Raw genomic sequence first — 56,309 nt, forward strand, 5'->3', positions numbered from 1 at the left:
GCGGCCGCCACCCTGAAGGCCATCCTGCGCACCTACCCGTGGCAGCTCACCGGCACGTTCTCGCTGGTGGCACTGGAGAACACACTGCTGCTGGCCTATCCGTTGTTCGCCGGCTTCGCGGTGGACGCGATCATCAGCGGCAACATCGGCCATGCCGTCTCCTATGCCGGCGTGGTACTGATGTTCTGGTTGGTCGGTGCCGCCCGTCGAGCGGTCGATACGCGCACTTTCACCCGCATCTATGCCGATCTGGCAGTGAGCGTGGTGCAGGCGCAGCGCCGGCTGGGCCAGGCCACGTCCACCTCGGCGGCGCGCGTGGTGCTGGCCCGCGAGTTCGTCGACTTCTTTGAGAAGCACGTGCCGATCATCGCCACCGCACTGGCATCGATGTTCGGTGCGGTGGCCATGCTGCTGGCGATCGAGCCGATGGTCGGTGCCGCTGGCCTGGTCACCCTGCTCGGCGCCCTGCTGGTGCTGCCCTCGTTCGCACGCCGCAACGAGCAGCTGCATGGCCGCCTGAACAACCGCCTGGAACACGAAATCCGGCTGGTCGACCGGGTCAGTCCCTCGGTGCTGCGCCGCCACTACACCACCCTGTCGCGCCTGCGCATCCTGTTGTCAGACCGCGAGGCCGGCGCCTACGTGGTGATCGGACTGGCTGCCGCGGCATCGTTCGCGCTGACCATCGGCCGCCTCGCCACCACTGAGGGTGTCACGCCGGGCCACGTCTACGCGGTGATGACCTATCTGTGGACCTTCGTCGGCAGCCTGGACGATGCGCCGTCGATGGTGGACCAGCTTGCACGGCTGAAGGACATCGGCCGGCGAGTCAGCCCCGGGATGGACGACACGGAGCACAAGGACGCTGCTTGACCGGTAGATGCCCACCTTGGTGGGCAACGGTGTATCGCGGCGCCAACCAAGGTTGGCGACTACCGGGAGCGATAGCTACCAATGCGCCGCTCGGCGCTACAGGAACTCCGCCATGCGCTGCAGCTCGTCTTCCAACGCGCCACGAAACACCCTGTCGCGGGCCAGCGACTTGCCGGCATAGCCCACACTCGATGCCAACTCACCGTCGCGCACGCTGAGATTGGCCCAGCCCACCACCTGGTCGTGCCACAACACCGGCAGCGCGTAGTAGCCATACTGGCGCTTCGGTGCAGGCGTGTAGGCCTCGAACTTGTACACCCATCCCCACAGCAGGTCGAAGCGGCGGCGGTCCCACACCACCGGGTCGAACGGCGCCAGCAGGCGCACCTGTTCGTCCGGTGCATGGCGGCGCGAGCGCGGATTCTCGTCCACCGGCCAGTACCAGGTGGTGCCCTCCAGCGTGCAGCTGGCCAGTTGTTGCTTGGCCAACGCCAACGCCTGCCGGGTCTGCTCGGCCAGATGTGGGGCGCCATAGCCCAGCAGGCGCACCAGATAGGTCAGGCTGGCCGAGGGCAGCGGCGCGTACTTGCGCACCACCAGATCGATCAGGGCGGCGGCCCGTTCAACCTGCGCCTGCTCGCTGGCGTCCGGCTCGGCGTGCTCGGCCACTGCATAGATGCGGGTGCCACTGTCGCGCCGCTGCACCCGCAGCAGGCCACGGTAGTGCATGCCGTCAAGCAGATGCGTGCTTGCGTTGCTGGTGCCGCCCCAGTAATTGGTCACCCGCCCATGCGCGAACGCCTGGTCCACCTCACGCGGGTGCACGCTGCCGCGCTCGCGCACGAAGGCCAGTACGTCGGCCGCGCGGCGATGGGTCTCGGCGTCCCATTCGCGCTTGGACACGCGCGGGTGCATCAGTGCCAGATGCTCGCGCGGCAGGAAGCCGTAGTTCACCAGGCAATCCTCTTCCACCGGCAGGCGCGTGTAGCGCCGCTCAAGATCGCCTGCGCGGTAGTCCTTCACCCGGTGGCGCAGGGTCAGGTCCTGTGCGCGCGCCGGTGCCCTGATCGGGTCGGCCTGCACGAAGCCCAGCCGTCGTATCGCGGTCAGCAGCGTAGTCGGCTTGAACAGGGTGCGCGCCACCGCGTAGCGGCGAAGATCATCGAGAGTAGGCGTGGCAGGCATGGCCGCATTGTATTCTCGACACCACGCGATCCGTCCAGTAGAGCCAGGCCATGCCTGGCTGGCGTCAGGGTGAAAGGCCAGGATCGTTCACGCATGGCGTGCATCTACCGAAGCCGCGATACCTCCAGCGAACCGATCACCAGCGCCCGCATGCCCTGCTTGAACTCGGTGATCACCTGTCCTTCCTCGTCGTCCGCAATCGCATAGATCGTATCGGCGCCGGCGATGCAATAGAACGCGATCGTGGCCAGCAGCCAGCGCGCCTTGTCCACCGGCAGGCCGAACACATCAGCCACGTGTGCCTGGTGCGAGGCGATCTTTTCCAGCATCGGCGCGGTCGCCACCGTGCGCCGCAACAGGTACGGTGGCAGCCCGGGATGCGCCTTCACCACCTCGCACAGTGACTCCACGAACCGCATCAGGTAGGCCTCCAGCCCACCCGGTGCGTCGACCGACGCGCGCGGAATCTGCCAGCGCTGGAACACCGCCTCGGCCACCAGGCGTTTCAACGCCTCCAGGTTGGCCACGCGCTTGTACAGCGCCGCCTGGGTCACCGCCAGTTCGGCGGCCACGTTGGCCATGGTCAGGTTGGGTAGGCCCAGGCGGATGCCGATGTCGGCCAGGCGCTCCGGGGTGATGGTGGGCGGGCGGCCACGGGGCGGCGCCGTTGGATCGGAGTGAGGGCTCATACGGTGCGTGCTCATACCCTGCTGAGGGTGCCAGCAAAGGGACCCTCTTGTCCGCTTCGATTGATTTAGTTTAATTTACTCAACTAATTCGGAATGCGTCCAGCACGCTGCCCGTAGTCGAGCCCATGGCTCACCTTCCGCCAGGTCCCCACCCAGCCAACAACCCTGCGCTGCGCCCTCTCCCCGTGCTTGCCGTCGGCAGCGCGCCAGGCGCGCTCGCGCCTGCGATTCACAGGAATCTGGCATGACCGTGTACAACTTCTCTTCTCTGCAGCATCGCGCTGCCGCCGCATCTTCCGGCCCGATGCATCCACCAGGCATCGCCCGGCGCTACCGGATGTCGGCCCTCGCGCTAGGGCTGCTGGCCTCGTTTGCCGCGCTGGCCGACTCCGCGCCGTCCACCCTGCCCTCGGTGCAGGTGCAGGAACAGCGCCGGGTCACTGCAGACTATGCGGGCGGGCAAGTGGCCGCTGGCAGCCGCGTCGGCCTGCTCGGCGACAAGGACTTCATGGACACGCCGTTCAATACGGTCAGCTACACCGAGTCCTTCATCCGCGACCGCCAGGCCAAGGACCTCACCGACGTCATCGCCGCCACCGACCCCACGGTGTTCAGCAACGGCGTCACCGGTTCGTGGAGCGAGAACTACGCGATCCGAGGCTTTGCCTCCAACACCAGCGACACCACCTTCAATGGCCTCAGCGGCATGGCGCCGTACTACCGCACTTCGCCGGAAATGTTCGAACGCATCGAGGTGCTGAAAGGCCCCTCCGCGCTGCTCAACGGCATGCCGCCGGGCGGCTCGGTCGGTGGCAGCGTCAACCTGGTCCCCAAGCGTGCCGGCGATCAACCGCTGCTGCGGGTCAGTGCCAACTTCGCCTCCGATGCGCAGTTTGGCGCCCATGTGGATGCGGGGCGTCGCCTGGGCGCGGACAAGCAGTTCGGCATCCGCTTCAACGGCGCGTACCGTGATGGTGATGGCGCGGTCGGCAAGCAGAGCAAGAAGGTGCAGCTCGGCGCACTGGCAGTGGACTGGCGCGGCGAACGTGCGCGGCTGTCGGCCGATCTGTACAGCGCCGATGACCGCGTGGACGGCCCGGCACGCGGCGTCGGTCTGGCACCGGGCGTGGCCATTCCGCGGCCGCCGCGTGGCGATACGCTGATCAACCCGGACTGGGCCTACGTGGACAGCCAGGACAAGGGCGCGATGCTGCGGGGCGAGCTGGACATCAATGACACCCTGATGGCCTACCTGGCCTACGGCACCAGCAAGACCGACTACCGCTACAATGGTTCGATCAGCGCGCAGATCCTCAATCCAGCCGGCGACTTCACCACAGTGATCGGCCAGCTCGCCTTCGATATCAAGAAGCAGTCCGCAGATGCCGGCCTGCGCGGCTCGTTCCACACCGGCAGCATCGGCCATCAGTGGGCCGCCAACGTGACCCACTACCAGCACACCCAGAACGATTACGGGCGCCGCAGCGTGCCGGGCTGGGACTGGACCACCAATCTGTACAACCCGGCATGGGGCCCGGCGGCACCGTTCGTAGCGCCGCACATCTCGCACACCGAGCTGCGGCTGGACAGCCTCGGTTTCGCCGACACCCTCGCCTTCGCCGATGACCGCGTGCAGCTGACCCTGGGCGTGCGCCGCCAGCAGGTGGTCAGTGAGACCTTCAATGTCGCCAGCGGTGCGCGCACCTCGCGCTACGACGAGAGCGCCAACACGCCGGCAGCGGCGCTGCTGGTGAAGGCCACCGGAAGGGTCTCCATCTACACCAACTACATCGAAGGCCTCAGCCAGGGCGCCACCGCGCCGATGACCGCTGCCAATGCCGGTGATGTGTTCGCACCGTTCCGCACCAGGCAGAAGGAGCTGGGCCTGAAGCTGGACCTGGGCAGCTTCGCGCACACCTTCAGTGTGTATGAAATCAAGCGGCCCAGCAGCTACACCGACCCGGTCACGAATATCTTCTCGTTCGGTGGCGAGCAACGAAATCGCGGCGTGGAATGGGGCTTCTTCGGCACGCCACTGGATGGCGTGCGCCTGCTCGGTGGCGTGGCCTACGTGCAGCCGAAACTGACCCGCACGGCCGGTGGCGTGAATGAGGGACGCATCGCCACCGCCGTAGCGCAACGGCAGGCCAAGCTGGGGGTGGAATGGGATGTACCGACCTTGCAGGGCCTGACCTTGACCGGCAATGCCACGGCGATGTCGAAGCAGTACATCAGTGCCGACAACAGCCTGTCGGTGCCGGGCCGCACGTTGTTCGATGTCGGGGCGCGCTACAGCACCACCGTGGCGGGTCGACCGCTTGCGCTGAGAGCCAGTGTGAACAACGTGACCAACAAGGCGTATTGGGGCATGCCGTTGCTTTCCAGTCTAGCGCTGGGAGCGCCGAGAACGGTGCTGGTGTCGGCGACGATGGACTTCTGAGGCAGGCGCCTCCACGCCAGACATGCATCACCTGTGGAGTCGAGCCATGCTCGGCTCGCTTTGCCGGTCACGCATGGCGTGGATTTCCCAGAACGTGTAGAGCTGAGCCATGCTCGGCTCCGGCTCGCCCGCTGAGTCGGGCATGGCTCGACTCTACACACGCCGATGGCGGCATGCTTCACCCCCACCTGCGACGCGCATTCCTTGACCGCATCCGGCATTCAAGACACTCGACATGCCAGTTCCGAAATTACACAAGCAGATGGGCAACCAACGCCAGCACCGCCAGATGCCCCACGTAATACCCGTAGAACGCCCACCGACAGCGCGGCAGCTGCCACGGCACCCGCGCCGCCAGCAGCACTACCGGAATGGCCAGCAGTGCCCAGCCGTTGTGGTTGGCCCAGCACACCGCTGCAAGCGCAACCAGCAACAGCCACCACGCCCGGTGCCGGAACGCGATCCAGGCCAGCAGCACGCTGCCAACCCCGGCCCACTGATAGTCCACGAACATCGGCAGCACGCCGGCAGCCAGCAACAGCTGCACCGGCCGATTGTTCGCCAGCGCATGTACGGCTACTGCTGCAAATGTAAAGGTGAGCAGGATGTTGAGCGGCAGCCAGGAACCAAACGCGAATGCGTGCAATGGCTGTGCGATCAGCCCCCACAGCGCGAGCCGGCGCATCGACTTGCGCAGGTCGGCCCCGGGCTGGGCGAGATTGCAGGCCATCACCAGCGCGAACAGCGGGAAGGCGATGCGCCCCAGTTCGCTGACCACCGGCACGTAGCCGCCGAAGACCACCCTGGCCACGTGGTCACCCGTCATGGCCAGCAGTGCGATCCACTTCAGCAGCTCGCGCGCGCCGCTGCGGAGGGTGAAGTTGAAGGTTGACATCCCGGTCGTGGTCGCTTGCATCGCGGAAGCTTATGCGCATCGGCCAGCCCATTTCCAGCGCCGCGCAGGAGCACGACGCTGCAGGCAGCAGGCGGGGGCGCTATGCTGGCCGCCCCTGCTTGTGAGACGTCCGCCGTGCGAACCCTATACCCCGCCATCGAGCCGTACCGCGAGTTCACCCTGAAGGTGAGCGATCTGCACACGCTGCACATCGAAGAGTGCGGCACGCCAGAGGGCATTCCGGTGGTGTACCTGCACGGCGGCCCGGGTGCTGGCATCTCGCCCACCCACCGCCGCTTCTTCGATCCGGCGCGGTACCGCATCGTGCTGATCGACCAGCGCGGCAGCGGCCGCTCCACACCGTTCGGCGAACTGCGCGACAACACCACGCAGGATCTGGTGGCCGATATCGAGAAGGTGCGTGAGCACCTGGGCATCGAGCGTTGGCTGGTCTACGGCGGCTCATGGGGTTCGACGTTGTCGCTGGCCTATGCGCAGGCGCATCCCGAACGCGCCACCGGCCTGATCGTGCGTGGCGTGTTCCTCGGCCGCGAGATCGAGAACCGCTGGTTCGCCGAGGCCAACGGCGGTGCGCGCTGGATCTTCCCGGAACGCTGGGAACGCTATGAGGCCTACATACCGGAAGCCGAGCGTGGCGACATGATCGCGGCCTACTGGACGCGCATGGATGGCCCGGATGAAGCGACCCGCATCGAAGCCGCGCAGGCTTGGCTGGGCTGGGAAGACAACGCCGCCACCCTGCAGCACGACGTGGATGCGCAATCCACCGATGACCCGCTGGACACATTGGCAAAGGCCCGCATTGAAGCGCATTACTTCCGCAACAACATCTTCCTGGAGCCGGACCAGCTGCTGCGCGATATCGATCGCATCCGCCACCTGCCCTGCGTGATCGTGCAGGGGCGCTACGACATCATCTGCCCGCCGCGCAGTGCGTGGGATCTGGCCAAGGCCTGGCCGGAAGCCCGGCTGCAGATGGTGACCTCCGGCCACAGCGCGAACGAGCCGGCCACGGTGGATGCGCTGGTGCGGGCGACGGACGCCTTTGCCGACCGTTTCTGAGCAGATGGTAGTGCCGGCCGCTGGCCGGCCTCCCACCGTTCGAGGGTAGCGTCGACTCCGCGTGATCGCTGCTGCGCGGCCAGGTGAATGGCGACCCACCGGCAACGGTCCACGGCCCCATTCTTCGCAGCCCGCTTACAGCTCCGCGCAGAAGATCCGGCGGTGACCACCGCACGGGTGGTTCGCCCTTTCCCCAGGAGCACGCCATGACCGGTTATCGCTGCCTTCCCATCGCTCTCTCGCTATCTGCGGGCCTGCTGCTGGGCGCCTGTTCCAATCCCCAGGAGGCCAGCAAGGCCACCGCCGCCGAGGACGTGACAGAAGTAAGGCTCATCCCTGCCTACGAATCGCTGGACAAGGACAAGGACGGCATCGTCACGCTGGCCGAGGTGGATGCCGTGGCACCGGACTGGGCCGAACGACTGCACGCCTGCGACACCGACCGCAACAAGACGCTGAGCCGCGGCGAGTACGACGTATGCAAGCAGACCAGCGCTTCGCATTGATCCATCATTGAGCCCTCGACTGGCGCTGCGCATGCCGGCTATACCAAGGTATAGCCGGGCTAACCCACGAGCCTCTAGGCCCGTCCCATTCAGGGGCGGACAATAGCGCCACTGGCCAGGGCAATCCTGGCCGGCACCCTCCCCTCATGGAGACGCAGATGGACCCCGACCCTGCCGGGCGCACCGCGCCCCGGATGACCGCTTGTTGCCTGTTCCTGGCGCCTGCCCGCCGGCCCCTGCCTGCCTGAGTGACGGGGGGCCGCCAGGCGCCGTTTGCCTGGAGAGCACCCCCATGTCCTACAAGATCCTCTACATCACCCTGCGCCGCCTGATCGGCGAGCGCGATGTTGCCGCGCTGCGCAGCCAGCTGCTGCAGCACGGCCCCGTGATGTTTGCCCGTTCGCTGTCACTCGGTTCGCCACGCGTGGTGGCCGACGCCTTGTCGCTGCTGCCGATCAGCGAGCGCATCACCGTGCTGCGTCATCTGCCCTATCCGCTGCGTGATGCGATGAAGCCGCTGTGCATCGGCGGCAGCCAGCGCCTGCACATGCAGCCGTGGTCGCCGGCGGTGCTGGCGATGCGCCACGCCTGATCGGTTGCATCCGTTCCGTTCGTGTTCCGGCCCCGGCCGGCTCTGACATTCGAGGAGAGTCCCATGAGCCTGCTCAACGCCTGGTTCAATGCCTTCCTGCGCAGCCGTCGCGCAGGCAACCTGTTCCGCCGCCGTGCGATGCCCGAAGCCGGGTTTGGCCCGGGCAGCGCCGACGCGGCACCGTTCGCGCTCACCACCGGCCTGGTCACCCTGGCCCAGCAGGAGGAAGCCGAGCTGCTGGCCACGCTGGGGTCGCATGCCGATGGCCTCAGCCCGCATGAGGCCGAGGACCGGCTGGCGACGCTCGGCCCCAACGAGGTGGATCACGAAAAGCCGCTGCCGTGGTGGCGGCACCTTTGGCAGTGCTACCGCAATCCGTTCAACCTGCTGCTGACCGTGCTGGCGGCGGTGTCCTGGCTGACCGAGGACATCAAGGCCACCATGGTGATCGGTGCGATGGTGCTGCTGTCCACGCTGATCCGCTTCGTGCAGGAGGGCCGCTCGAACCGTGCAGCCGAGCGGCTGAAGGCGTTGGTCGGCAATACCGCGCGCGTGCTGCGCCGCAATCCCGGTACCGAGGCCGCCGATGTGGCCGACCAGTACTTCGGTGCGCACCTGCACAGCCGGCGCCCGGCGCGCCTGCTGGACCTGCCGATCCGCGAACTGGTGCCCGGCGACCACATCGTGCTGTCGGCCGGCGACATGATTCCGGCCGACTGCCGCGTGCTGACTGCCAAGGACCTGTTCGTGGCACAGGCCGCGATGACCGGCGAGTCGCTGCCGGTGGAGAAGTTCGCGCACCCGGGCGACGGCCTGGCTGGCCTGCTGGAACAGCATAACCTGCTGTTCATGGGCACCAATGTGGTGTCCGGCACTGCCACCGCCGTTGTGCTGGCCACCGGCAACCGCACCTATTTCGGCACGCTGGCCCTGCGCAGCACCGCCACCGACCGTGCGCCGACCGCGTTCCAGGCCGGCGTCAACAGTGTCAGCTGGCTGCTGATCCGCTTCGCGCTGGTGATGGTGCCGTTCGTGCTGCTGATCAACGGCTGGACCAAGGGCGACTGGACCGAGGCGTTCCTGTTCGCGCTGTCGGTGGCGGTGGGCCTGACCCCGGAAATGCTGCCGATGATCGTCACCTCCACCCTGGCCAAGGGCGCGGTGCTGTTGTCGCGGCGCAAGGTCATCGTCAAGCGCCTGGACGCGATCCAGAACTTCGGTGCGATGGAAGTGCTGTGCACCGACAAGACCGGCACCCTCACCCAGGACAGGATCGCGCTGGAGCGGCACACCGATGTGTTCGGCCACGATTCGGAAGACGTGCTGACGTTCGCCTATCTCAACAGCCACTTCCAGACCGGGTTGATCAACCTGCTGGACCGCGCGGTGCTGGAGCACGTGGAGCTGCAGAGCTCGCTGCGGTTGTCGCAGGACTACCACAAGGTGGATGAGATCCCGTTTGACTTCGAGCGCCGCCGCATGTCGGTGGTGGTGTCCGAGCGCGAGGACCATCATGAGCTGATCTGCAAGGGCGCGGTGGAAGAAATGCTGGCGGTGTGCAGCACCGTGCGCGAGAACGGCCAGGACATGCCGCTGGATGAACATCGCCTGGCCCGCGTGCGGCAGACCACCGAAGAGCTGAACGAACAGGGCCTGCGCGTGGTGGCGGTGGCGATGAAAGAGACCGCCGCCAGCCAGACCGCCTACTCACAGGCCGACGAGTGCGGCCTGACCCTGGTCGGCTACGTCGCCTTCCTGGACCCGCCGAAGGAATCGGCAGCGCAGGCGCTGCAGGCGCTGGCCGCGCATGGCGTGGAGGTCAAGGTGTTCACCGGCGACAACGAACTGGTGACCGCCCGCGTCTGCGCGCAGGTGGGGCTGGACGCCGACACCATCCTGACCGGCCCGCAGATCGAGCGCATGGATGACGGCGCGTTGTCGCGGGCACTGCACCACCACCGCGTGTTCGCGCGGCTGACGCCGCTGCACAAGGAACGCCTGGTGCGCGAGCTGCGCGCCCAAGGCAAGGTGGTCGGCTTCCTCGGTGACGGCATCAACGATGCCCCGGCACTGCGTGCGGCCGATATCGGCATCAGCGTGGACAGTGCCGTGGACATCGCCAAGGAGGCGGCTGACATCATCCTGCTGGAAAAGAACCTGATGGTGCTGGAGGAAGGTGTCATCCAGGGCCGGCGCACGTTCAACAACATGCTGAAGTACATCCGCATGACCGCCAGCTCCAACTTCGGCAACGTGTTCTCGGTGCTGGTAGCCTCGGCCTTCCTGCCGTTCCTGCCGATGCTGCCGCTGCAGCTGCTGGTGCAGAACCTGCTGTACGACATCTCGCAGATCGCCATTCCGTTCGACAACGTGGACGAGGAGCTGGTGCGCAAGCCGCTGAAGTGGAACCCAGCGGACATCGGCCGCTTCATGGTGTTCTTCGGGCCGATCAGCTCGATCTTCGACCTGACCTGCTTCGCGCTGATGTGGTACGTGTTCGATGCGCGCACCGCCGGCGACCAGAGCCTGTTCCAGTCCGGCTGGTTCGTGGTCGGCCTGCTGACCCAGACCCTGATCGTGCACATGATCCGTACGCCGAAGGTGCCGTTCCTGCAGAGCATCGCCGCGCCGCCACTGCTGCTGATGACCGGCCTGATCATGTCCATCGGCGTGGCCCTGCCGATGAGCCCGTTGGCCGGTTACTTCAAGCTGCAGGCGCTGCCGGCTGGCTACTGGCCGTTCCTGGTGGCGATCCTGTTCGGCTATGCGGTGCTGACCACCGCGCTGAAGAAGTTCTACATCCGCCGGTACGGCTGGCAGTAAACGCCCGCCGCTTGTCCAGGGAGAAACACAATGGACATCAATCCCAACCTGCCGGCCTTCAACGCCGGCGCGACCTTGAGCTCGCTGATCAGCCTGTCGGTGGCGTTCGTGCTGGGCACGGTCATCGGCCTGGAGCGGCAGCTGCGCCAACGCACCGCCGGCCTGCGCACCAATACGCTGGTAGCGGTGGGCGCGGCAGTGTTCGTCGATCTGGCGGTGCGCTTCCATGACCTGTACGGCGGTCCACCCTCGCCGCTGCATGTGGTGGCCTATGTGATCTCCGGCGTCGGCTTCCTCGGCGCCGGTGCGATCATGAAGGACGGCGCCCAGGTGTCCGGCCTGAACACCGCCGCCACCCTGTGGGGCTCGGCGGCGGTAGGTGCGTGTGCCGGTATCAAGCTGCTGCCCGAGGCGGTGCTGGCGGCAGTGTTCGTGCTGGCCGCCAACACCCTGCTGCGGCCGGTGGTGAACCGCATCCAGCGGCAGCCGCTGCCGGAAGCGTTCAGCGAGGCGACCTATGCGATCAACGTGGTCTGCCAGCGCGAGCAGCAGGCCGAGGTGCTGGACCGGTTGTTGCTGCTGCTTGAGCAGGCGCAGTACCCGGTGCGCGCGGTGGACCAGCGGCCATTCGGCGAGCGTGACGTGGAGATCGAAGCGGTGCTGTATGCCACCACGGTGGATGCCGGTGAGCTCGATGCCGTGCTGGCCACGCTGGCGACCACGCCCGGCGTACTGCAGGGGTTCTGGAACGCCAGCCTGGAGGAGTAGTGCCGGCCGCTGATGGACGCATCCCGCCGGGCATGGCCCGGCGCTACCGTGCACCGCCTTGGTAGGTGCCGACCGTGGTCGGCACAATCCGTCAGGCACCATGACCGCGCACAACCCATGCCGACCAAGGTCGGCATCTACCGAACAGCGCTTTGCTATCCTTTCCACCCACGCCAGGGAGCCATCCCGATGCCATCGCTGTCACCCCGCCGCCCCCTGGTCGTGCTGGCCCTGATCATCGTGATGGCGGCCATCTTCCTGGTCGATACGGTTACCGACTACGCCGTTGCCGCCGCCTGCTTCTACGCTGCCGTCATCCTGGCGGCGTCACGGCGCCTGCCCGCACGCGGTCTCATCCTGCTTGCCGCGGTCTGCATCGCGTTGACCGGCCTCAGTTTCTTCCTGACCCGCTTCGGCACCTACCGCATCGGCCTGGTCAATTCAGCGATCGGCATGCTGGTGATCGGCATCACCACGTATCTGGCATTGAAGATGGAAGCGGCCAAGGCCGCGGTGCAGGATGCGCAGGCCCGCCTGCTGCGGGTTGCCCGCGCCTCCACCGTCGGCGAGCTGACCACCTCCATCGCGCATGAAGTGAATCAGCCGTTGGCGGCCATCGCCAGCAGCGCCGAGGCCAGCCAGCGCTGGTTGGCCCAGGATCCACCGAACCTGGACAAGGCACGTCAGACCATCGCCCGCATCGTCGCCGACGCCCATCGTGCCAGTGACGTGATCGCCCGCATCCGCGGCCTGACCCAGGGCGCTGCACCTGAGCGCCAGGCCTTCGACCTCAACCAGGCCGTGGAGGAAATGCTGGCGCTGTCGCACAGCGAACTGGAGCAGCATGGTGTGACGGTCGCGCTGGTGCTGGGCAGTGACCTGCCCCCTGCCCATGCCGATCGCGTGCAGGTGCAGCAGGTGATCGGCAACCTCATCCTCAACGCCGTCGACGCGATGGCCGGTACGCCCACGGGCGAGCGCAGGCTGTCGCTGCTGACCGCGCATGATGGGCACGGCCACGTCAGCCTGAGCGTGCGCGATCGTGGTATCGGCCTGCCGGCAGAGCAGCCCGACCGCGTGTTCGATGCATTCTGGACCACCAAGTCGAACGGCCTCGGCCTGGGCCTCAGCCTGAGCCGCTCGATGATCGAGGCCAACGGCGGCCATATCCGCGCCGAACGACCAGCAGGCGGCGGTGCCTGCTTCGTCTTCGACCTGCCCATCGCCACGGACGTTCAACATGCGTAAGCCCGCTGCCCCAGCCATTGATCCAGCACCCATCGTCTACGTAATCGACGACGACCCGTCGGTGCGCGCGGCACTGGAAGACCTGCTGGCCTCGATGGGCCTGCAGGTGCGCGCCTTCGCTTCCACCCAGGCGTTCCTCGAACACGAACTGGAAGATGCACCGGCCTGCCTGGTGCTGGACGTGCGCATGCCCGGCCAGAGTGGGCTGGAGTTCCATCGCACGATGGGCAGTCACGGTCTGCAGCTGCCGGTGGTGTTCATCACCGGCCACGGCGACATTGCGATGGGCGTCAACGCGATCAAGGACGGCGCCATCGAGTTCCTGACCAAGCCCTTCCGCGACCAGGAACTGCTGGATGCCATCCACAAGGGCATCGAGATCGACCGCCAGCGCCGCCGCGAGGACGACGTACTCGGCGCGCTCCAGCAGCGCTGGGATTCGCTGAACGCGGGCGAGCGCGAGGTGGTCGATGGCGTGGTACGCGGCCGCCTCAACAAGCAGATCGCCGGCGACCTCGGCGTCAGCGAGATCACGGTGAAGGTGCGCCGTGCGCAGGTGATGCGCAAGATGGGCGCACGCACCCTGGTCGACCTGGTGCGGATGTATGACCGCCTGCAGGCCGGCAGCGCTTGACTCCGGGAACGCTCTATTCCGGCTCCGGCAACACATAGACCAACCGGTAGTCGTGGCGGCCTTCACTGATGGAGATCTCCAGTGTGCCGCTTAGACCGAGCAGTCCTTCACTGCCCGAATCGGGCACCACCACCACGTTCAGCTCCGGCGTTCCCCGAGTCATCAGACCGTTGTGCTGCAAGGTAAAAGCGCCCTGACGCCCAGCCAGCGTGGCCGTTACCCGTTCCATCGCCACATAGCCCGCTGAGCCCTGCACCGGGCTGCGGAATGCCAGCATCTGGCCGACACTGCTGCCCTGCAGGTCACCATGGAAGACCTTGTCGATCGACATCACCCCGATCGGGCCGTCGTTGCCACCGATCGGCAGCAGCTTCACTTCAAAGGTTCCGCGCGCTTCGCCCTGCATCCTGCTCTCCCTCGTCGATAATGCGGCAACGGCGCGTGCGGATCATGCGCGCCGCAGGCGACGCTTCAACTGCGTATCCATCAAGCCCACCGCCAGCAGCACCGCGCTGGTCAGCCAGCCGGCGCCCAGCAGATGGGTGTGCGGCAAAACCACCCCCAACACGACCAACGCCACTGCACCGACCAGATGCGAATACGGGGCGCGCCCGTACACGATGCGCTTGTACAAGGCGCTGCCCAGCAGGTAGATCAACGGTCCGGCAACCAGCACCGTAGCGTAGACCAGGGTCACCGCCGCGCCAGGATGGTCCATGACCAGGTCATTGCCGACCGCGGTGGCGATGATGCCGGCGATCAGCAGCGCATGCACGTAGTGGAAGTTGGCCCCCATCCGCCCGGCGTCCTCGGAATGGGTGATCGCCGCGGTGGCATCGCGGCTGGAGATGCCGAAATACAACCACCACATGGCGATGGTGCCGGCGAAGGTGGCCAGCACCGCCGAGACCACATCGCCGCTCCAGTGCTCGACCTCGCTGAGCACGCCGCCAGTGGCCAGCAACGTTTCACCCAGCGCGACGATGACGAACAACTGGCAACGTTCGGCCAGGTGCCCGCCTTCGATGGTCCACTCGCGGGTGTGCGAACGGCCCAACCCCGGAAACGCGAAGCCGAACATCGGCGAGATGTACTCGCAGGCCACCGCCACCGCCCACAAGGCCAGGCGCAGGTTGCCCTCGGCAGCAGCGCCTGCCAGCCAGAAGCAGGCCGACACGCTCACCCACGCCAGCATGCGGCGGAAATTGGGCGCCAGCGGATGGTTGCGCCCGACCTCCAGCAGCACGAACACCGTGCGCCCGACCTGCATGGTGGCGTAGGCCCCCGCGAAGACCCAGGCGCGTTCAGCGAAGGCCTCGGGAATGGACGAGGACATCAGCAACGCCAGCAGCATGGTGACGAACAGCAGGCTGCGGATGCGTGGCGTCTCCGGATCGAACCAGTTGCTGACCCAGCAGGCGTACTGCCAGCCCAGCCAGACCGCGAACCACAGCACCAGGGTCTGCATCACCCCGACCAGATCCAGGTGATGCAGCAGATGGTGGCTGAGCTGGGTAACCGCAAACACGTAGACGAGGTCGAAGAACAGCTCTTCGTAGGTCACGCGGGCGTGGTGGCCATCGCGCTGGCGCAGGGCAGGCAGTCGCAGTCGTGTGCTCATGGCCGTCCTTCAGCGCGCCAGGCGCCAGTACAGCAGACCGGCCAGCAAGGCCGGCACCGCGAACACCAGCAGCAGGATCGGCAGCTCCTCCCGGACGGCGTAGCCGGCCTTGCTCACGCCCACCCACATGTTGGCCACCGTCACCAGCAGCCAGGTGGCGATGAACGCGATCAGGGCCGTGGGCAGCTGTGACTGGCCTACGCTCCACAGCCGCCCGAAGAGCAGGAACACCCCCAACAACAGCACCCCAGCCACCATCACCAGAAGCACGTGCATGGTCCATCTCCTTGAGCCTGCTGGCAGGCTAGCCGCGGCCGATTCTGCGCTCCAGCCGATGATCGTGGTTTCACTTTCCAGCCTCGCCGAACAATCCCGATCCCCGAACGACATAGCAAACGAGAACGGTTCCCATTAGTATTGCGTCATCGCGCAGGGATGCCCTCCCCGTGCCCGCCCCTTGCCCCTGCTTCCGGTCCGGATGTCCCCACTACCTTCACCACACCCTCCTGCGCTGCCGCTGGTGTCCTCGCTGGTGCGCCACTACGAGGAACTGGTGGAGTACCTGCGCTGCCGTTTCCGGTCGCCAGGGCTGGCCCGTGAAGTGGTGCACGACGTCTGCGTGCGGCTGCTGGAACGCCCCGCCGCCTACGATGCACGGCAACCCATCGCACTGCTGCGGCGCATCGCCCACGATGCGGCGGTGGACCGCTGCCGCGCCGAGGCTCTGCGCCGGCACTGGGTGGAGTCGCGTGCCGAACTGCCCGATGACGCCTGCCCACGCCCAGGCCCCGAGCAGCAGGCGCAGGGACAGCAGGCGTTGCAGCGCCTGAGCGCGACCATCGAGCGCATGCCCTGCCGGCGCCGGCAGGTCTTCATCCTGCACAAGATCCACGCGCTGCCGCAGGCCGACGTCGCGCAGCGCATGGGCATCGGCCTGAAGGCGGTGGAGCGTCACCTGCGGCTGGCCATGGCCGATTGCCGCCAGCAGGGCACGCTGCAATGAGCGATGCACCTGCACCACCGCCGCCACCCGAAGTCCCCAGCACCGACCAGATCCTGGACCAGCATCGGGACGCCCTGAAGCAACGCTTTCCGCTGCCCGACCCGGAAACGCTGCGCCGCCGGGGTGGCGGCGCGAAGCGGGTACTGCCCGTGTTGCTGGTGCTGGCCGGCGCCGTACTCGTGGCCGACCCGGCCTGGCAGGTCCGCGATTACCAGACCGGCGTGGGCGAACGCCGTGAACTCGTCCTGGCCGACGGCAGTCGGGTACAGCTGGATGCAGGCACCCGCGTGCAGGTGCGCCGCCATCTGCGCTCCCGGCAGGTGCTGCTGGAACAAGGGCGGGCACGCTTCGAGGTGCAGCACTCGGCCTGGCGACGCTTCGGGGTGGATGCCGGCCCGGTCCACGTGCGCAATTACGGCACGGTGTTCGACGTCGACCGCCAGGGGGAACTGAGCGAAGTGACACTGTGGCGCGGCGAGGTCGGCGTGCGCGTCGACGAGGGCGGCAGCGAACAGCGGCTGAAGCCAGGGCAGCGCCTGCTGGCCCAGCGCGGTTCGCTGTCACCTCCGGAAGCCATCGATCCAGAGCAGGCGGACTGGACCACCGGACGCCTGCAGTTCGACCGCATGCCACTGAGCGAGGTCCTGCGCATCCTGCAGCGTTATCACGACCGTCCCATCGTGCTGGACGACCCGACACTGGGGCCGCTGCAGGTGTCGGGTGTATTCGACGCCGACCGCGCCGAGACCGTACTCGCGCTGCTGCCCGAGATCCTGCCGGTACAGGTGCACACCACTTCCGATGGCAGCCTGCATCTGCGCGCCCGCGATTGAATGCCACACCGAGGGTGGGTTGCGCGCCGTCCCATCCGGCAAGTGCTTGAACCCTTCCGAAGGACCCCCGCATGACCCGCCCTGTTCCGCCTGCCACCCTGCGCCGGCTGGCCCCCACCCTGCTCGCTGCCTGCCTGTGTGCGGCCCTGCCGGCTACGGCACAGACCGCTGCGTCCGCGCCCGTCGAGCTGCACCTGCCGGCCGGCCCGCTGCAGGTCTCGCTCAGTTCGCTGGCGCGGCAGAGTGGCATCCAGCTGTTGTTCGCCGCCGACAGCGTGAGCGGCCGCAGCGCCCCGGCTGTTGATGGTCGCTACACCCCGCGTGAGGCCCTGCAACGGCTGCTGGCAGGCCAGGGCCTGGCCCTGCAGGAACGTTCGCCGGGTGTGTTCGTGGTGAGTGCCGCGCCAGCGCCGGCGAAGCCGCGCACCCCGGCCCGGGCCGCATCATCGGCGCCGTCATCCGCCACGACGACGTCGCTGGCCCGCGTTACGGTCTCGGCCTCGACCGCGCGCATGCCGCAGGGCGAGACCGCCATGCCCAATACCATCACGGTGCTGACCCGCGAGGACATCGCCCAGCAGCTGGCGCTGGGTTCGGATGTGTCGCGGGTGCTGTCGTCACAGATCCCGGCATTTGCCCCGGCGCGCGAAAAGATGTCCAACTACGGCGAAACCCTGCGTGGCCGCAGCATCCTGTACATGGTCGACGGCGTGCCGCAGTCCACGCCGCTGCGCGATGGCTCGCGTGATTCGCACACCATCGACCCGGCGATGATCGAACGCATCGAGGTCATCCACGGCGCCAACGCGCTGCAGGGCATCGGCGGCACCGGCGGCATCGTCAACATCATCACCCGCAGTGCGCCCAGTGAGCCGGGCGCGTTCCTGCTCGACACCAACGTCAGCTACAGCGCTGCCCTGCCCAGCCGCCACGACGACAATGGCCAGCGCGGCTCGGCCCTGGTGGGCGTGCGCGGCGAGCAGTTCGACCTGGTGGCTGGCCTGGCCTATGAGAAGCAGGGCCTGTACCACGACGGCGAGGGCCGATCGATCGGCACCAACGCGCAGGGCGAGCTGATGGACTCGACCTCATCGAACGTGTTCGCCAAGCTGGGCTGGAACATTGCCGAGGGCCATCGCCTGCAGGTCATGGCCAACCGCTACGAACTGCGCGGGATGGACAACTACCTGGCCATCAACGGTGACTATCGGACCGGTCGCCCGACCATTTCGGTCCCCGGCGATACGCCACTCGATCCGCCGATGAACCGCTCGCGTTCGCTGACGGTGGACTACAGCGCCGCCGACCTGCTCGGTGGCCGTTTTCAGGCGCAGGCCTTCGCGGTGGATTTCGAAGGCCGCTACGGTGCCAGCCAGTGGGACCCGTGGGGCAACACCGGCGCCAACGCCGCCTGGGACCAGACCCAGAACGAATCGGACAAGCGCGGCTTCAAGCTGACCCAGAGCTGGACCCGCGTCGCCGACACCACGCTGGACGTGACCCTGGGCCTGGACGGCCTGCGCGACCGCACCCACCAGGTGCTGCTGGCCAGTGGCATGAACTGGGTGCCGCAGACCACCTACCAGAGCCTGTCACCGCTGCTGCAGCTGCACTGGTGGCCGACCGATCACCTGATGCTGTCCGGCGGCCTGCGTTACGAGAAGGGCGAGCTGGACGTGGGTGACTACACCACCCTGCCCCGCTACGGCGCTCGCAAGGTGGCTGGCGGCAAGCCGACCATGAGCGAGACCCTGCCCAACTTCGGCGCGGTCTGGTACATCAACGATCGCCTCAACGCCTACGCCTCGTATTCGGAAGGCTACACCGTGGCCGACGTCGGCCGCGTGCTGCGCGCGATCAACCGCGACGGACAACGCGTGGACAGCCTCATCGACCTGTCACCGGTGGTGTCGGACAACCGCGAGATCGGCCTGGAGTACGACGATGGCCGCTTCAGCGGCGACATCGCCTACTACACCTCCGAATCCAAGCTCGGCTCGGTACTGATCTACGATCCGGGCATCGATGCCTATGCGGTGCAGCGCCAGGCCACCCGCGTGGAAGGCTTTGAAAGCAACCTGCGCCTGCGGTTGGGCGACAGCCGGCTTGGCCTGGGCTATGCGCGCGCCAACGGCCGCTACGACGCCGACGTTGACGGCCGCCTCGACAGCGACCTGGCTGGTGTGAACATCGCACCGAACCGGCTGACCGCGTTCTGGGAACAGAGCTGGACGCCGCAGCTCAGCACCCGCCTGCAGGCCAGCCATGCCTTCGACCGCGACTTCGACCTGCGTGGCACGCAGGTGGCGGAGTTCAAGGGTTACACCACTCTGGATCTGGTCGCGCGCTATACGCTGGACAAGCATGCCTTCACGCTGGGCGTGCAGAACCTGGCGGACAAGCAGTACATCAGCTACTACTCGCAGACCACGCCATCGAACCCGAGCTATTTCTCCGGCCGCGGCCGGGTGCTGACGCTGGGGTGGCAGTACCGGTACTGATCCATGGCGCCCTTATGGGAGCCATGAAATCTATGCGAGACGCGATGAAGGAGGCCCATGCTAGTTTCTGGGCCTCCTTCAAACGGACGTGAACCATGCGTTGTTCCCTGCTCGCCTTCGCCCTGGCCGCTGTTCTTCCGGTCGCGCACGCCAGTGCCGCCGAGGCACCACTGCCGCAGCTGCGGGCCTACACCGTGGATGCATCCTGGCTGCAGCCGATGGAGCCGCTACAGATCGCCGACCACACCTGGCAGATCGGTACCTGGAACCTGACCGCGCTGCTGGTGCAGACCGCCGAGGGCGCAGTACTGCTGGACGGCGGCATGCCACAGATGGCCGGCCACCTGCTGGACAACATGAAGTTGCGCGGCATGGCCCCGCAGGACCTGCAACTGATCCTGCTCAGCCATGCGCATGCCGACCACGCCGGCCCGGTGGCCGAGCTCAAGCGTCGCACCGGCGCGCACGTGGTGGCCAACGCCGAATCGGCTGTGCTGCTGGCGCGCGGCGGCAGCAACGACCTGCACTTTGGCGACGGCATCACCTATCCGCCCACCAGCGCCGACCGCATCATCATGGATGGCGAAGTGGTCACGGTGGGCGGCATCGAATTCACCGCGCACTTCATGCCGGGGCACACACCGGGCAGCACCGCCTGGACCTGGACTGACACCCGCGATGGCAAGCCGGTGCGCATCGCATACGCCGACAGCCTGAGTGCACCGGGGTATCAGTTGAAGGGCAACCCGCGTTATCCGCGCCTGATCGAGGACTACAAGCGCAGCTTCACCACCGTGCGTGGCCTGCCCTGCGACCTGCTGCTGACCCCGCACCCTGGCGCCAGCAACTGGAACTATGCCGCCGGCAGCAAGGCCGGCGCCAAGGCACTGACCTGCAGCGCCTACGCGGATGCGGCCGAGAAGACGTTCGACGCGCAGTTGGCCAAGGAAACTGCGGCACACCGCTGATCCTGTAGAGCCGAGCCCATGCTCGGCTTGCTGGCAGAAAGCAGCCGAGCATGGGCTCGGCTCTACAGAGAGCGCATCGAAGGGTGCCGGTCAGAACGACCGGCACCTCCGCCTGTCAGCCCCCCTGCCCGTGCTGGGCGTACGGCTCGGTGCTGCCGTCGGCGCGTACCAGCTCAACGGTATACGGCTGCACGTAGCCATCCGGCATTTCCATGCCCGGCGAACCGGCCGGCATGCCCGGCAACACCAGGCCGCGCGCTGCGGGCCGCTCGGCCAGCAGTCGCTTGATGTCCTCGGCCGGGATGTGGCCTTCAACCACGTAACCACCGATCTCGGCGGTGTGGCAGGACGCCTTGCCGACCGGTACACCCAGGCGGACCTTGATCGGGTTCATGTCGTCGGTGTCGCGCACATCCACCTGGAAGCCTTCGGCCTTCAGGTGATCGACCCAGATACCGCAGCAGCCACAGCTGGCAGTCTTGTGCACGATGGCGATGGGCAGTGCAGGATCCACCTGCGACGGACCGGCCATGATCGGTGCCGCGGGGGCTTCGCTGGCAACCGGCGTGGCGGCGGATTCTTCGGCGGCACGCGCGCAGGCGGTGGTGGCCAGCACGGTGCCCAGCAGCAGGCCGAGGGAGAGAGAACGGTTCATGGTGTTGATTCCTTTGCAGATGCGGGCAACGCGGCCCGATGCCTGCGCATCGAAGGCACAGGCAGAGTCGAGAATGAGTCGAGCAGCTATGGCAGGCACTTGAGGCCTGCAGGGAATCACACGATGGGAGGCCGTAACGGGTCCGGCAACGGCGGCGGTGCGCGTTGCTGGGCGCTGGCTGGCAAAGGCGCCTCACGCCATGGCAAGGCGGGCGTTCCGCTCAGGGAGGCCAGCATGCCGAGGCTGGCCGGCGGGCATTCGCACTCATTGCTCTGGCAGACCGTTGATGCTGCATCGTCGCAGCATCCGGCCATGGCCGCCGAATGCGGTGCAGCGCAATGGTCCTGGCTGGCCGGGCCGCTGTACGAAGACGCGGCGAGCGCCAGCGCCGGTGCATTCAGCACCAGGGCGACAAGCAACATCCATCGCAGCAGCAGGCCAGGGAGGTTCACACGCCGATGATAGCCGATGCGCGCGCTACGCAATCGCCGCGGCCATCGCCTGCACCCGCACCGGAATCGACTTGGCGGCGGGCGTGCCGCTGATGCGGTCGTAGTAGTCCAGCGGCAACAACGGGTTCAGCTCCGGGTAGTAACCGGCCAGCGCGCCGCGCGGCATCGGGTAGTCCAGCACGGTCAGGCCCTCGATGCGCCGCTGCACGCCATCGCCGCTGATCGTCTCCAGGCTGACCAGCGCCTCCTTCTGCAGTCCGCGCGCCAGCCGGTCCTCGATATTCATGAACAGCACCATGCGATCGTTGTACACGCCGCGATAGCGATCGTTGTAGCTGTAGATGGTGGTGTTGTACTGATCGTGCGAGCGTACCGTGGCCAACCGCAACATGTCCGGATCGTGCACCGGATCGTCCACGTCCAGGCCGGGCATCACCAGGATGTTGGCCTTGCCATTGGGCGTGGGCCAGACGCGGCGGCGCGGCGGAATGTCCAGATGGAAGCCGTGTGGCTGCTGGATGCGCTCGTTGAAGCCGGTGTAGATCTCCGGGTACACGGCAGCGATCAGATCGCGGATGGGCGCATAGTCGTGCATGCAGCGCGCCCAGTCGACCTTGCTGTGCGGCAGCGCAGCCATCGCCATGCGGCAGACGATCTCGACCTCAGGCAGCACCTCGGTGCTGACCGGTTCGAGCACGCCGCGCGAGGCGGTCACGTTCGACATCGCGTCTTCGATGGTGACGAACTGCTCGCCGGCCGGCGTGACGATGCGCTCCGAGCGCGCCACCACCGGCAGGATCAGCGCATCGCGGCCATGAACCAGATGACCGCGGTTGAGCTTGGTGGCGATGCCCACGGTCAGGTCCAGCCCACGCATCGCTTCATACGCGCGAGGCGTATCGGGCACCGCATGGATGAAGTTGCCACCCAGACCGATGAACACCTTGGCGCTGCCGTCCAGCATCGCCTCGATGGATTCGACCACATGATGGCCATGCTCACGCGGCGGATCGAAGCCGAACACCTGCTGCACGCGGTCCAGATAGGCCGGCTTGGGCTTCTCGTCGATGCCGACGGTGCGGTCGCCCTGCACATTGGAATGCCCACGGATCGGCCCGATGCCCGCACCGGGCTTGCCGAAGTTGCCGCGCAGCATCAGCAGGCTGGCGACCTGCTGCAGCAGGCGCGAGCCATACTGGTGCTGGGTCAGCCCCATGCCGTAGCAGATCACGGTGGCCTTGGAGCGGATGTAGATCTCCGCACAGCGCCGGATCTGCGCCTGCGAAATGCCGGACACCTGCACGATCTCGTCCCAGTCCTGCGCCATCACGTCTTCGCGAAGCGCCTCCAGCCCCACCGTGTGTTCTGACAGGAAATCATGGTCGAGCACGCGCTCGCCCTGCGCCTCGCGCTCGAACATCACCTTCATCATGCCCTTGATCAGCGCCAGGTCGCCGCCGATGCGCACGTGCACGAACTCGCTGGTGATCTCGGTCGAACCGAACGTGGCCATCTGCACCACGTCCTGCGGCTCGGCAAAGCGGATCAGCGCGCGCTCGGGCATCGGATTGACCGCCACGATCGGGATGCCGCGTTTGCGCGCCTCGACCAGGTTGCTCATCATCCGCGGTGAATTGGTGCCGGTGTTCTGGCCGATCACGAAGATCGCCTCGGCGTGCTCGAAATCCTGCAGCACGATCGTGCCCTTGCCCACCCCGATGGCCGGCGGCAGGCCGCGGCTGGTCGGCTCGTGGCACATGTTCGAGCAGTCCGGGAAGTTGTTGGTACCGAACTCGCGCACAAAGATCGAATACAGGAACGCCGCTTCATTGGGCGTGCGCCCGGAAGTGTAGAACTCGGCCTGGTGCGGGCTGTCCAGCGCCTGCAGGTGGCGGCCGATCAGCGCGAAGGCATCATCCCAGCTGCACGGCACGTAGTGGTCGGTGGCTGCGTCGTAGCGCATCGGCTCGGTCAGCCGGCCCTGCATCTCCAGCCAGTAGTCGGTCTGCGCCATCAGTTCGGTGACGGTGTGCTGGGCGAACAACTCGCGGCCGGCGCGGAACTGGGTGGCTTCCCAGGCCAGTGCCTTCGCGCCGTTCTCGCAGAACTCCAGCTTCTTGCGTTCGTCGGCGTCGGGGAACGCACAGCTGGGGCACTTGAAGCCACCCGGCTGGTTCATCGCCAGCAACGCCTTCGAGCCTTTGCCGATCACGCTTTGCTGCAGCAGCACCTTGGCCGTGGCACCGGCGGCACCCCAGCCACCGGCCGGCTGGTTGTACGGCTTGTAACGCGGTGGCTTCTGCTCGGACATGTTCGGGGACCTTACGGTAGGAACGCGGCAACAATGGGCACATCGCAGTCCGGCGGCGCTTTCAATCGCACGGCCAGCCCCACAGTCAAACACGGCCTGCACGGCTTCGCCAGTGGCTGCGCGCTGTTTTCAGCGCAGCCTGCCATGACAACGGTTACACCTGCGTCAGCGCACGGCCACTGCGCTATTCTCGATGCCGTGGGTGGTCCACCACCTGCGTATTTCCTTAGTCCGGACGCGCTGCATGCCAGATTCGACCCCACCGCACACCCCGCCTGCCGGCACGGCCCTGCGCCCGTTGCAGCGCTGGCGCAGCAAGGGGCAGCAGCCGCAGATCGACGTGGTGGCCGAGGAAGTGCCGGTGGCGCTGCGTTACAACGGCGCCGCCTTCGCGGTGATGATGGCCACACCCTGCGACCTGGAGGACTTTGCGCTGGGGTTCTCGCTCAGCGAGGGATTGATCGCTACGCCTGCCCAATTGCTGACCATCGAGGTGCGACCGCAACTGGAAGGCATCGAGCTGCAGATGACCGTGACCGAGGATGCACCCGGTGCCGACCTGGATCCGGCCAACGGGCGCCTGCTGCCCGGCCGCGGTGGCTGCGGCCTGTGCGGCACGCGCCAGCTGGAGGAAGTGCTGCGGCCGCTGCCCGAGGTGCGCGAACGGCGAACCTACCCGCCAGCAGCCCTGCAACGGGCGCTGGCCACACTGGTGCAGCATCAGCCGATGAATGCGGTGAGCGGTTCGACCCATGCCGCGGCCTGGGCCGACGCCAGCGGTCGCATCGGCTGGGTGCGCGAAGACGTCGGCCGCCACAACGCGCTGGACAAGCTGATCGGCGCCCTGCATCACAATGAACACACGATCGAGGGGGGGCTGCTGGTGATTTCCAGCCGCGCCAGCTACGAAATGGTCAGCAAAGCCGTACGGGCCGGCGTCAGCGTACTGGCTGCTGTCTCGGCACCGACCGCGCTGGCGATCGACCTTGCCCGTAGTGCAGGCCTGTGCCTGGTCGGGTTCGCGCGGGAAAGCGGATTCAACGTGTATACCCATCCCGAGCGGCTGCAGGCGAACGATAACCGGGACGACTGAGAACGACCGGGAGCACGACGCCCCCGGTCTGGCACAGCTCAGCGCAGCGCCACCTTCGGGAAGTCCACCGGCACGTCGAACGCTACGTTGACGTAGTTCGTGAACAGGTTGAGCGCTACGTGGGCGAGGATCTCAACGATCTGCTCATCGTCGAAGCCGGCCGCACGCAGCGCCTGCACATCGCCATCGGTGACCTGCGCACGCTGCTCGACTACCTTCAGCGCGAAGTCCAATGCCGCCGAGGTGGCCGGATCGCTGGACTGACCGATCTGTGCAGCGGCCATCTGCTCGCTGCTGGCACCCGCCTTGCGGCCCAGCGCGGTGTGTGCGGCCAGGCAATACTCGCAGGCATTGCGGTTGGCGATGGCCACGGCGATCTGCTCGCCCAGCAGCGGCGACAGGCGACCGCCGCCCACCGCGCCGAACGAACCCCACATGCTCTGCAGGGCGGCTGGCGAGTTGGCCACGGCGCGGAACATGGCCGGGGTGGCGCCGAAGGCAGCGTGGACCTGACCCAGCAGGGCCTCGCGGTCGGCGGTGGTGTTGGCGGCATCGATCAGGGGGACACGGGACATGGTGGATCTCCTTGGGAAAGCGCCCGGGATTGGACGACCCGCTCATCCTAGGTAGACTCGCTGGACGCTTCAGGCGCAATCAGCCACACATGTTGTCCATTCATCCATGAGCACGCCCACCGACACCTCCCCACCCGACCGTCTCTCCTCCCTGCTGGAACGCTTCCGGGTGCAGGCCGCGCTGTTCCACAGCGGTCCGCTGTGCGGGCGCCATGTCTTCGAGCCGCAGCCCGGTCGTGCCTTCCTGCACATCCTGCGCCAGGGTGAAATGGAGGTCCGTCATCCCGACGGCGATATCGCGCTGCCCCGGTTGAAGATCGACACACCCAGCCTGCTGCTGTATCCGCAACCGCTGCACCATGTGTTCTTCAATGCACCGCTGGAAGGCCCGGATTTCACCTGCGCCACGCTGGATTTCGATGGCGGCGCGCGTAATCCGATCGTGCAGTCGCTGCCGCCGGTGATGGTGGTGCCACTGGCCGCGATCGGCGAACTGGATGACACCCTGCACCTGCTGTTCGCCGAGGCCGATCGCCAGCGCTGTGGTTCACGGCTGCTGACCAACCGCCTGTTCGAGGTCGCGCTGATCCAGATCCTGCGCTGGGTGGTGGACCACCCGGATGCGGCCGGCGTCAGCCATGGGCTGATGCGGGGGCTGTCCGATGTACGGCTGGCACGCACACTGGTGGCGATGCACCAGGCGCCACAGGACGAATGGACGCTGCCGCGCATGGCCGCGACGGCCGGCATGTCGCGCAGCGCGTTCGCGGCCGTGTTCAAGGACGTGATGCAGGCAACGCCGGCCAGTTATCTGCTGGACTGGCGGCTGAGCCTGGCCTGCGCGCAATTGAGGGCCGGCGTGGCGGTCAAGCAGGTGGCGATCGAGGTGGGCTTTGCCGATACCGCGTCACTGTCGAAAGCGTTCCGCAAACGGTTGGGGGCCTCGCCGAGGGCGTGGTTGGCCGCGAGCGCAGCGCCGGCTGGGTAAATAGGTAACGGGTAGAGTCGACCGCGGGTCAGCTATCGCGCGAAGCGCGGGGGTTTCGTTGCCTGACCGGAGAGCAGTCGAGCATGGCTCGACGCTACAAGTGCGGTGACCCATCAGGCTTCGCCAGCAGCCCGGCGATGCGCTCGGCAACCTGGGCACGTACGCCTTCGTCCAGCTGCCCTTCGTACATCGCCTCGTAGATCCACAGGCCATCGGCGGCCAGCCGCGCCACGAAATTGTCGAGCGCTGCGCTGTCTTCCGCTGTACCCGCCTCCGGCGGCAGCGGTGCCCAGCGACGCACCGCCGGTCCCCACGGGCGCTCTTCGGCGTCCGGGTCGGCCGATTCGAGCATGAACATCAGCTCGGCACGGGTGGCGCTCTGGGCCGACACGCGCACGAAGGTCTGGTAACGCTCCAACGCGGTGGCCTGCTCGGCGGTCTTGCCCAGCAACGCTTCCATCGACGTCTCCCAGGCCTGTACCAGGTGTTCGTCGATCCCCCGCAGCAGCGCCTCGCGCGACGGGAAGTGGTACAGCAGGCCACCACGTGTCAGCTGGGCCTCGGCCGCCACCGACTCGAAGGTCACCGCGCGCACGCCGTCACGATTGATCACGTTGACGGCGGCGTCGAGGATGCGATCGCGCTTGCTGGTTCTCATCGCTTCATTTTACGCGATCGGCCGCGCCTTCGCGGCTGCCGACGCGGCCGCGCAGCAGGCGCGCGATGATCGCCGCACCCAGCGCCAGCACCGCCGTGATCACCAGCAGCACGATCTGGTAGCCACGGTCATACGCGGCCGTAGCCAGTGCGAACCACTCGCCCTGCCCGCTCTCGCGCGCGGCATGCAGCGCCTGGGTGAAACCCTCGCGGGCAAGCGCGGGCATATCGGCCGAGACCGGCAGGAACGCGCTGTACATTGCGGCACTCAAGCTGCCCAGCATCGCCACCGCCAGCAGGCCACCGAACTCATAGGACACTTCTTCCACCGACGAGGCCATGCCCGCACGGTGCGCCGGCACGTTGTTGAGGATGGCGGTGGACGCCACCGAGATGGCCGAACCCATACCGAAGCCGGTGATGGCCATGCCAGCCACCACCCAACCAAGGCCGTGCAGGAAGCCGAACGCCACCACGCCGACGCCCAGCGCACCTGCGGCCAGGCCACCACAGATCAGCGGGCGCAGGCCAACCCGGTGCAGGATGCTGCCGCCGAGCAGCGCACTGGGCAGGCTGCCCAGTGCCGCCACCGACACCAGCAGGCCCGCCTGCAGCGGCGTGAAACCTGCCACCAGCTGGAAGCGCTGCGTGGTGACCAACTGCAGGCCGGCCATCGCGAACAGGGTGAACACCGCCGACAGCGTGCCGGCCAGGAACGCCGGATTACGGAAGATCGCAAAGTCCAGCAGCGGGTACGGCAGCTGCTGCTGGCGGCGCGCGAATGCCGCACCGCTGATGACGGCCAACACCAGCGCGGCTGCGCCCAGCGCATATGAGGGCGGCGTGGCGATCAGCGACTTGATCGCCAGCACCAGGCCGGACAGTGCAGCCAATGCCAGCACTGACGACACCAGGTCCCATGGCCGCGAGATGTCGCGCTGTCCTTCCGGCGCCAGCAGCAGCGTGGCCACGAACGCGACCACCACCACCGGCACGTTGATCAGGAACACCGAGCCCCACCAGAAGTGCTGCAGCAGCCAGCCGCCAATGATCGGGCCGAGCGCCGCACCGACGATGGCGACCGAACCCCAGATCGCGATGGCGATGTTGCGTTCGCGTTCTTCGTGGAAGCTCAGTCCGATCAACGCCAACGTGGCCGGCATCATCGCTGCGGCACCGATCGCCAGGAATGCACGCGCGGCAATCAGCTGCGTTGCGGTGTCAGCGAACGCCGCTGCCAGCGAGGCGACGCCGAACACCACCAGGCCGATCAGGAACATGCGCCGGTGACCGATGCGGTCGCCCAGCGTGCCCGCACCCAGCAGCAGCCCGGCCATCACCAGCGGATAGGCGTTGATGATCCACAGCGCCTGGCCGGCACTGGCCGAGAGTTCCTCGGTCAGGGTGGGCAGCGCGGTGTAGAGCACGGAGTTGTCGAGCGTGACCAGCAGCAGGCCAGCGGCGACGGTGAACAACAGTGCCCAGCGACGGGCACGCGACAGGGCCGGCGCACCGGCCAAGGGCTGGGACAAAGCCATGGGAGAACCTGATCGGGGGTGGAATACGGCCATAACTATACAGGATGTCCTGTATAGTTATGAAAACAGCGCCACCAATTCAGATTGGGGCCCGGGCAATGTTCATGTTGTCGTGCCCCTCATGCCGGGTCGTGCCCGGTGTCAGGGATCATCACCGGCAATCTTCCGGCAGTGCGGCAATCGCCGATACCACCGCCGCCTGCATGCCCTTCCCCACGGCCATGTCCAGTTCCCCGCCAGTTCCCCCATGCTGGCGCCGCAGCTCGTCCTCGCACAGGCCGCGCACCCGCGCACGGGCATTCGCGCGCAGGCTGCTGCACCGCCAGTCGGCGCCACCCAGCGGCAGCACCGAATACACCACGCTGTTGCAGGCGTTGCCGGCACGCTGCTGCAGCGACAGTCCACCAGAATCCCGCGGTTCGCTGCTGCGTTGCGGGTCGAAGTAGCTGTCCGGAAACGTGCGCGCATACTGTTCGATGTCCACGGCCATGCTGCGCCCACCGGCCAACGGCATCTGCAGCGGCTGCCCGCACGGCGTCGCATCGGCGCGGTGCTGGATGTACTGGTAGATCGGCCGGTCCAGCGATGGGTCCTGCTGGGTCACCGCGCTGACTGCCGCCAGCACCGGCAGCGATGCACGATTGGCCATGCGCGCCAGCAGCCCCGCCTGCGCCGGCTGGCAGCGGTCGCGCAATGTTGCTGCGAGCAGGAAGAGCACGTCGTTGCGAAACGCGGGGTCATCACCCAGACGCTGTTCGATACGCTGGCTGGCATCGGACGCCGGTGCCGGAAACGCGACCGCAGTCGGCGCGGTGGGTGCGCGCTGCCGCTGCCACCACACCAGCAGCACCACCGCGCCCAGCAGCACCCCGGTAGCCATGAGCCATCGCCTGCGCATCAGTTGCGGATCGCCGTCAGCGTGGCTGCCGCGGCATCGTAGGACGCGCTGGCGATGTCCGCGTCGAAACGCTTCACCTGCAGGCGGCCGGCAAGCCGGTACGGATCCCACAGATCGCCCAGCGCGATCGGTGTCGCCAGGGTCACGTGGATGATCTGGTTGGGTGGCGGCGGCGGCACATGGATACACGCGCCGTAGAACGGCACGAACAGCAGTTCATCGACCAGGCCGGCATCGTTGGTGCCGAGCGGTACCACGTAGCCATCCAGATCCACCGCGCGACCGTCGACAGCGTCGACCACGCGCGAGGAGCCGAACTGCTTGGCCCGGTCCGGGCTGGAATGGTCGATCTCCAGCCCCGGTGGCGTGCCCGAGCCGGTGTCGTCGATCAGGCCACCCACGCCCTCCATGCCATTGCGTGACAGGCCGATCTGCGGGGGTGGGCGCTGGTAGGTCACTTCGTCGGGTCGCAACGCGTCCCAACGGTCGATGGGGGCTTCGGCCGTGGCGGAGGGCGCCGGCTTGTCCTGCGGCCCGACCACCAAGGCATCGCCGCCCGGCGCCGTACAGCCTGCCAACCACAGGCATCCCACCGCCAGCAACAGGTGACTACGGTTCATAGGGCCTCAGCTGTGCGTCACGCATGGTGTAGGCCGAACCGGCCAGATCGTCATCCAACCGTTCGGCGCGCAGGGTGCCCGCCAGGAAGAACGGTGAGTACATGTCCGGCATCTCGATCGGGCGCGGCAGCACGACGTGCACGATCTGGTTCGGTGGCGGTGGTGGCACGTGGATGCAGGCGCCGTAGTACGGCACGAACAGGAATTCGGTCAGCCGCCCGTCCTGCGCGTTGGCCAGTGGCACCACGTAACCCGGCAGGCGCACCGGCCGCTGCAGGACCGTGTCCACCGTGCGGAAGGTACCGAACTGCGGCATGCGCCGGTTGCCGTTGTGCTCGACCTCCGGGCCCTCGCCCCGCTCCAGCGCGGCCAGCTCGTCCTTGGGCATCATCTGCAACCAGTCCAGCTCCTGCTCCACAGCGCCTGCAGGGTCATCGCGGTCGACGACCGGCGAGGGTGGCAAGGCCTGTACGCCGGTATCCACCGGCCGCTCACAGGCGGCCAGCGCCAGCACCATTGCCACTACCCGCATCCATCGCATGCTCAACCTCCCGGTGAAAGGCCATCGGCCAAGGTGCGCCGGTAAGCGAGCAACGCCGGGACCAGCCCGGCTACGGCGCTGATCAGCAGCACGCCCGCTGCCCATGCCAGTTCACGGCCATCCGGCCAGACATGGGTGATCGACAGACCGAAGGTGGCCAGTACCCAGCCGCGCCCGGCAATGCTGGCGACCACCAGCAGCGACAGGGCCAGCACGCTGGCCACCGCACTGGTCGCCACCGCTTCCACCACGAGCAGGCCCGCGATGTAGCCCGGTCGCGCACCGGTGGCACGCAGGATGGCCATCTCGCGCCGGCGCTCCTGCAGGGTGGAGACCAGCAGCGCCACCAGCGAGACCATGCCCAGCAGCACCACCATTGCACTGATCAGCTGCAGGGCTCGCTCGGCGGTGCCCAGCGACTGCCACAGCTGCTGCAGGGTCACGCCGGGCAGGATCGCCAGCATCGCCTCGTCCGGATACTCGTTGATCCTGCGCTGTACCGAGAACGTGGCGATGCGCGAGTTCAGGCCGAGCATGAAGGCGGTGATGCTGGTCGGGGTCAGGTCCAGGTGGCGCGCCTGCTCGGCGCTGACGCTCTGGCTGCGCAGCTGCACGCCCGATCGCCAGTCAACATGGATCGCCTCGATGGCCGGCAGCGAGACCAGCAGCGACGAATCCACCGGCGTGCCGGTGCGCTGCAGGATGCCGGCAACGCGGAACGGCTTGTCGGCATGCGTGGCCAGCGTGACCGCGCCGGTGCCGTGCGCCAGCACGATCTCGTCGCCGAGGCCGACCTTCTGCGCGCGAGCCACCTCCGCGCCGATCACCGCGTCATACAGATCATCGAAGGGCCGCCCCTGTGCAAAGGCCAGCGCGTGGCCGGAACCATAACGATAGTGTTCAAAGTAGCCGCCAGTGGTACCCACTACCCGGTAGCCGCGCCAGGAATCGCCCAGCGACAACGGCACCGACCACTTCACCTGCGGCAATGCGGACAGCTCCTGGTAGGACTGCCAGGACACGTTGTTGGTCGGGTCGCCGATATGGAACACCGAATACAGCAGCAGGTTCACCGGTCCCGAACGCGCACCGACGATCAGATCGGTGCCCGATACGGTGCTGGCAAACCCCTCGTGCGCCTGCGTGCGTACACGCTCGACGCCCAGCAGCAGCACCACGCTGAGGGTGATGACCAGCACGGTCAGGCCCACGCTCAACGCGCGGCTGCGCAGGCTGGCCCAGGCAAGCTCAAGCATGGCCGGCACCTGCCTGGTTGATCTCGGACAGTGAAATGGTGCGATCGAACAACGGCTGCAGGCTGTCGTCATGGCTGACCACCAGCACCGTGGTGCCGGCCGCCTGGCACTGCGCGGACATCAGCTGCAGGAAGGCGCTCGCCGCTTCGCGGTCGAGCGCCGAGGTGGGCTCATCGGCCAGCAGCAACGCCGGCCGGCCGATCAGGGCGCGCGCTGCCGCCACGCGTTGTTGCTGGCCGACACTGAGCGTACCCGCCCGCCGCTGCATCAGCTCAGGATCGAGCTGCAGGGCCTGCAGCAGGCGGGCGATCTCGGCATCCAGCGGCCCGCTGATGCGTGCGCTGCGCAGGCGCGAGAAGCGCAGGCCCAGCGCGATGTTGTCGCGCACGGTGAGGAACGGCAGCAGATTGAACTGCTGGAAGATCACGCCCAGCTGGTCGGCACGGAAACGATCCCGCGCCGCACCCCCCATGTCCTGCAGTGCGTGGCCGGCCACCTCGACACGGCCCTTGCCGGGCAGCAGCACGCCCGCCAGCAGGCCCAGCAGGGTGCTTTTGCCGCCACCGCTGATTCCGCGCAGCAACACGCTGCTGCCCTGCTCGACCCACAACCGCGGGATGTCCAGCACCAGCCGCGTGCCGTAGCCGAACTGCACGTCTTCCAGCGAGATCACCGGTGCCGCGCTCACGGTGCCAGCACCACGCGCAGGTTGTCGGGCGTCAGCGCACTGCGGTTTTGACCATTGGCGGTTGCGCTGTTGACGATGACTTCGTGCAGGCCCGGGAAAAGTACGGGCAGGCGCACGACGATGGCGCGCAGCGCGGCAGGTTTGGCACAGTGGTACTGCAGCGTTGCGCTGAAACCTGCGTGCCGGTGCTGTCCCGGCGGCGGCACGGCGGCCGTCGCGTCGAAGCCCTCCGCATCGGCTTTGCTGGTGGCCAGACGGCAGCCCGCAGCGGTGGGCAAGGTGACCCAGCTGCCTCCCTTCAGCACTGTCGTAGCCCGTGCCAGCGCGGCCTGCTCGGCTGCATTGGCCGGCGGCCGCTCGTAATCGAGGATGCCGATGCCGGGGGCCTGAAGGGCGAACTCCAGGGTTTGCTGGTCAAGCGCAACATCCACTGTCGCCTGGCCATGCACATGCGGTGCGTGCTGGCGGATGTCGTGGGCCTGCGCGGCGCTGGCAGCCAGCAGCAGGAAAAGAGCAGCGGGAAGCTTCATGGGAAAGACTCCAATTGTTACTATGTAACATTATGGACCACATTCCCACGACCCCCGCAAGGGCCCTGGCCCAGCCGCCAACTTCGGCACGCTGGCACCCCCGCTTCGATCTTGCCGGTGCCTGGCTGTCCCTGGCCTGCGCCGCCCACTGCATCGCCCTGCCCCTGCTGCTGGCCTTCGTGCCGGCAGCGATGATGGCGCTGCGCTCGTTCCAGCATCCCGGCCATGGCGCGATGACATTGCTGCTGATGATGTCGCGCTGGGAATGGCTGTTCGCGCTGCTGGCCTCCTCGTTGGCCTTGGCGAGTACCTCGGCCGGGGTGCACCGGCATCGGCGCTGGCGGCCTGTGCAGCTGGCCTGCGCCGGCGCCATCCTGCTGCTGTCGGCCTCTCTGTACCTGCCGCTGAAGGAATCGCTGCTCTGGCATGGCGTGGCCACGGCATGTGGTGGCGTGTTGTTGGCGGCGGCGCACGTCGGCAATCGACGGGCGTTGCGTAACCGCCGGTAGCGCCGGCCGTTGACCGACGCCCCGAAGATGTCGGCCAGCGGCCGGCACTACCTATCATCAGAAGCGGTAGCCCACTTCCGCCCCGAAGATGCGCGGGCTGTCGACCGGGCCGTAGTAGTTGCCATCACGCCCAAAAGCCAGATTGTCGAAGATCAGGCCGTTGATGCGACGCTTGTTGGTCAGGTTCTGCACGAATACCCGTGCACTCCACGGCCCGGTTTCGTAGCCCAGCTGCGCCCCCAGCACGGCGACGGTCGGCTGGAAGGCGCGGTTGCGCTCGTCAAGTGCGCTGGAGCCGGTGAACTGCGACTCCAGCCGCGCGTAAAGCCCGGATTCAAACTGGTAGCGTGCGGCCAGGTAGCCGGTGTAATGCGGCGTCAACTTGACCCGCTTGCCATCCAGGTTCTGGTCGACGGTGACCCACAGTTTGGTGTACTTCGCGTCGACGTAGCCCACATTCGCCATCAGCGTGAAGCCAGGCACTACTTCGAACACCCCCTCCAGTTCTGCACCCCGTGACCGGATCGAGGCGTCCGATCCCACGTAGTCCGACGAAATCGGGCGGCCGTTGGCATCGGTGGCCACCTGGATCTCCTGCCAGTTGTCCGAGGTGATGTGGAAAAGTGCCCCGCCGATGTGGCCACGACCGCCAGCCAGATTCATCTTGAACCCCAGCTCGTGGCTCCACATGCGTTCGGATTCGTAGCGCAGCACCTTGTCGTTGACCACATCGCTCTGTGCTGCGGCCAGGTTGAAGCCACCTGGAATGTAGCCCTTGGCCGAGGCGGCATAGAACGACAGGTCGTCAGTGGCGTCGTAGCGCAGCGACACCCGCGGCAGCGTCGCCGTGAAGGTATGCGCCAGCGCGGCGTCGCGGTACAGCACGCGGCCACCGGCGCCCAGATCCAGCGCACCGGCACGCTGCTCGGTGGAACGCCGTGCCTGCTCATGGCGCAGGCCGGCACTGGCGGTCAGCTTGGGCAGCGCGGGGAAGGTGTAGCTTGCGGTAGCAAACACACTGTAATCCTCGCCCTTCGAGGTCTGCCGCGGCGCCAGGTTGTAACTGTCCAGCCCATGCAGCGCCGGGCCGACGAACGTGCCAAGGATCGAATCCTTGCTGTTGCGATAGGTGGACACACCGGCCATCCAGGTCAGGGCCTGGTCACTGGGCGAACTGAAGCGCGCCTCGGCCGTCCACTCGCGCTTCCTGTCGTAGATGCGGCCTGCCAATGCTGGGCTCTGGGTCATGTCAAAGTCATAGCCGGCGGAGGTCACTTCCTCGCTTCGCCAGGAGGCGGCCACGTCCAGCGTGCCTGCCTGCAGCTGCCATTGCGCGCTCAGGCCCGCAACCGACTCATCCTTTTCGGTGCGCTTGGGTGCGTCGTTGATGTAGGTGAAATCACCGGCACGACGGCCACCGTTGAGCGACGTGCCGTAGGTGCGGTTGTACAGGCCGGTGTCCAGCGGCAGGTACTCGTACTCGAACATGCCGGGCGCGCGGGTGCGCAGGTGATAGGCCAGCGCGTTCACCGAAACATAGTCGCTTGGCCGCCAGCGCAGCTTGCCCTGCAGGTAGCCTTCGCCCACCCTGCCGCGCGCACCGGACGGCGTGAGGTTCTTCAGGTAGGCGTCCTCATCCGAGCCCATGAACGCCACCGAGCCGGACAGGCTGCCCGTCTTGTTCAACGGCCCTGCCAGGAAGCCATCGAGAGCGGTGCCATTGCCGTTGCCGAACCAGGTGCTGCGCACATTGACCTCGCCCTCTCGCGCATCGGCCGGGCCGCGTGTACGCACCAGCACCAGCCCCGACTCGCTGTTGGCACCGTACAGCGTGCCCTGCGGCCCGCGCAGCACCTCCACCGACTCTACCTGGTTGAGCACGGCATTGCTCAGCTCACGGAACGGAATGCCGTCGATGTAGACCGAGGCCCGGTTGACCAGGAACGGATTGGACTCGATGCCACGGATCGAGATGAACATGTTGCTGAGCTGGCCCATCGCGTTGAACTTCACGTTCGGCGCCAGCTTGTCCAGGTCACGGAACTCGGTGACACCGGCCTCCTTCAGCGCCTGCCTGTCGAGTACCGTCACCGACAGGTCGCTCTTCAGGTAGGGGGTATCGCGCTTTGAACCGGTGACGCGTACACCGTCGAGCGTGGCCGGGTCGGCCTGCTGGGCCAGCACGGGCATTGCGGGAATGAGCAGGGATGCCACAACGAGGGCGGCGGCAGGCGTGGACGACTTCAACGGGGAGACCTCGACGGGCTGGACTGGAGGACGCGCGAGCGGCGGCAGCGCGGGACAAGAGTGTTATCATGTAACACCCGCGCCGCGCTGCCACTCCATTCCGGGCGGCACTGCTCCATTCCCGGATCCGAAATGCCAACCCTCGCCGACCAGCTGTTGCAGGAAGCCGGCCCGCAGCCCCCTGCGGTTCACGCCAGCAATGATGGCGCGGTGGTGCTGCTGCGCCACCACTTCGACGCAGGTGAAGGTGAGATGGGGCATCCGCACCAGCTTCGCCTGGGCATGGCCGTGGGCGGCGGCGGACGACTGCAGCAGCACACCCTCAACGGTCTTCTGCAGGCATCCTGGCGACCTGGCCAGTTCAACCTGGTGCTGCCCGCAGACACCGGCACCTATGTCAGCCCGTCAGTGGATCTGATCGGGATCGCCATCGATACCCGCATGCTGCCGCACAACGTGCAGACGCTGCATCACCTGCAGCCGCTGGCTGCACGGCTGCACCGCGATCCGGTGGTGTCCGCGGTGCTGACCGCGTTGTGGTGCAGCACGCAGGCCGATGCCTGCCTGCCCGGCTTCCTTGAGCATGGCGCGCAGGTGCTGCTGCACCGCCTGGGCCAGCTTGCCGGCCAACCTCGCGAGGCACGCGGCACCACGTCCGCGCTGTCGGCACGACGGCTGCGACAACTGGAGGCCTACATCGACGCGCAGCACGGTCGGGCGCTGACGGTCCCACAGCTGGCTGCTGCAGTGGAGATGGAGGCCGCAACGTTCAATCGGGCGCTACGCGCGGCCACAGGCCTGCCACCCTACGCGTTCCTCACCCAGCGCCGCATGCACTGGGCGCGCACCGAACTCCCGCAGGGCCGCCGTGTCACCGATGTTGCCTTGGCCAGCGGGTATGCCAATCCCAGCAAATTCAGCGCGGCATTCCGCCGCGTGCTCGGCTGTTCGCCGTCTGCATGGATCGCGCAGTCACGTACCCGGTAGTGCCGGCCGCGGGCCGGCAGCCAACGAACATTACAAGGCGGTAATGTCCGCGTCAGGGCAGCGAAAGGCGCCACTCTTCACCCTGAGAGCCAGTTCTCCCACAGGTGTCCCGCGCATGACCCGTTTCCCGATCCGCTCCGTTTCCCTTGTTCTTCTCCTGTCCGGCCTGGCGGTTGCGCCGCTGGCGCTGGCCCATCCCAGCCTGGTGAGTTCGACGCCTGCCGCCGACGCCACCGTAGCCCCGGCGACCGAGATCACGCTGCAGTTCAGTGAGAAGGTGATGCCGCGTGCCACCCGCATCGAACTGAGCATGGACCATGGCCGCATGAAGATGGCCATGGCCACCACCGCACAGGACATTTCCGAAGATGGCCACACGTTGCGCGCACGTTTCGCCAAGCCGCTGCCCGCAGGCAGCTACGCACTGCAATGGCGCGCGGTCGGCCAGGACACTCATCCGATTACCGGCAGCTACCGCTTCACCGTGAAGTAAGGCTGCCGTCGTGGCCGAGCTCTCACCGTATGCGTTGCGGCTGGCGTTGTACCTGGTGCTGATGCTGCTGTTCGGGCGGCTGCTGTTCGTCCGCCCTGCGCTACCGCGCGGGGCCGCGGTGGCGCTGGCCGTGGTTGCACTCATCCTCGTCGTCACCGATGCGGCCACCCGATTGTCCGGCGTGCTTGGCATATCAGCAGTCGACATCGATGGCGAGACGGCGCGCTGGTTTCTTACCGGTACGCCGGTGGGTAAGGCGGGGCTGCTGCGCATCCTGGCCCTGCTGGCAATGCTGCCGCTGCTGGCAGTCAATCGCCCGGTGCAGGGCCTGCGCCGTCTGGCGCTGCTGATACTCACGGCGGTAGCTCTGGCCAGCCTCGCCTGGAATGGTCACGCCGCCGCCGGTGATGGATTCGGCGGGACGTTGCGGCTCGTGGCCGGCATCGTGCACCTGCTGGCCGCCGGTGCCTGGGTCGGCGCGATCGCCGCCATCCTGCAGCTGGCGCTGCGTCCACAGGGCCTGCGCCTGCACGAACGTACCCGCGAACTGTGGCAGGCCGCGCACAGCTTCGCCGTGCCGGGCACGATCATCGTCGCCCTGCTGGCGATGACCGGCACCTACACCTATGTCGATCTCGGCGGTTCCATACAGACCCTGACCGGCGTCGCGCATGGGCGTTGGCTGCTGCTCAAGCTGGCGCTGGTGGGCGGCATGCTGGGGCTTGCCGCGCTGCATCGCTGGCGGCTGGTACCAGCGCTGGCCAGCTCCATCCGCGGCGGCTGGCAACCCAGGCCGCTGCGCTCACTTCGCCACAGCCTGGCCTGCGAATCGGTGCTGGCGGTATTGGTGCTGGCCTGCGTCGCGGTGCTCGGCACTCTGGACCCATTGGCATGACTCATCCGTTCCAGCACGGGCCCAAGCTGCGATGATGGGCACACCATGAAACTGCTGATCGTCGAAGACGAACCCAAGACCGGCAACTACCTGCGCCAGGGCCTGATCGAGGCCGGCTACGTGGTCGATCTCGTCTGCAACGGCGTCGACGGGCTGCATCTGGCCGGCAGCGGCGAGTACCAGCTGGTCATCCTCGACGTGATGCTGCCCGGCCTGGATGGCTGGAACGTGCTGTCGCGGCTGCGCGAGGCCGGATGGCAGGTGCCGGTGCTGTTCCTCACCGCGCGCAGCAGCATCGCCGACCGCGTTCAGGGCCTGGAGCTGGGCGCGGATGACTACCTGGCCAAACCATTCGCCTTCGCAGAGCTGCTGGCGCGCGTGCGCACCCTGCTGCGTCGTGGCCAGGCGCTGCCGCAGGCCGAGCGCATCGTCATCGCCGACCTGGTGGTGGATACCCTGCGCCGCCGGGTCGAACGCGGCGGCCAGCGCATCGCCCTCAGCCAGAAGGAATACACCCTGCTGGAACTGCTGGCGCGCCGACGCGGTGAAGTGCTGCCGCGCTCGTTGATCGCCTCGCAGGTATGGGACATGAACTTCGACAGCGACACCAACGTGATCGACGTGGCGATCCGCCGCCTGCGCGCGAAGATCGACGATGACTTCGACGCCAAGCTGATCGTCACCGTGCGCGGCATGGGCTATGTGCTGGAGGCGCCGGACGACGGTGCATTGCACAGCGGATGAGCCTGCGTCGCTCCATCGCGGTACGGCTGACGCTGCTGTTCGCCATCGTGGCTACGCTGGTGCTGGCCGCATTGGGCGTGGCGATCTATGTCAGCGCCCGCCACGACCTGGTGGCCCAGGACTTCAGCGAACTGGAGAACAAGGTTGCGTTGATCCGTGACCTGGCCGGCAACGGACCTGCGTCCGCACGCGGGCAGCGCTTGGCGGACGCACTGGGCCACCATCCGGATATCGCCTTCCACATTGTTGATGGGAGCGGCGCAGTGCTCTTCTCGACCGCACCGGCACTGCTGCGCGAGCATGCACGCAGCCAGCCGATCGACGCCGCGCCACGGCGGCACGACTGGATCCTCGCCGATGGTCGCTGCATGCATGCCCTGCACCTGCGCCAGACCCTGGCCGACGGCAGCGAGCTGGTCACCCTGCTGGCCATCGATGACGACCGCCACGCCGATTTCCTGCAGCGCTTCCGCCATCTGCTGGCGATCGCCATCATCGGCGCCGCCGCGGCCAGCAGCCTGCTCGGCGGCTACGTGGTGCGGCGCACGCTGCGGCCGCTGCGCACGCTGGCCGATGAGGCCCGGCAGATCACCGCCGGCCGGCTGCAGCGCCGACTGAGTGCACGCAGCGCACCGGCCGAACTGGAGCAGCTGGCGCAGACGCTCAACGGCATGCTGGCGCGCCTGCAGCAGGACTTCGCGCGGCTGACCGAGTTCTCCGGTGATCTCGCCCATGAACTGCGCACACCGATCACCAACATGCTGACCCAGGTGCAGGTGGTGCTTGCGCACCCGCGCAGCAATGAGGCCTATCGCGAGACGCTGGCGTCCTGCGCCGAGGAACTGCAGCAGCTGGCGCAGACCGTGGGTGACCTGCTGTACCTGGCGCAGGCCGAAGCGCCGGGTGCACTGCCCTCGCGCGAGCCAGTGGCGCTGGATGCGGTAGTGGATTCGCTGCTGGAGTTCTACGAGCTTCTGGCCGAGGACCGACAGTTGACCCTGCGCCGCGAAGGTGTGGCGAGCGTGGAAGGCAACCGCTTGATGCTGCACCGGGCGATTGCCAACCTGCTGTCCAACGCGTTGAAGTACGCAGCCGTGGGCAGCGAAGTGCGGGTGCGGCTGGTCGAGGCCGATGGCGTGTGCAGGGTCAGCGTGCACAACCTTGGCACGCCGATCGCCAGCGAGGCGCTGCCGCGCCTGTTCGATCGTTTCTACCGCGGCGAGCGTGGCCGCCAAGAAGGTGCCGGACTGGGCCTGGCAATCACACGCGCGATCGCACAGGCGCACGGCGGCAGCGTGAGTGTTGTCTCGGATGACACCGGCACCCTGTTCGAGCTGGTGCTGCCGAGCACCTCAGCCCGGTAGTCCCGGCTGCTGGCCGGCAACCCCGGTCTGCTCAAACACCCCGGCCACCCAATCGATGAACACCCGCAAGCGCGGTGACGGCGTGCGGTTGCGTGGGTAGACCAGGCTCAGTGGACTCGGCGTCGGTGGCGTCTCGGGCAACAGCTCCGCCAACTGTCCGCGCGCGATGTACGGGTCCATCCGGTAGCGCGGCGCCTGGATGATGCCCAGGCCCGCCAGCGCGGCACCAAGGAACGCCTCAGCACCGGACACTCGCACCCGTGCCGGCAGCGGCACGTAGCGCACCTGCCCGCCCTGCTGGAACTCCAGGGGAATCAGCTGGCCGGTGGCACTGGAGCGGTAGCCGACCATCTGGTGGCCGTCCTGCAGCGATTCGATGGTATCGGGCAGGCCGTGCGCCTGCACATAGCCCGGCGAGGCCACCGTGACCTCGCGCAGCATGGTCAACCGTCGCGCCGCCAGATCGCTGTCGGCCAGCGTCCCCACCCGCAACGCCGCATCCACGCCTTCACGCAGCAGGTCGACATAGCGGTCACCCTCGCTGATGTCCAGTTCGATCTCCGGGTAGCGCTGCAGGAATTCCGGCAGGTGCGGAAACAGCAGGTGCCGGCCCAGCGTGCCATGCACTTCGATACGCAGCGGGCCGCGCGGCGGCGCGTCACGGAACGCGGCCTCGGCATCGTTCATGTCGGCGATCAGGCGCAGGCAACGGCCATAGAAAGCCTCGCCTTCCAGCGTCGGCACCACCAGCCGCGTGGTCCGGTGCAGCAGGCGCACGCCCAGCCGCTGTTCCAGCGCCTTGATCGCATCGGTCACCGTGGCCCGCGGCAGGTCCAGGTCCTCGGAGGCCCGGGTGAAGCTGCGGCGCTCGACGATACGGACGAAGGCGCGCATGGCCGTGAAGCGGTCCATTGTTCGGCTACCCGGATGATGTTGGCGGATTATGCATGATTATCCGGGCGGGAGAGATGACGAAGATGGCCCTGCGCCATTCCGGCGCGCTCCGCTGGAACCGACCATGACCCTCTCCCCCGCCCGCACTGTCGCCCTGGTCACCGGCGGCTCCCGTGGCATCGGCGCCGCCATCTCCCGCCGGCTCGCCGCCGATGGCCACGCGGTCGCGATCAACTATGCGGGCCGCCGCGACGACGCCGAAGCCCTGGCGACCGAACTCAACGCAGCCGGCGCGCAGGCGATCGCGCTGCAGACCGATGTCGCCGATCCCCAGGCGGTCAACCAGCTGTTCGACGCCATCGAGGCCCGTTTCGGCGGCATCGACGTGGTGGTCAACAGCGCCGGCGTATTGCAGCTGGCGCCGCTGGCCGACACCGACGACGCATTGTTCGAGCGGGTGATCGGCATCAACCTCAAGGGTGCCTTCAACGTGCTGCGCGAAAGCACACGACGGGTGCGCGACGGTGGCCGGCTGATCACCTTGTCCACCAGCGTGGTCGGCATCAAGCTGGAGAACTACAGCGTGTACGCGGCCAGCAAGGCAGCGGTGGAGACGATGGGCGCCATCCTCAGCAAGGAGCTGCGCGGGCGCAACATCACCGTGAACGCAGTGGCCCCAGGCCCGACCGCTACCGACCTGTTCCTGGACGGCAAGTCACCGGAACTGATCGAGCGGTTGGCGAAGATGAACCCCCTGGAGCGGTTGGGTACGCCGGAGGACATCGCCGGTGCGGTCGCCTTCCTGGCAGGCACCGATGGCGGGTGGATCAATGGCCAGGTGCTGCGCGCCAACGGCGGGATGGTGTAGATCGCGCGAACGGCATCCACGCATGGCGTGGATCTGCCTGGGAACCCGTGGCAGCCCATCGTATCCACGCAGCACGTGGAGCCCCTGTAGAGCCGGGCCCGTGCTCGGCTGCTTCTGGCCTCCCCACGAAGAGCAGCCGAGCATGGGCTCGTGGTACTGGTCATGGATGATCACCTTCCAGCTGGGAGGCCTGATGGCCCTGGCGACGCTGGGGCTATGGACCTGGCTCCCGGGCGATGTTCGCAATCTGGCCATGGCGCTGGTCTGGGTGCTGTGGGCGCTGGCCACCGTTTCCTTTGATGATCGCCTGGCAGGCGCGGCGTGGTGACGCAGCGCTGCTGTAGAGCCGAGCCCATGCTCGGCTGCTTCTGGTCTTCGCGCCACGAGCAGCCGAGCATGGGCTCGGCTCTACAGTGTGGTCAGGCGGAACAGGCCTCGCGACGGCGGTGTACCCAGTAGTACAGCGTAGGCAGCACCAGCAGGGTCAGCAGCATCGCCGACAGCAGGCCGCCAATCACCACCACCGCCAGCGGTTTCTGGGTCTCGGCACCAATCGCATGCGAGGTGGCCATCGGCAGCAGGCCGAACATCGCCAGCAGTGCGGTCATCAGTACGGTGCGCAGGCGCTGCAGCGAGCCCTGTACCACCGACTGCAGCAGGTCCATGCCCTGCTCGCGCAGCTGCGCGAAGCGACTGAGCATCACCACCCCGTTCAGCACCGCCTGCCCGAACAATGCAATGAAGCCGATCGCCGCCGACACCGACAGTGGAATGCCGGTCAACCACAGGGCGAGGATGCCGCCGATCATCGCCAGTGGCACGTTGGCCAGGATCAGCGCGGCGCTGCTGACGTCCTTGAAGGCATCGAACAGCAGTACGAAGATGATCAGCACCGACAGCGGGATCACCCAGCCCAGACGCTTCATCGCACGTTGCTGGTTCTCGAACTCGCCGGACCACTCCAGCCGGTAGCCTTCCGGCAGCTGCACGCTGGCCTCCACGCGCTTGCGCATGTCGGCCACCACGCTGCCCATGTCACGCCCGGCGATGAAGATGCTCACCGCCTTTACCCGCTGTGCGTTCTCGCGCGAGATGTTGATCGCGCCGCTGGCCATGCGGAAGTCGGCCACGTCGGCCAGCGTCACGGTGTGGCCATCGCCGATGCCCACCGGCACCGTGCGCAGCCGCTGCAGGTCGCGGTCGGCGTCGTCCAGGCGCAGCGTGATCGGGAACCTGCGGTCGCCCTCCCACAGTTCACCGACCTGGCGCCCGCCCAGTGCGGTCTCGATCACCTCGTCGATGTCGCGCACATTGAGGCCATAGCGCGCGGCACGGTCGCGGTCGATCTCGATCTGCAGCTGCGGCAACGACCCGTCACGGTCAATGAAGGCGCTCTCCACGCCCTCCACACCACGCACCTGACCCAGGATCGCCTGCGCCTGCTGATTCAGCACGTCCAGGTCCGAGCCGCTGACCTTGATCACCACCTGGCCTTTGATCTGCGAGATGCTCTCCAGGATGTTGTCGCGCACCGGCTGCGAGATCGAGAACTCAGGCCCCGGGATGCGCTGCTCCAGCGTGCGCTGCAGGTCGCTCACCAGTTGCCGCTTGTCCACGCCCTTCGGCCACTCCTTCTCCGGCTTCAACGCCACCAGCGCCTCGATCTGGTTGGCGCCCTTGGCGTCGGAGCCGTCTTCCGGGCGGCCAAGCTTGGCCACCACCGTCGACACCTGCGGGAAGGTGCCGACCAGCTCACGGATGCGCCGCGACTGCTGCTGTGCTTCAGCCAGGCTGGTGCTCGGGTCGAGCGTGGCGGTCAGCCAGATCGAGCCTTCGTCCAGCTCCGGCAGGAACTCCGAACCCAACCGGGTACCCAGTGCCAGCGTGCCGACCAGCAGCGCAACCGCGGTCAGCACCACCGCACGCGGGCGAGCCAGTGCGCGCTCCAGTACCGGCCGATACCAGCCGGTCAGGCGGTCCATCAGCGGATTGCCGTCGCGCATGCGGTCGCGCCGCAGCCACCAGTAGCAGAACAACGGCACCACGGTCAGCGCCAGGATCAGCGCGCCGATCAATGCCGAGGTCACCGAGTACGCCATCGGCGCGAACATGCGGCCTTCCTGGCGCTGCAGGGTGAAGATCGGGATATGCGCGGCGATGATGATCAGCATCGAGAAGAACGTCGGTCGACCCACTTCCGATGCAGCTGAAAGAATGGTCGAGAACCGTGTCTTCCGGTCGGCGGTGGACGGCAGCTTCGACAGTCGCGAGACGATGTGTTCGGTCACGATCACCGCGCCATCGATGATGATGCCGAAATCCATCGCACCCAGCGACAGCAGGTTCGCCGGCACACCCCACAGATGCAGGCCGAGGAAGGTCGACAGCAGGGCCAGCGGCATCATCGCCGCCACGATCAGCGCGGCCCGGGCGTTGTACAGGAACAGCCACAGCACCAGGAACACGAGCACTGCGCCTTCCAGCAGGTTGCGGAAGACCGTCTTCAGCGTGGTCGTGACCAGCCACGAGCGGTCGTAGAACGGCTCGATGCTGACGCCGGCCGGCAACTGGTTGGCCTCGATCTCCGCGATGCGCGCATGCAGGGCGTCGAGCACGTCGGACGGGTTCTCGCCCTTGCGCATCAGCACCATGCCGAACACTGCATCGTCGTTGTCGTCCTGGCCGACCAGGCCCTGGCGCGGCAGGCCGGTGTCGGCGATGCCGGCCAGGTCGCGCACCAGGATAGGCGTGCCCCCGCGCTGCGCCACCACCACGTTGCCAATGTCCGCCGGCGAACGCATCAGGCCCACGCCACGGATCAGGAACTGCTGCTGCCCACGCTCCACGTAGCCGCCGCCCGCATTCGAGCTGCCCTTCTCCAGCGCCTCGGCGAACTCACCGAGGCTGATGCCACGGTCACGCAGCTTGTCCAGGTCCGGCTTGACCTGGAAGGTGCGCGCGAAGCCACCGAAGCTGATCACATCGGCCACGCCCGGCACGGTGCGCAGGCTGCGTTCCATTGTCCATTCCTGCACGGTGCGCAGCTGGGTCGGCGTCATGTGCGGGCCTTTCAGCACATAACGGTAGATCTCACCTACCGCCGAGCTCATCGCCTCCAGTTCCGGCGTTACCCCTTCCGGCAGTTCCACGCCCTGCAGGCGTTCCAGCACCTGCTGGCGCGCGAAGTAGTCATCGGCCTTGTCGTCGAAGGTCAGGATGATCATCGACAGGCCGAACTGCGTATGCGAGAACACCCGCACCGAATGCGGGATACCGGACAACGCCACTTCCAGTGGCATCGTCACCTCGCGCTCGACCTCTTCGGCGGCACGGCCCGGGTGCAGCGACACCACTGTCACCTGGGTGTCGGACACATCCGGGAAGGCTTCCACCGGCAGCACGCGGAACGCGGCAATGCCAGCGCCGATGAACAGCAGCAGTGCCAGCATGACCATCAGCGGCTGGCGCAGGCAGTAGGCAATCAGGCGATCGATCATGGGGCGGCGTGCCCCGTGCCGCTGCTGGCGGCGGCAGGCGCGCTGTCCGCCAGCTGCTGCAGCAGCAGGCCGCCTTCTACCACCACCCTGGCGCCTGCGGCCAGGCCCTCACGCACCCACAGCCGGCCATCGCCCAGCTCCTCGGCATGCACCGCGTGACGCACGAAGCGGCCCTTGCCCTCCTCCACGAACACCACCTGCTTGCCGTCGATCAACAACACGGCCGCATCGGGCAGCGAGACACCGCCCTCGGCCGGCAACGCCACCTGGGCGCGCACGTATTGCCCCGCCTTGAAACCGCGTGCGCGGTTGTCCAGCTCGGCGCGCGCCTGCACCACGCGGCGTTCGCTGTCGACGAAGTCATCCACGTGCTGCAGGGTCGCCCGCAGCGGCTGTCCATCGGCCCCGGGCACGCTCACCTGCATGCCCGCCTTCAAGCGTCCGGCCAGGCTCTCGGGAACATCCAGCAGCAGCCACAAGCGGTCAGGATCGCCAATCACCGCCAACGGTTGTTCGCTGTCGGGGCTGACCGCCACGCCCGGGCTCATCCGCCGCTCCACCAGCACGCCATCGATCGGCGCGCGCAACGGCAGGCGCTGGTCGACGTGCTGGCCATTGCCATAGGCCTTGGCGAAGGCGGTCGCACGCGCGTGATCGGCCTGGCTGCCGGCGAAATTGGCCTCGGCCTCGTCCAGTTCGCGGCCCGACGCCACACCTGCCGCATGCAACTCGCGGGTGCGCTCCAGCTCCTTGCGCGCCTGCTGCAGCTGGGCACGGCCGCGCACGCCCTCCGCCTGGGCCTGGCCGAATTCGGGCGAAGTGATCCAGGCGATCACCTGGCCCGCCTTCACTTTCTGCCCCGGCTGTGCCTCGATGCGCGCCACCTGCCCCGCCAACGGCGTACGCAGCGCGCTGGAGCGCGTCTCGTCCCAGACCACCCGGCCCGGCAGCTGCAGGCTGGCGCTGGCGCCGGCGGTGACCGCCTCGCTGCGTAGCACGTCCAGCTGGCGGCTACCGGCAGGAAACTGGATCTGGCCAGCACTGACCTTCGGCGCGTCCTCGGTATACGACGCCGGCTCGCGGCCGCAGCCGCCCAGCAGGGCCAGCGCCAGCAAGGCCGGCAGCACGGCCCGTCGCGCCTGCGGTCGATAAGCGACGGTGGACTTCATCGGGACTCTCCTTCAGCAACGGATGTGGCCGCTTCCCAGCGCGCCAGGGCAATGGCATGGTCGGCACGCGCTTCAATCAACGCGGCCTCGAACTCGCGCCAGCTGCGGCGCGCATCCAGCAGATCGGTCAGGCTGGCGGCGCCGCGGCGGTAGGCCAGCTCGATGCCCTGCACCGCCCTGCGTGCGGCGTCGGACTGCAGTCCTTCGTAGTCGCTCCGGCGCTGCGCGGCGGACTGCGCGCTGGCCTGCAACTGGTCCAGTTCGGCACGCGCTTCGCGCTGCAGCACCTGCAGCTCCAGCGCGGCACTGTCACGGTCGGCCTCGGCACGCTGGATCGCGCCGCGTGCACGTGACGGGCCGCCGAGCGGAATGGTCAATGACACACCCCAGGTGACGCCGCTGATGTCAGCCGGTTCGCGCTCGGCCTCCACGCCCAACTGGATGTCGCGGTGGCGCTCACTGCGCGCCAGTGCCACACCGGCGTCGGCCGCGGCCAGGCGCGAACGTGCCGCGCGCAGATCGGCACGCTGCTGCGGATCGAACGCACGCACGCTGGCCACGCTGCTGGCCTCCGGCCAAGGATCATCGGCGCTGAGGTCATGGCTGTCGTCGCGGCCGAGCAGCAGCCCCAACGCATGCCGCGCATCGCGCAGATCCAGCGACGCCTCGCGCGCCGCGTCGGCCACCGCCAGGTCGTCCACTGCCAGCCGCGCGCGGTCGACCGGCGCCATCGCCCCGGTGGCAACCTGCTTGTCCGCCGCCGCCATCTGCTCGGCCGAACTCTGGCGGTTGGCATCGGCAATCTGCGCCCGCTCCTGTGCGCCCTTCAGAGCGAAATAGGTTTCATGCAGCGCCACCTGCTGGCGGCGCCGCGCATCGAGCATCTGCAGCCCGGCCACTTCCAGCAGCGCATCGGCCTGGCGGATACGCAGCGCACGCTTGCCACCGCGCTCCCAGGTCCAGCCCAGGCCCACGGTGATGTCCACCCGCTTGTCCTGCCAGCGTCCGGAGCCGATGCCATGCTTGGGGCTGATCTTGCTGGTGCCGATCGACAACTCGGTGGCCGGGCGCAACGCCGCCGTCTGCACATCGCCCTGCACGCCGCGCAGCGCCAGTGCCGCCGCACGCAGGTCCGGGTTGTGTGCTTCCATGGCGCGCTGCGCTTCCTGCAGGGACAGCGCCGAAGCGGTGGGCGCGCACAGAAGAGTGGCCAGCACGGCCGCAAAATGAGGGGAGAAATTCATGCGCGTCACGGTAAGGTGATGCACTTGCGCCAAACTTGCCCCAACCTTGCACGAAGCTTGCAATGCGAATCCTGCTGATCGAAGACGACGCCGCGCTGGCCGATGGACTGATCCGCGCCCTGCAGGGTGCCGGCCATCTGTGCGACCACCTCTCGCGTGGGCTGCACGCGCCGGCGGCACTGGCCAGCGCACCGTATGACGTGATGGTGCTGGACCTTTCATTGCCTGACGTCGATGGCCTGGACCTGCTCTCACGCCTGCGCAACGACGGCGTCACCCTGCCGGTGCTGATCCTGACCGCACGCGATGGTGTGGAGGACCGCATCCTCGGCCTCGACCGCGGTGGCGACGACTACCTGGCCAAGCCCTTCGCCCTGGGAGAACTGGAAGCGCGCCTGCGTGCGCTGTCGCGCCGCCGCAGCGATGCACCGGCGCAGAAGCGGCTGGGCCGGCTGTGCTTCGACAGCGTCCGCAATGAAGTGCAGGTGGACGGTCAGCGCATCGAGCTGACCGCGCGCGAGCTGTCGCTGGTCGAGGCACTGATGCAGCATCCCGGCCGCACGGTTACCAAGCAGCGCCTGTTCGACGCGCTGTACAGCTGGGACCACGAGGCCAACCTGTCGGTGATCGAAGTGCATGTCAGCCGCCTGCGCCGCAAACTGGAACAGACCCACGCCGGCGTCGGCATCCGCATGCTGCGTGGGCTTGGATACCGGTTGGAGGCCGTGGGTGACTGAGCGCGTGCACAGCCTGCGTGGCCTGCTGCTGAGACGCCTGTGGCTGCCACTGCTGGTACTGCTGTTGTGCAGCGCAGTGGGTTCATTCGCCTTGGCGCGCTTCTACGCCGGCCAGGTCTACGACCGCTGGCTGCTGGATTCGGCGATGTCGTTGTCCGAGCTGGTGGCGGTGCAGGACGGCCGCGCGTCCATCGAGATCACCCCGGCGGTGTCGCGCATGTTCACCTGGGACACCGCCGACGAAGTGCATGGCGAGGTGGTCGACGCCGCGGGTGGGCGCCTGTATGGCGACCTGCCCGAGGCATTGCCACGCCCGTCGATGTCCGCCGGCAGCGACGACCCGGTCTACTATGATGCGCGGCTGCGTGGGCAGGCCGTGCGCATGGTCGAAGTGGTGGTCAGCGCCAGGCCGGGTCATGACATCCGGCTGCGCGTGGCCGAGACACTGCGCAAGCGGCATCGGCTGGAGCGCAAGCTGCTGCTGACCAGCGTTCCGTTCCAGGCTGCGATCCTGGCACTGGCGGCATGGCTGGCCTGGTCCGGTACCGGCGCTGCCGCACGCCATGCCAACCTGGTTGCGCGGAAGCTGGCCAGCCCGCGGCCGGATCCATTGGCGCCGCTGGATCCGGCGCAGGAAGCTCCGCGCGAACTGTGGCCGGCGGTGGAGGCCTACAACGCGCTGCTGCAGCGCCTGGACGCGATGCAGGATGCACAGCGGCGCTTCGTCAGCAATGCCGCGCACCAGCTGCGCACGCCGCTGGCAGCGATGCAGGTGGAGCTTGAGAGTTCATTGCGCCAGCACGATCCGCAGGCCCAGCAACTGGCGCTGTCCGGCACGCTGGCCGGGCTGGCGCGGCTGCAGCACCTGGTCAACCAGCTGCTGATGCTCAGCCGATCGGAAGATCCACATGGCAGTGCACTGCCGCTGCGGCCGCTGGATCTGGCCGCGCTGGCGCGCGGCGTGGTCGAGCGTTACGCCGATCGCGCGTTGGCTGCGGGCGTGGACCTGGGTTACGACGGACCCGACGACGGCGTGCAGGTGCAGGGCGATCCACAGCTGCTGCGCGAGGCACTGGGCAACCTGCTGGACAACGCGCTGCGCTATGGCGCCTCGCGCGGTGTGATCACCCTCGGCGTTCGGCAGGAGGTCGAAGGCACGCAGGTATGGGTGGACGATGACGGCGCCGGCATCGCCGAAGCCGAACGCGCGCGCGTCACGGAACGCTTCTACCGGGCCAGCAGCGAGGGCGATGGCTGCGGCCTGGGACTGGCGATCGTGGCCGAGATCGCGCAGCGACATGGGGCGACCCTGATGATTGATACCGCCCCGATCGGCGGTGCGCGGGTGGGGTTGCGGTTTCGCTGACCTTTGTCGAATTGCCCTTGTAGAGCCGAGCCCATGCTCGGCTGCCGTTGACGCGATACCTGAGCCGAGCATGGGCTCGGCTCTACAGGTTCAAGGTCAGCCGTGAAGCGTGCCGACCAAGGTCGGCACCTACCAATCATCACCGGCTCATCGAATACGGCGCCTGCGCGCCCTGCCCCGGCCAATCCTTGTTCGGCTCGGCCTGCATGGTGAAACGCAGCTCGCCACCTGCCAGGATCTCGTCATGGCGCAGGAAGGTGCGCTGCAGCGGCTTGCCGTTGAGGCTCACGTTGCCGACGTAGGTGTGCCTGTCATCCAGCCCATCGGCCACGATGGTGAACGTCTTGCCGTTCGGCAGGCGTATCGCGGTCTTCGGCAGGAACGGGCGGCCGAGGATGTACTCGCCCGAGCCCGGGGCCACCGGATAGAAGCCCAGGGCGGTGAACACGTACCACGCCGACATCTGGCCGACATCATCGTTGCCGGCCAGGCCATCGGGGCGATCGGCGTACTGGGTGTCCATGATCTGCTTCAGGCGCGCCTGGGTGCGCCACGGCTGGCCAGCGTACGAATACAGGTAGGCCACATGGTGACTGGGCTCGTTGCCATGCGCATACCAGCCGATCAGGCCGGTGATGTCTTCCATGTGCTCGAAGATGGACGGATCCACCTTGGCGTTGAACACCTCGTCCAGGCGCGCGAGCAGCTTGTCGCTGCCACCATGCGCTGCCGCCAGGCCGGCGACGTCCTGCGGCACGTACCACGAATACTGCCAGGCGTTGCCTTCGGTGTAGTCGGTGCCATAGCCGCTGGCGCTGGGGTCGAACGGAGTGCGGAAGCTGCCATCGCGCTTGCGCGCACGCATGAAGCCGGTGTCCTTGTCGAAGGCATTGCGCCAGTTGCCGGCACGCTTGTCGAAGGTCGCCGCCACATCGGTCTTGCCCATCGCCTGCGCCATGCGCGCGATGGTCCAGTCATCGAAGGCGTACTCCAGCGTCTTGCTGGCGGCCTCGCCTTCCTCGTCGATCGGCACATAGCCCAGCTCGCGGTATTGCGCGATGCCGTCATAGGGGCCGTAGTTGGCAGTCTCGATCATCGCCTTCAGTGCCTTGTCGGCGTCGAAGCCGCGAATGCCCTTCACGTAGGCATCGGCAATCACCGGCACCGCGTGGTACCCGATCATGCACCAGTCTTCCAGGCCATGGAACGACCACACCGGCAGCATGCCGTAGGGGCTGTGCTCGTGGTGGGCCAGCATCGAATTGACGAAGTCGCTGTTGCGCTTCTCCGGCTGCACCAGCGTCAGCAACGGGTGCAGCGCCCGGTATGTGTCCCACAGCGAGAACGTGGAATAGTTCGTGTAGCCCTCGGCCTTGTCCACGGCATTGTCCGGCCCGCGGTACTGGCCATCGGCATCCATGAACAGCGTCGGCCCCAGCAGGGTGTGGTACAGCGCGGTATAGGCACTGCGGCGGGCGTGCTCGGGCGCATCGATATCGAGCACCGACAGCGCCTGCGTCCATTCCTGTTTCGCCTGCGCACGCACGCGGTCGAAATCAAAGTCGGCCACTTCCGCGTCGAGGTTGGCAATGGCGCCGGCTTCGCTGACCGGCGAGATCGCGACCTTGACCACCAGCGGTGCATCCAGCTTGCCGAATGCGAAGGTACCGACCAGCTGGCGGCCCTCGACCTGTGCGCGCTGCGCTGGATCCTTCTCGCCCGGCGGCGGGAAGCCCTTGTAGACGATGTCCTGCTCGGTGTTGTGCAGCTCATGCCCGGAAAGCGGCCGCGAGAAACGCATCGCGAAGTACAGCTGGCGACCTGGCGCCCAGCCGCGCGTCTCCCGGAAGCCGGTCACCGTGCCATCGGCGCGCACCCGCACCCGCGACCACAGCACCTTGCCCGGGTAGTCGTACATGCTGGTGCGCATGTCCAGCAGCACCTTGGCGTCGGCGCCCTTGGGGAAGGCGTAGCGATGCACGCCCACGCGCGCACTGGTGGTCAGCTCGGCGCGCACCTTGTAGTCGTCCAGGGTGACGGCGTAGTAGCCCGGCTCGGCCTTCTCATCGTCATGGCGGAAGCGAGAGGCATAGCCGCTGCCCGGCTTCTCAGGATCGCCACGCTCCAGGCCGGGACTGCCGGTGAACGGCATCAGCAGGATGTCGCCCAGATCGGAATGGCCAGTGCCGGAAAAATGCGTGTGCGAGAAGCCGACGATGCTGCTGTCGTCGTAGCGGTAGCCGGCTGCCCAGCCATAGGCCTTTTCGCGTGGCTGGATGCGTGTGTCCGGGCTGAGCTGGACCATGCCGAACGGCACCGTGGCACCCGGGTAAGTGTGGCCTTCACCACCCGTACCAATGAACGGGTCGACCGAGGCATAGGCCTTGTCGGCGGCGGTTCTGGCAGGCGCGGCCGAAACCAGGCCGGAAGCGAACACCGCCGTGGCGGCGACAGCGATCAGGAGACGACGGTCCAGCGTGGGCATCGGCATTTGGATCGATTCAGGTGATAGCGGGATCCTAGCACCGGGCCTGCCACGCCGCATGCTGCAGTGCGACTGCCCGGCTTCCCACGCCCGGTTCAATCTTCAACCGGGAAGCGCGCTCTGCAACGACATGAGATCCGCGCTGTCCAGCGGCCTTACCACCCGCGCGATCTCTTCTCCATCGCGCAGCAGCACCACCGTCGGCCACAGCTTCACCTTGAACGCTCGCCCCAATGGCCTTCCCTTGCCATCCTCGATCTTCCAATGCGGCAGATCGTTCGCTTCGACAAAGGCCTGCAACGCTGGCTGCGCGGCCTGGCAATGACCACACCAGGGCGCACCGAACTCCAGCACCTGCCAGCCAGGCTGCGCCGCCACCTCCGCAGAGGTGGGCCCGTTCGCAAGGTGATCACGCATGAACGGCATGAGCGCTACGCCGCCAGTGCCTTCTGGATGTCTTCCAGCGGCGCGTTGGTCAGATCCTTGGCAATATCCCCGAGCAATCGCGCCTGGACCTCTTTATGCAGCAGCGGACGAATGCGACCCAGCGTGGTCGGGTCGGCGATCAATACCAGGTGCGCATAGCGGTTCTTCAAGGCATCTTCGTTGAGCTGTTCGGCCACCTGCTTGGCGAACGTGGCCTCATTGAGCTGCGAGACCGACATGTCCTTCGGCACGGCACCCGCAGGCCCCTGCCCGGATACACCCTGCTCGCTGATGTCCTGCAGGCGCAGTTCGCCTTCCTGCTTCAGGGTCAACTGGTGGTTGCTGCCCACGTTGGTGAACACCCGCGCCGAACCACCGTCGGCTACCACGATCAGAGTTCCTTCGGGAATCGTCCGCGCCATTGCATCCTCCATCAATCCGAAAAGTGGGTGTGCGCTCCACCTTATGCACGCCGATGTCACCAGAGCGGGTACAGGATGTGATCCCGTCATCGCAATCTGCAATCAGCGCTAAATTTGTCCGCCTGCCTGCCGCTATGGCCTCCATCATCGCGAGGAACCTCTGTGTACGCTGGCTCACTGTTCCACGTCTGCTTTGCCACCAGCCTGGCGATTGCCGGCTGTGCAGGTTGCATTCACCAGTTCCTGCAGGGCCAACCGTTCTTCGCCCTGGCCATCATGCTCTCGGTGCTCACCATGATCGGCGCCGCACTGGTCACGCGGAAACTGGCACTGCCGGGCGCCTTGGCGATGGCCTGCACGGTGTTCGGTTTGGTGGCGAAGTCGGCCTGAGCCTTCTGAACAGGCGAGGTGGAACACAGCGTGCAGATCAGCCTGCTTCGCTGCATGCTCACGCCGATGCCGTTATGATGAACAGATGATCGACACGACCCACTACGTGACGGGCGCACCTGTTACGTGGGAAGCACTGCCGACCGGCGCTTCGCTTGCCACGAATGCTCCCGCCCTGCATTTCCATCGCCTCGCGCTGGATCCCGGCGGATGACGCCCGCAGGCGCTCTGCCTGCACCCCCTACGCTGATGTGATACCTGGCCGCTGACTGCGCGGCCGCTGTGATCCCGTTTTCGCGTCTCCGCCCCTGCGGCGGTGCTTTGCCGTGCGCGTGGCGTTGCGCCTGCACACATTCCCCGGCCCCCACGCCGCCTTCCGATGCCCCTGCGCCACTTGCGCCTGCATCGCCGTTTCCGATTTCCGGGACACACCACAGCACCCATTCCCCTATTCCATACCTACAAGGGAGCCCCTATGCAGGACACGCCCGATTCCCATGCCCACTTCGGCTGGTTCAAACGCCGCCGCCACCTGAAGGTCGATGAGATCACCGTCGTCGACAAGCCCATGCTCAAGCGCGCCGTGGGCGCCGCCGCACTTGGCAATGCCATGGAGTGGTTCGACTTCGGTGTCTACGGCTATCTGGCCGTCACCATCGGCCAGGTGTTCTTCCCGTCCAGCAACCCCACGGCACAGGTGATCGCCGCCTTCGCCACCTTCACCGTGGCATTCCTGGTGCGTCCACTCGGCGGCCTGGTGTTCGGCCCGCTCGGCGACCGTTATGGGCGCCAGAAAGTGCTGGCGTTCACCATGATCCTGATGGCGCTGGGCACGTTCTCGATCGGCTTGATTCCCTCCTACGAGCGCATCGGCATCTGGGCACCGGTGCTGTTGCTGCTGGCACGTGTGGTGCAGGGATTCTCCACCGGCGGCGAGTACGGCGGTGCGGCCACCTTCATCGCCGAGTATTCCACCGACCGCAACCGCGGCCTGATGGGCAGCTGGCTGGAGTTCGGCACGCTGGGCGGCTACATCGCCGGCGCCGGAACCGTGACCGCGCTGCACATGCTGTTGAGCAGCGGACAGATGCTGGACTGGGGCTGGCGCATTCCATTCCTGGTGGCCGGCCCGCTGGGCCTGCTCGGCCTGTACATGCGCATGAAACTGGAGGAAACGCCGGCCTTCCGCACCTTCGCCGAGGAAGCCGAGAAGCGCGAGCACGACCGGCCCGGGCTCGCCGCGCTGTTCCAGGTACATGGCCGCCAGTTGCTGGTCTGCATGGGCCTGGTGCTGGTGTTCAACGTGACCGACTACATGCTGCTGACCTACATGCCCAGCTACCTCAGCGTCACCATGGGCTATGCCGAGAGCAAGGGCCTGCTGCTGATCATCATCGTGATGCTGGTGATGATGCCGCTGAACATCGTCGGCGGATTGTTCAGTGACAAGCTTGGCCGCCGCCCGATGATCATCGGTGCCTGCATCGCGCTGCTGGTGCTGGCCGTACCCTGCCTGCTGCTGATCGGCAGCGGCAACGACTGGCTGATCTTCCTCGGCCTGATGCTGCTGGGCCTGGCACTGGTGTGCTTCACCAGCTCGATGCCGTCCACGCTGCCGGCGCTGTTCTATACCCCGGTGCGCTACAGCGCACTGTCGATCGCCTTCAATGTGTCGGTGTCGCTGTTCGGTGGCACCACGCCACTGGTGACCGCATGGCTGGTGGAACGTACCGGCGATCCGCTGGTGCCGGCCTACTACCTGATGGGCGCGGCAGTGATCGGCCTGGTCACCATGCTGTTCGTGAAGGAGACCGCTGGCCTGCCGCTGCGCGGTTCACCGCCGGCGGTCGGCAGCGACAAGGAAGCCGCCGCACTGCTGAAGAGCGATGTGCCGGTGACGGTGGACCCGAGCCTGCCGCCACTGCCGGAGACTGCGGAGCCTGAGCAGGTAAAGCCGGCCTGAGGCTCAGCGAAGCCGGCGTTGTTGTACGGCCAAGCCCGCGCGCGGCTGCCTTTCGAGGGATCAGCCGAGCGTGGGCTCGGCTCTACAACGTACGCGCCCTCAATCGCGCGCAGCGTTCAACTCCATCGCACGCATCACGATGGGT

Annotated in this window: 54 protein-coding genes (1 of these 54 running past the window's edge); 28 read left to right on the forward strand and 26 right to left on the reverse strand. The window is 67.1% G+C overall.

Going from position 1 to position 56,309, the window contains the following annotated elements:
* The coding region (locus tag G5A07_RS04015; RefSeq protein WP_191862887.1) for an ABC transporter six-transmembrane domain-containing protein at positions 1-873 on the forward strand (873 nt) is incomplete at its 5' end.
* A gap of 96 nt (positions 874-969) precedes the next feature.
* Here the strand turns inward: G5A07_RS04015 and G5A07_RS04020 are convergent.
* Both G5A07_RS04020 and G5A07_RS04025 read right to left on the reverse strand, forming a co-directional pair.
* A complete protein-coding gene (locus G5A07_RS04020; RefSeq protein WP_071305271.1) occupies positions 970-2,058 on the reverse strand; it encodes a crosslink repair DNA glycosylase YcaQ family protein in 1,089 nt (362 codons plus the stop codon).
* A gap of 104 nt (positions 2,059-2,162) precedes the next feature.
* Positions 2,163-2,747, reverse strand: a complete 585-nt coding sequence (locus G5A07_RS04025) for a TetR/AcrR family transcriptional regulator (protein ID WP_100445843.1) — start codon at positions 2,745-2,747, stop codon at positions 2,163-2,165.
* Between the two features lie 244 nt (positions 2,748-2,991).
* Between G5A07_RS04025 and G5A07_RS04030 the strand changes: the two genes are divergently transcribed.
* Complete coding sequence (locus tag G5A07_RS04030) at positions 2,992-5,187, forward strand: TonB-dependent siderophore receptor (RefSeq protein WP_191862888.1); 2,196 nt, start codon at positions 2,992-2,994, stop codon at positions 5,185-5,187.
* Positions 5,188-5,437: 250 nt separating this feature from the next.
* On the opposite strand, the gene G5A07_RS04035 is transcribed toward G5A07_RS04030, so the two are convergent.
* On the reverse strand, positions 5,438-6,103 hold the full coding sequence (locus G5A07_RS04035) for a TraX family protein (protein WP_191862889.1): 666 nt from the start codon (positions 6,101-6,103) through the stop codon (positions 5,438-5,440).
* 114 nt (positions 6,104-6,217) lie between these two features.
* Here G5A07_RS04035 and pip point away from each other — a divergent pair, with 114 nt between their 5' ends.
* From pip to G5A07_RS04070, 7 genes are all read left to right on the forward strand, one after another.
* On the forward strand, positions 6,218-7,165 hold the full coding sequence (gene pip / locus G5A07_RS04040; protein WP_029550731.1) for a prolyl aminopeptidase: 948 nt from the start codon (positions 6,218-6,220) through the stop codon (positions 7,163-7,165).
* A gap of 206 nt (positions 7,166-7,371) precedes the next feature.
* A complete protein-coding gene (locus tag G5A07_RS04045; RefSeq protein WP_019337231.1) occupies positions 7,372-7,671 on the forward strand; it encodes a hypothetical protein in 300 nt (99 codons plus the stop codon).
* A 292-nt stretch (positions 7,672-7,963) separates the two neighbouring features.
* Positions 7,964-8,263 (forward strand): hypothetical protein, encoded by a 300-nt coding sequence (locus G5A07_RS04050; protein ID WP_005413574.1) that lies wholly within the window; start codon positions 7,964-7,966, stop codon positions 8,261-8,263.
* Positions 8,264-8,326: 63 nt separating this feature from the next.
* Positions 8,327-11,086, forward strand: a complete 2,760-nt coding sequence (gene mgtA, locus G5A07_RS04055) for a magnesium-translocating P-type ATPase (RefSeq protein WP_191862890.1) — start codon at positions 8,327-8,329, stop codon at positions 11,084-11,086.
* Positions 11,087-11,116: 30 nt separating this feature from the next.
* Positions 11,117-11,854, forward strand: coding sequence for an MgtC/SapB family protein (locus tag G5A07_RS04060; RefSeq protein ID WP_021202328.1), 738 nt, complete (start codon positions 11,117-11,119; stop codon positions 11,852-11,854).
* Between the two features lie 189 nt (positions 11,855-12,043).
* Entirely contained in the window at positions 12,044-13,102 is a 1,059-nt protein-coding gene (locus tag G5A07_RS04065) for an ATP-binding protein (protein ID WP_049481054.1), read from the forward strand.
* Positions 13,095-13,736 (forward strand): response regulator, encoded by a 642-nt coding sequence (locus tag G5A07_RS04070; protein ID WP_191862891.1) that lies wholly within the window; start codon positions 13,095-13,097, stop codon positions 13,734-13,736. Before G5A07_RS04065 ends, G5A07_RS04070 begins: the two co-directional genes overlap by 8 nt.
* A 13-nt stretch (positions 13,737-13,749) precedes the next feature.
* On the opposite strand, the gene G5A07_RS04075 is transcribed toward G5A07_RS04070, so the two are convergent.
* Genes G5A07_RS04075 through G5A07_RS04085 form a run of 3 tightly spaced genes read right to left on the reverse strand, consistent with a single transcriptional unit; the run spans position 13,750 to position 15,633 of the window.
* A complete protein-coding gene (locus G5A07_RS04075) occupies positions 13,750-14,142 on the reverse strand; it encodes a DUF3224 domain-containing protein (protein ID WP_010485465.1) in 393 nt (130 codons plus the stop codon).
* Between the two features lie 42 nt (positions 14,143-14,184).
* A complete protein-coding gene (locus G5A07_RS04080) occupies positions 14,185-15,357 on the reverse strand; it encodes a low temperature requirement protein A (protein ID WP_049481051.1) in 1,173 nt (390 codons plus the stop codon).
* A gap of 9 nt (positions 15,358-15,366) precedes the next feature.
* The gene (locus G5A07_RS04085) at positions 15,367-15,633 is read right to left on the reverse strand and encodes a hypothetical protein (RefSeq protein WP_191862892.1); all 267 of its coding nucleotides are present in this window, start codon (positions 15,631-15,633) and stop codon (positions 15,367-15,369) included.
* Positions 15,634-15,835: 202 nt separating this feature from the next.
* Here G5A07_RS04085 and G5A07_RS04090 point away from each other — a divergent pair, with 202 nt between their 5' ends.
* The 4 genes from G5A07_RS04090 (at position 15,836) to blaL1 (ending at position 20,662) form a co-directional block, all read left to right on the forward strand.
* On the forward strand, positions 15,836-16,360 hold the full coding sequence (locus G5A07_RS04090) for an RNA polymerase sigma factor (protein WP_191862893.1): 525 nt from the start codon (positions 15,836-15,838) through the stop codon (positions 16,358-16,360).
* Positions 16,357-17,193, forward strand: coding sequence for a FecR domain-containing protein (locus G5A07_RS04095; protein ID WP_191862894.1), 837 nt, complete (start codon positions 16,357-16,359; stop codon positions 17,191-17,193). Before G5A07_RS04090 ends, G5A07_RS04095 begins: the two co-directional genes overlap by 4 nt.
* A 71-nt stretch (positions 17,194-17,264) precedes the next feature.
* Positions 17,265-19,694 (forward strand): TonB-dependent receptor, encoded by a 2,430-nt coding sequence (locus tag G5A07_RS04100; protein ID WP_191862895.1) that lies wholly within the window; start codon positions 17,265-17,267, stop codon positions 19,692-19,694.
* 95 nt (positions 19,695-19,789) lie between these two features.
* Positions 19,790-20,662 (forward strand): L1 family subclass B3 metallo-beta-lactamase, encoded by an 873-nt coding sequence (gene blaL1 / locus G5A07_RS04105; RefSeq protein ID WP_191862896.1) that lies wholly within the window; start codon positions 19,790-19,792, stop codon positions 20,660-20,662.
* Positions 20,663-20,777: 115 nt separating this feature from the next.
* On the opposite strand, the gene G5A07_RS04110 is transcribed toward blaL1, so the two are convergent.
* Positions 20,778-21,317 (reverse strand): DUF411 domain-containing protein, encoded by a 540-nt coding sequence (locus G5A07_RS04110; protein ID WP_100064736.1) that lies wholly within the window; start codon positions 21,315-21,317, stop codon positions 20,778-20,780.
* Positions 21,318-21,794: 477 nt separating this feature from the next.
* Positions 21,795-24,080 carry an FdhF/YdeP family oxidoreductase gene (locus G5A07_RS04115; protein WP_191862897.1) on the reverse strand — a complete coding sequence of 762 codons (2,286 nt, stop codon included), beginning with the start codon at positions 24,078-24,080 and terminating at the stop codon, positions 21,795-21,797.
* 244 nt (positions 24,081-24,324) lie between these two features.
* On the opposite strand from G5A07_RS04115, the gene fdhD reads away from it, so the two are divergent.
* Positions 24,325-25,173 carry a formate dehydrogenase accessory sulfurtransferase FdhD gene (fdhD, locus tag G5A07_RS04120; RefSeq protein ID WP_191862898.1) on the forward strand — a complete coding sequence of 283 codons (849 nt, stop codon included), beginning with the start codon at positions 24,325-24,327 and terminating at the stop codon, positions 25,171-25,173.
* Positions 25,174-25,211: 38 nt separating this feature from the next.
* On the opposite strand, the gene G5A07_RS04125 is transcribed toward fdhD, so the two are convergent.
* Positions 25,212-25,748 (reverse strand): peroxidase-related enzyme, encoded by a 537-nt coding sequence (locus tag G5A07_RS04125; protein WP_191862899.1) that lies wholly within the window; start codon positions 25,746-25,748, stop codon positions 25,212-25,214.
* Positions 25,749-25,854: 106 nt separating this feature from the next.
* On the opposite strand from G5A07_RS04125, the gene G5A07_RS04130 reads away from it, so the two are divergent.
* Entirely contained in the window at positions 25,855-26,736 is an 882-nt protein-coding gene (locus G5A07_RS04130) for an AraC family transcriptional regulator (RefSeq protein WP_049455146.1), read from the forward strand.
* Between the two features lie 94 nt (positions 26,737-26,830).
* On the opposite strand, the gene G5A07_RS04135 is transcribed toward G5A07_RS04130, so the two are convergent.
* The 8 genes from G5A07_RS04135 to G5A07_RS04170 all read right to left on the reverse strand — a co-directional run bounded on the left by G5A07_RS04135 (position 26,831) and on the right by G5A07_RS04170 (position 33,464).
* A complete protein-coding gene (locus tag G5A07_RS04135; protein ID WP_049409551.1) occupies positions 26,831-27,394 on the reverse strand; it encodes a TetR/AcrR family transcriptional regulator in 564 nt (187 codons plus the stop codon).
* Between the two features lie 4 nt (positions 27,395-27,398).
* Positions 27,399-28,931: an MFS transporter gene (locus tag G5A07_RS04140; RefSeq protein WP_191862900.1), complete on the reverse strand. Its 1,533-nt coding sequence runs from the start codon at positions 28,929-28,931 to the stop codon at positions 27,399-27,401.
* Positions 28,932-29,082: 151 nt separating this feature from the next.
* Positions 29,083-29,829, reverse strand: a complete 747-nt coding sequence (locus G5A07_RS04145) for a hypothetical protein (protein WP_191862901.1) — start codon at positions 29,827-29,829, stop codon at positions 29,083-29,085.
* Positions 29,829-30,449, reverse strand: a complete 621-nt coding sequence (locus G5A07_RS04150; RefSeq protein WP_029380017.1) for a DUF3299 domain-containing protein — start codon at positions 30,447-30,449, stop codon at positions 29,829-29,831. Before G5A07_RS04150 ends, G5A07_RS04145 begins: the two co-directional genes overlap by 1 nt.
* Positions 30,439-30,990 carry a DUF3299 domain-containing protein gene (locus tag G5A07_RS04155; protein WP_043396119.1) on the reverse strand — a complete coding sequence of 184 codons (552 nt, stop codon included), beginning with the start codon at positions 30,988-30,990 and terminating at the stop codon, positions 30,439-30,441. The genes G5A07_RS04150 and G5A07_RS04155 overlap by 11 nt, the downstream gene beginning before the upstream one ends.
* Before the next feature lie 2 nt (positions 30,991-30,992).
* Complete coding sequence (locus G5A07_RS04160) at positions 30,993-32,246, reverse strand: ABC transporter permease (protein ID WP_010485431.1); 1,254 nt, start codon at positions 32,244-32,246, stop codon at positions 30,993-30,995.
* Positions 32,239-32,934: an ATP-binding cassette domain-containing protein gene (locus tag G5A07_RS04165; protein ID WP_191862902.1), complete on the reverse strand. Its 696-nt coding sequence runs from the start codon at positions 32,932-32,934 to the stop codon at positions 32,239-32,241. Before G5A07_RS04165 ends, G5A07_RS04160 begins: the two co-directional genes overlap by 8 nt.
* Positions 32,931-33,464: a DUF2796 domain-containing protein gene (locus G5A07_RS04170; protein ID WP_191862903.1), complete on the reverse strand. Its 534-nt coding sequence runs from the start codon at positions 33,462-33,464 to the stop codon at positions 32,931-32,933. The genes G5A07_RS04165 and G5A07_RS04170 overlap by 4 nt, the downstream gene beginning before the upstream one ends.
* Positions 33,465-33,496: 32 nt before the next feature.
* On the opposite strand from G5A07_RS04170, the gene G5A07_RS04175 reads away from it, so the two are divergent.
* Entirely contained in the window at positions 33,497-33,973 is a 477-nt protein-coding gene (locus tag G5A07_RS04175; RefSeq protein ID WP_049481023.1) for a MerC domain-containing protein, read from the forward strand.
* Positions 33,974-34,030: 57 nt separating this feature from the next.
* On the opposite strand, the gene G5A07_RS04180 is transcribed toward G5A07_RS04175, so the two are convergent.
* Positions 34,031-36,187, reverse strand: a complete 2,157-nt coding sequence (locus G5A07_RS04180; RefSeq protein ID WP_224328198.1) for a TonB-dependent receptor — start codon at positions 36,185-36,187, stop codon at positions 34,031-34,033.
* A gap of 165 nt (positions 36,188-36,352) precedes the next feature.
* Between G5A07_RS04180 and G5A07_RS04185 the strand changes: the two genes are divergently transcribed.
* From G5A07_RS04185 to G5A07_RS04205, 5 genes are all read left to right on the forward strand, one after another.
* Positions 36,353-37,207, forward strand: coding sequence for an AraC family transcriptional regulator (locus G5A07_RS04185; protein ID WP_191862904.1), 855 nt, complete (start codon positions 36,353-36,355; stop codon positions 37,205-37,207).
* A gap of 115 nt (positions 37,208-37,322) precedes the next feature.
* The gene (gene copC, locus G5A07_RS04190) at positions 37,323-37,700 is read left to right on the forward strand and encodes a copper homeostasis periplasmic binding protein CopC (protein ID WP_191862905.1); all 378 of its coding nucleotides are present in this window, start codon (positions 37,323-37,325) and stop codon (positions 37,698-37,700) included.
* A 10-nt stretch (positions 37,701-37,710) separates the two neighbouring features.
* The gene (gene copD, locus G5A07_RS04195; protein WP_191862906.1) at positions 37,711-38,595 is read left to right on the forward strand and encodes a copper homeostasis membrane protein CopD; all 885 of its coding nucleotides are present in this window, start codon (positions 37,711-37,713) and stop codon (positions 38,593-38,595) included.
* 45 nt (positions 38,596-38,640) lie between these two features.
* The gene (locus G5A07_RS04200) at positions 38,641-39,339 is read left to right on the forward strand and encodes a heavy metal response regulator transcription factor (RefSeq protein ID WP_049455139.1); all 699 of its coding nucleotides are present in this window, start codon (positions 38,641-38,643) and stop codon (positions 39,337-39,339) included.
* The gene (locus tag G5A07_RS04205) at positions 39,336-40,703 is read left to right on the forward strand and encodes a heavy metal sensor histidine kinase (RefSeq protein WP_191862907.1); all 1,368 of its coding nucleotides are present in this window, start codon (positions 39,336-39,338) and stop codon (positions 40,701-40,703) included. Before G5A07_RS04200 ends, G5A07_RS04205 begins: the two co-directional genes overlap by 4 nt.
* Here G5A07_RS04205 and G5A07_RS04210 read toward each other — a convergent pair.
* On the reverse strand, positions 40,692-41,615 hold the full coding sequence (locus G5A07_RS04210) for a LysR family transcriptional regulator (RefSeq protein ID WP_191862908.1): 924 nt from the start codon (positions 41,613-41,615) through the stop codon (positions 40,692-40,694). The two genes, G5A07_RS04205 and G5A07_RS04210, sit on opposite strands and share 12 nt — an antisense overlap.
* 106 nt (positions 41,616-41,721) lie before the next feature.
* On the opposite strand from G5A07_RS04210, the gene G5A07_RS04215 reads away from it, so the two are divergent.
* Both G5A07_RS04215 and G5A07_RS04220 read left to right on the forward strand, forming a co-directional pair.
* Entirely contained in the window at positions 41,722-42,465 is a 744-nt protein-coding gene (locus tag G5A07_RS04215) for an SDR family oxidoreductase (RefSeq protein ID WP_191862909.1), read from the forward strand.
* Positions 42,466-42,607: 142 nt separating this feature from the next.
* Positions 42,608-42,793 carry a hypothetical protein gene (locus G5A07_RS04220; RefSeq protein ID WP_191862910.1) on the forward strand — a complete coding sequence of 62 codons (186 nt, stop codon included), beginning with the start codon at positions 42,608-42,610 and terminating at the stop codon, positions 42,791-42,793.
* Between the two features lie 91 nt (positions 42,794-42,884).
* Here the strand turns inward: G5A07_RS04220 and G5A07_RS04225 are convergent, their stop codons facing one another.
* Genes G5A07_RS04225 through G5A07_RS04235 form a run of 3 tightly spaced genes read right to left on the reverse strand, consistent with a single transcriptional unit; the run spans position 42,885 to position 48,375 of the window.
* A complete protein-coding gene (locus G5A07_RS04225) occupies positions 42,885-45,962 on the reverse strand; it encodes a CusA/CzcA family heavy metal efflux RND transporter (protein ID WP_191862911.1) in 3,078 nt (1,025 codons plus the stop codon).
* Positions 45,959-47,131: an efflux RND transporter periplasmic adaptor subunit gene (locus G5A07_RS04230; RefSeq protein ID WP_159360235.1), complete on the reverse strand. Its 1,173-nt coding sequence runs from the start codon at positions 47,129-47,131 to the stop codon at positions 45,959-45,961. Before G5A07_RS04230 ends, G5A07_RS04225 begins: the two co-directional genes overlap by 4 nt.
* On the reverse strand, positions 47,128-48,375 hold the full coding sequence (locus tag G5A07_RS04235) for a TolC family protein (protein WP_191862912.1): 1,248 nt from the start codon (positions 48,373-48,375) through the stop codon (positions 47,128-47,130). Before G5A07_RS04235 ends, G5A07_RS04230 begins: the two co-directional genes overlap by 4 nt.
* A 62-nt stretch (positions 48,376-48,437) precedes the next feature.
* Between G5A07_RS04235 and G5A07_RS04240 the strand changes: the two genes are divergently transcribed.
* Both G5A07_RS04240 and G5A07_RS04245 read left to right on the forward strand, forming a co-directional pair.
* Positions 48,438-49,112 (forward strand): response regulator, encoded by a 675-nt coding sequence (locus G5A07_RS04240; protein ID WP_019659837.1) that lies wholly within the window; start codon positions 48,438-48,440, stop codon positions 49,110-49,112.
* Complete coding sequence (locus G5A07_RS04245; RefSeq protein WP_191862913.1) at positions 49,105-50,478, forward strand: sensor histidine kinase; 1,374 nt, start codon at positions 49,105-49,107, stop codon at positions 50,476-50,478. Before G5A07_RS04240 ends, G5A07_RS04245 begins: the two co-directional genes overlap by 8 nt.
* 139 nt (positions 50,479-50,617) lie before the next feature.
* On the opposite strand, the gene G5A07_RS04250 is transcribed toward G5A07_RS04245, so the two are convergent.
* The 3 genes from G5A07_RS04250 to G5A07_RS04260 all read right to left on the reverse strand — a co-directional run bounded on the left by G5A07_RS04250 (position 50,618) and on the right by G5A07_RS04260 (position 53,811).
* Positions 50,618-52,969 (reverse strand): GH92 family glycosyl hydrolase, encoded by a 2,352-nt coding sequence (locus G5A07_RS04250; RefSeq protein WP_191862914.1) that lies wholly within the window; start codon positions 52,967-52,969, stop codon positions 50,618-50,620.
* 96 nt (positions 52,970-53,065) lie between these two features.
* Positions 53,066-53,389, reverse strand: a complete 324-nt coding sequence (locus G5A07_RS04255; protein ID WP_019337745.1) for a thioredoxin family protein — start codon at positions 53,387-53,389, stop codon at positions 53,066-53,068.
* Between the two features lie 5 nt (positions 53,390-53,394).
* Positions 53,395-53,811 (reverse strand): host attachment family protein, encoded by a 417-nt coding sequence (locus G5A07_RS04260; RefSeq protein ID WP_019337746.1) that lies wholly within the window; start codon positions 53,809-53,811, stop codon positions 53,395-53,397.
* Between the two features lie 162 nt (positions 53,812-53,973).
* Here G5A07_RS04260 and G5A07_RS04265 point away from each other — a divergent pair, with 162 nt between their 5' ends.
* The 3 genes from G5A07_RS04265 (at position 53,974) to proP (ending at position 56,164) form a co-directional block, all read left to right on the forward strand.
* Positions 53,974-54,201, forward strand: coding sequence for a hypothetical protein (locus tag G5A07_RS04265; RefSeq protein WP_019337747.1), 228 nt, complete (start codon positions 53,974-53,976; stop codon positions 54,199-54,201).
* An 85-nt stretch (positions 54,202-54,286) separates the two neighbouring features.
* The gene (locus G5A07_RS22425; RefSeq protein WP_256202341.1) at positions 54,287-54,415 is read left to right on the forward strand and encodes a hypothetical protein; all 129 of its coding nucleotides are present in this window, start codon (positions 54,287-54,289) and stop codon (positions 54,413-54,415) included.
* A gap of 261 nt (positions 54,416-54,676) precedes the next feature.
* Positions 54,677-56,164, forward strand: coding sequence for a glycine betaine/L-proline transporter ProP (proP, locus tag G5A07_RS04270; protein ID WP_019337748.1), 1,488 nt, complete (start codon positions 54,677-54,679; stop codon positions 56,162-56,164).
* A 99-nt stretch (positions 56,165-56,263) separates the two neighbouring features.
* Here the strand turns inward: proP and G5A07_RS04275 are convergent, their stop codons facing one another.
* A protein-coding gene (locus tag G5A07_RS04275; protein ID WP_010485380.1) for a hypothetical protein crosses the window boundary here: on the reverse strand, positions 56,264-56,309 show its 3' portion. 584 nt of this gene lie beyond the right edge of the window; the window shows 46 of its 630 coding nt (coding positions 585-630); its start codon lies beyond the right edge, outside the window; the stop codon is at positions 56,264-56,266.

This window comes from Stenotrophomonas sp. AS012628 (assembly GCF_010608305.1).
GTDB lineage: Bacteria > Pseudomonadota > Gammaproteobacteria > Xanthomonadales > Xanthomonadaceae > Stenotrophomonas > Stenotrophomonas geniculata.

Bases quoted from the DNA above. Each gene is read 5' to 3' on its own strand.
- G5A07_RS04020 (WP_071305271.1), bottom strand. From the start codon at position 2,058: ATGCCTGCCACGCCTACTCTCGATGATCTTCGCCGCTACGCGGTGGCG.
- G5A07_RS04025 (WP_100445843.1), bottom strand. From the start codon at position 2,747: ATGAGCCCTCACTCCGATCCAACGGCGCCGCCCCGTGGCCGCCCGCCC.
- G5A07_RS04030 (WP_191862888.1), top strand. From the start codon at position 2,992: ATGACCGTGTACAACTTCTCTTCTCTGCAGCATCGCGCTGCCGCCGCA.
- G5A07_RS04035 (WP_191862889.1), bottom strand. From the start codon at position 6,103: ATGCAAGCGACCACGACCGGGATGTCAACCTTCAACTTCACCCTCCGC.
- G5A07_RS04045 (WP_019337231.1), top strand. From the start codon at position 7,372: ATGACCGGTTATCGCTGCCTTCCCATCGCTCTCTCGCTATCTGCGGGC.
- G5A07_RS04050 (WP_005413574.1), top strand. From the start codon at position 7,964: ATGTCCTACAAGATCCTCTACATCACCCTGCGCCGCCTGATCGGCGAG.
- mgtA (WP_191862890.1), top strand. From the start codon at position 8,327: ATGAGCCTGCTCAACGCCTGGTTCAATGCCTTCCTGCGCAGCCGTCGC.
- G5A07_RS04060 (WP_021202328.1), top strand. From the start codon at position 11,117: ATGGACATCAATCCCAACCTGCCGGCCTTCAACGCCGGCGCGACCTTG.
- G5A07_RS04065 (WP_049481054.1), top strand. From the start codon at position 12,044: ATGCCATCGCTGTCACCCCGCCGCCCCCTGGTCGTGCTGGCCCTGATC.
- G5A07_RS04070 (WP_191862891.1), top strand. From the start codon at position 13,095: ATGCGTAAGCCCGCTGCCCCAGCCATTGATCCAGCACCCATCGTCTAC.
- G5A07_RS04075 (WP_010485465.1), bottom strand. From the start codon at position 14,142: ATGCAGGGCGAAGCGCGCGGAACCTTTGAAGTGAAGCTGCTGCCGATC.
- G5A07_RS04080 (WP_049481051.1), bottom strand. From the start codon at position 15,357: ATGAGCACACGACTGCGACTGCCTGCCCTGCGCCAGCGCGATGGCCAC.
- G5A07_RS04085 (WP_191862892.1), bottom strand. From the start codon at position 15,633: ATGCACGTGCTTCTGGTGATGGTGGCTGGGGTGCTGTTGTTGGGGGTG.
- G5A07_RS04090 (WP_191862893.1), top strand. From the start codon at position 15,836: ATGTCCCCACTACCTTCACCACACCCTCCTGCGCTGCCGCTGGTGTCC.
- G5A07_RS04095 (WP_191862894.1), top strand. From the start codon at position 16,357: ATGAGCGATGCACCTGCACCACCGCCGCCACCCGAAGTCCCCAGCACC.
- G5A07_RS04100 (WP_191862895.1), top strand. From the start codon at position 17,265: ATGACCCGCCCTGTTCCGCCTGCCACCCTGCGCCGGCTGGCCCCCACC.
- blaL1 (WP_191862896.1), top strand. From the start codon at position 19,790: ATGCGTTGTTCCCTGCTCGCCTTCGCCCTGGCCGCTGTTCTTCCGGTC.
- G5A07_RS04110 (WP_100064736.1), bottom strand. From the start codon at position 21,317: ATGAACCGTTCTCTCTCCCTCGGCCTGCTGCTGGGCACCGTGCTGGCC.
- G5A07_RS04115 (WP_191862897.1), bottom strand. From the start codon at position 24,080: ATGTCCGAGCAGAAGCCACCGCGTTACAAGCCGTACAACCAGCCGGCC.
- fdhD (WP_191862898.1), top strand. From the start codon at position 24,325: ATGCCAGATTCGACCCCACCGCACACCCCGCCTGCCGGCACGGCCCTG.
- G5A07_RS04125 (WP_191862899.1), bottom strand. From the start codon at position 25,748: ATGTCCCGTGTCCCCCTGATCGATGCCGCCAACACCACCGCCGACCGC.
- G5A07_RS04130 (WP_049455146.1), top strand. From the start codon at position 25,855: ATGAGCACGCCCACCGACACCTCCCCACCCGACCGTCTCTCCTCCCTG.
- G5A07_RS04135 (WP_049409551.1), bottom strand. From the start codon at position 27,394: ATGAGAACCAGCAAGCGCGATCGCATCCTCGACGCCGCCGTCAACGTG.
- G5A07_RS04140 (WP_191862900.1), bottom strand. From the start codon at position 28,931: ATGGCTTTGTCCCAGCCCTTGGCCGGTGCGCCGGCCCTGTCGCGTGCC.
- G5A07_RS04145 (WP_191862901.1), bottom strand. From the start codon at position 29,829: ATGCGCAGGCGATGGCTCATGGCTACCGGGGTGCTGCTGGGCGCGGTG.
- G5A07_RS04150 (WP_029380017.1), bottom strand. From the start codon at position 30,449: ATGAACCGTAGTCACCTGTTGCTGGCGGTGGGATGCCTGTGGTTGGCA.
- G5A07_RS04155 (WP_043396119.1), bottom strand. From the start codon at position 30,990: ATGCGATGGATGCGGGTAGTGGCAATGGTGCTGGCGCTGGCCGCCTGT.
- G5A07_RS04160 (WP_010485431.1), bottom strand. From the start codon at position 32,246: ATGCTTGAGCTTGCCTGGGCCAGCCTGCGCAGCCGCGCGTTGAGCGTG.
- G5A07_RS04170 (WP_191862903.1), bottom strand. From the start codon at position 33,464: ATGAAGCTTCCCGCTGCTCTTTTCCTGCTGCTGGCTGCCAGCGCCGCG.
- G5A07_RS04175 (WP_049481023.1), top strand. From the start codon at position 33,497: ATGGACCACATTCCCACGACCCCCGCAAGGGCCCTGGCCCAGCCGCCA.
- G5A07_RS04185 (WP_191862904.1), top strand. From the start codon at position 36,353: ATGCCAACCCTCGCCGACCAGCTGTTGCAGGAAGCCGGCCCGCAGCCC.
- copC (WP_191862905.1), top strand. From the start codon at position 37,323: ATGACCCGTTTCCCGATCCGCTCCGTTTCCCTTGTTCTTCTCCTGTCC.
- G5A07_RS04200 (WP_049455139.1), top strand. From the start codon at position 38,641: ATGAAACTGCTGATCGTCGAAGACGAACCCAAGACCGGCAACTACCTG.
- G5A07_RS04205 (WP_191862907.1), top strand. From the start codon at position 39,336: ATGAGCCTGCGTCGCTCCATCGCGGTACGGCTGACGCTGCTGTTCGCC.
- G5A07_RS04210 (WP_191862908.1), bottom strand. From the start codon at position 41,615: ATGGACCGCTTCACGGCCATGCGCGCCTTCGTCCGTATCGTCGAGCGC.
- G5A07_RS04215 (WP_191862909.1), top strand. From the start codon at position 41,722: ATGACCCTCTCCCCCGCCCGCACTGTCGCCCTGGTCACCGGCGGCTCC.
- G5A07_RS04220 (WP_191862910.1), top strand. From the start codon at position 42,608: ATGGGCTCGTGGTACTGGTCATGGATGATCACCTTCCAGCTGGGAGGC.
- G5A07_RS04225 (WP_191862911.1), bottom strand. From the start codon at position 45,962: ATGATCGATCGCCTGATTGCCTACTGCCTGCGCCAGCCGCTGATGGTC.
- G5A07_RS04230 (WP_159360235.1), bottom strand. From the start codon at position 47,131: ATGAAGTCCACCGTCGCTTATCGACCGCAGGCGCGACGGGCCGTGCTG.
- G5A07_RS04235 (WP_191862912.1), bottom strand. From the start codon at position 48,375: ATGAATTTCTCCCCTCATTTTGCGGCCGTGCTGGCCACTCTTCTGTGC.
- G5A07_RS04240 (WP_019659837.1), top strand. From the start codon at position 48,438: ATGCGAATCCTGCTGATCGAAGACGACGCCGCGCTGGCCGATGGACTG.
- G5A07_RS04250 (WP_191862914.1), bottom strand. From the start codon at position 52,969: ATGCCGATGCCCACGCTGGACCGTCGTCTCCTGATCGCTGTCGCCGCC.
- G5A07_RS04255 (WP_019337745.1), bottom strand. From the start codon at position 53,389: ATGCCGTTCATGCGTGATCACCTTGCGAACGGGCCCACCTCTGCGGAG.
- G5A07_RS04260 (WP_019337746.1), bottom strand. From the start codon at position 53,811: ATGGCGCGGACGATTCCCGAAGGAACTCTGATCGTGGTAGCCGACGGT.
- G5A07_RS22425 (WP_256202341.1), top strand. From the start codon at position 54,287: ATGATCGACACGACCCACTACGTGACGGGCGCACCTGTTACGTGGGAA.
- proP (WP_019337748.1), top strand. From the start codon at position 54,677: ATGCAGGACACGCCCGATTCCCATGCCCACTTCGGCTGGTTCAAACGC.